The following is a 54,289-nucleotide window of genomic DNA, read 5'->3' as shown; positions in this document are numbered from 1 at the left end:
CCGCTGCTGGGCGAAGCTCAGCGGCCGGGGCCGCGCGCGGGCGGCGCGCGCCGCGCCCGGGCCGCCGCGGCCCCCCCGCCGCCCGCGAGACGACCACGGGCCGGGCGGGGATCAGGACACCAGCCGGTCGCGGTCGTGCGGGGCCAGCCAGTCCGTGTCCGGGCCGATGGGCACGATGCGGTGCGGGTTGATGGTCTCGTGGCTGTAGTGGTAGTGGCGGGTGATGTGATCGAAATTCACCGTCGCGGCCACGCCGGGCCACTGGTAGAGCTCGCGCGCATAGGCAAACAGCGCCGGGTATTCGGCGAGCTTGCGCCGGTTGCACTTGAAATGCCCGTGGTAGACCGCGTCGAAGCGCACCAGCGTGGTGAAGAGCCGCCAGTCCGCCTCCGTCACCTGCGCGCCGGCGAGGTAGCGGCGGGCGGAGAGCAGCTCCTCCAGCCAGTCGAGCGAGGCGAAGAGCGCCTGCACCGCCTCGTCATAGGCCTGCTGGGTGGTGGCGAAGCCGGCCTTGTAGACCCCGTTGTTCACAGTGTCGTAGACGCGGGCGTTGAGCATGCCGATCTCGTCGTGCAGGGCCTCGGGCCAGTAGTCGTCCCGGTTGCCGGTGATGCCGTCGAACGCGCTGTTGAACATGCGGATGATCTCGGCGGATTCGTTCGAGACGATGGTGCCGCGCTGCTTGTCCCACAGCACCGGAACGGTGACGCGGCCGGAGATCCCGGGGTCGGCCCGGGTATAGATATCCCGCAGGAAGGGCAGGCCGAACAGGCTGTCGCCCGTGGCGCCGGGGCGGTCTGTGGCGAAGGTCCAGCCCTCGCCCAGCATGTCCGGGTGCACCACGTCGACGCCGACATGCGCCTCCAGCCCCTTCAGGGCGCGGAAGATCAGCGTGCGGTGCGCCCAGGGGCAGGCGAGCGAGACGTAGAGGTGGTAGCGCCCGCTCTCGGCGGCAAAGCCGCCCTCGCCGGAGGGGCCGGGGCTGCCGTCGGCCGTCACCCAGTTGCGGAATGCGGTGGTGCTGCGCTCGAAGCGCCCGCCGCTCTTCTTCGTGTCATACCAGGTGTCGTGCCACTGGCCGTCGATAAGCTGTCCCATCGCGAGTCTCCCTTCGGCCCTCAACATAGGGGGTGGACCGGGCAGGGAAAGCGCGGCGCCGTGCGCAGACTGTTCGCGCAGCAGGGACAATGCGGCGGTGCCCGGCGCGGCGCCCGCCGGCCGGCGACAATACGCCGCCTGCGCGCTTCGCCGGCCATCCGCCGCCGTACAGCACCGTTTGCCCGCCGCCGTGCGGCGCCGCTTGCCCGCCGCCGTGCGGCACCGCTTGCCCGCCGCCGTGCGGCACCGTTTGCCCGCCGCCGTGCGGCGCTGGCCACCCGCCGCCCGGCGGTATTGATCGTTGAACCCGGGCGGGGCCCCGCCTATGCTGCGCGCCGCAACAGGACGGTGCCCCGGGAGGGGCCGGAACGGTGTCCTGCCGGCAGGCCGACCCATATCGGGGGCCGTGGCGGCGGAACTGTCCCCCGAGGGCGCGCAGCGGCATGGCCGGGCTGCGCCCGCCGTCCGTACCGGACAGGAAAGGGAGCCCGCATGCCGACCCCCGAACACACCCCGTCGCCCCGGCGGCGCCCCGCCCCGCAGCCCCTGTTGCGGAAGGCCTGAGCATGGCGAAGATCGGCGTGATGATCTGCGGCCACGGCTCGCGTTCGCAGGCGGCGGTGGACGAGTTCGCGGTGCTGGCGAAGGCGCTCCCCCCGCTGCTGCCGCCGGACTGGCCGGTGGAATACGGCTACCTCGAGTTCGCCAACCCGGTGATCCGCGACGGGCTCGACCGGCTGCGCGCGCAGGGCGTCGACCATGTGCTCGCCGTGCCCGGCATGCTCTTCGCCGCCATGCACGCGAAGAACGACATTCCCACCGTGCTCAATACCTATGCCCGCCAGCACGGCATCACCGTGCAGTATGGCCGCGAGCTGGGGGTGAACCCGCGCATGGTGGCCGCCGCCGGGGCGCGGGTGCGCGCCGCCGTGGACGCCGCCAATGCCGAGCGCGGCGAGGTGCCGCTGCACGAGACCGCGCTGGTGGTGATCGGCCGCGGCGCCTCCGACCCGGACGCGAATTCCAACGTCTCCAAGATCACCCGGCTGCTCTGGGAGGGTATGGGCTTCGGCTGGGCCGAGACCGGCTATTCCGGCGTCACCTTCCCGCTCGTCGAGCCCTGCCTCGACCATGTGGCGAAGCTGGGCTACCGGCGGGTGATCGTGTTCCCGTACTTCCTCTTCACCGGCATCCTGATCGACCGGATCTACGGTTTCACCGACCGGGCGGCGGCGAAGCACCCCGGCATCGACTTCGTGAAGGCGGGCTACCTCAACGACCACCCGGAGGTGATCGCCACCTTCGCCGAACGGGTGACCGAGATCCTCGACGGCGACACCGCGATGAACTGCGGCATGTGCAAGTACCGCACCCAGGTGCTGGGCTTCGAGGCCGAGGTGGGCCTGCCGCAGGAAAGCCACCACCACCACGTGGAAGGGCAGGGCGCCAGCGCCCCGGGCTCCAACGTCTCCGACTGCACCCTGTGCGACACGTTCTGCACCGGCGAGTGCCGGCTGGCCGATGCCGGGCATCACCACCACCACGGTGACGGCCACGGGCATTCCCATGGCCACGATCACGATCATGGGCACGGCCACGATCATGGGCACGACCACGGGCACGGGCACGGGCATCACCACCATCATGATCACGGCCATGCACACGGTCATGCACACGGGCACGACCATCACCACCACCCCTATCCGCATGCCGACCACCCGCTGGGGCCGGAGAGCGTGAGGCGGAAGTGACCGGCGCCCCGGCACTGTTCGACACCTGGATCGTCGTCGACTGGTCGGCCGCCTCGGCACGCTCGCCGAGGCGCGAGAGCGTGGACGCGATCTGGATCGGCATCGCGCGCGATGCCGCCTCCGCCCCGGAGACGGTCTACTGCCGCGACCGGGCAGCGGCGGAGGCGCGGCTGAGCACGCTCATCGCCGCGGAGCGCGCGGCGGGCCGGAGGGTGTTCTGCGGCGTCGATTTCCCGCTCGGCGCGCCGCGGGGCCTCGCGGAGGTGGTGACCGGCAGCGCCTCGGCGCTCGCCTGGTTCGCCTGGCTCGCCGGGCGCATCTCCGACGGGCCGGACAATGCGAACAACCGGTTCGCCGTGGCCGAGGCGGTGAACGCGCTGCTGCCGGGGGAGGGGCCGTTCTGGAGCCGGCCGGCGAACCTCGCCCATCCCGGCGTGCCGGTGCGCCGCCCCGATGCCAGCCACGGCCTGCCCGACCGCCGCATCGTCGAGGCCCGGGTGCCGCGCGCCCAGACGCTGTGGAAGCTCTACACCACCGGGGCGGCCGGCTCGCAGTCGCTCACGGGGCTGCCGGTGCTGCACCGGCTGCGCGCGGCCATCCCCGGCGCGGCGATCTGGCCCTTCGAGACCGGGCTCGAAGCCCCCGCGGCGCCTGTCGTCTTCGCCGAGATCTACCCCTCGCTGATCGCGGCGGAAACCGCGGTGCTCGAGGCGCGGGGCGAGACCATCCGCGATCGCGCGCAGGTGAGCCTGCTCTCCGCCGCCCTCGCGCGGCTCGACACCCGCGGCGCGCTGGCCCCGCTCTTCGCCCCCGAGGTACGCGGCGGCGAGCGCGAGGTGATCGAGCGCGAGGAGGGCTGGATCCTCGGCGCGGGCCACGAGACCGCCCTGCGCGCCGCCGCGCTCGGAGTGCTGGAAGCGGGCGCGCCCGCGCGCCGGCCGGACCCCGCACCCACCGGGGAAGCCGAGGGCGCGGAGCTGGCCGAGGGCACCGCACCCGCCGGGGGCACCGTGCTGCCCTTCCCGCTGCGCTACGAGCGCGACCCCGCCGCGATCTACGCCGCCTCCTTCGCCACCGTGCGGGCAGAGGCGCGGCTCGAGCGCTTCCCGCCGGGCATGGAGGCGCTGGCGATCCGGGTCATCCACGCCTGCGGCATGGTCGAGGTGGCGGACCGGCTGGCCTTCTCGCCAGGTGCCTTCGCGGCCGGGCAGGCCGCCCTCGCCGCCGGTGCCCCGGTGCTGTGCGACTGCCGGATGGTCGCCGCCGGCATCATCGCCAACCGCCTGCCGGCGGCAAACCCCGTGCTCACCACCATCGCCGAGCCGGATGTGCCCGGGCTCGCCGCCGAGATCGGCAACACCCGCTCGGCCGCCGCGGTCGAGCTCTGGGCCGAGCGGCTGGAGGGCGCGGTGGTGGCGATCGGCAACGCGCCCACGGCGCTCTTCCACCTGCTCGAGCTGCTCGATCGCGGCTGGCCGCGCCCGGCGCTGATCCTCGGCTTCCCGGTCGGCTTCGTCGGGGCGGCGGAAAGCAAGGCCGCGCTGGCGGCAAACCCGCGCGGCTGCGATTTCGTCGCGCTGCGCGGCCGGCGCGGCGGCTCGGCCATGGCCTCGGCGGCGGTGAACGCGCTTGCCGCCGGCCTGCCGGAGGAGCGCCGGTGAGCGGCGCCTGGCTGCAGGTGATCGGCATGGGCGAGGACGGGCCGGAGGGGCTCGGCGCCCGGGCCCGCGCGGCGCTGGAGGGGGCCGAGGTGCTCGTCGGCGGCGCGCGCCACCATGCGCTCACCGAGGGCCATCCGGCCGAGCGGCTGCGCTGGCCTTCGCCCTTCTCGGCGCTGACCGCCGAGATCGGCGCGCTGCGCGGCCGCCGGGTTGCGGTGCTCGCCACGGGCGACCCGATGTGGTTTTCCGTGGGCGAGAGCCTCGCCGCCACCTTCGGGGCGGAGGCGGAGCTGCACCCGCACCCCTCCGCCTTCCAGCTCGCCGCGGTGCGCATGGGCTGGCCGCTGGCCGGGGTCGAGACCCTCACCGTGCACGGCCGCCCGGTGGAGAGCCTGCTGCCCGCCGTGATGCCCGGCGCGCGGCTGCTGGTGCTCTCCGGCGGGGCCGGCACCCCCGGCGAGGTGGCTGCGCTGCTCAGCGCCCGCGGCTTCGGCGACAGCCGGCTCACCGTGCTCGCCGCCATGGGCGGCCCGCGCGAGAGCCGCCTCGCCGCCACCGCGCGGGACTGGCAGGGCGAGGCGCCCGCCTTCCACACCCTCGCGATCGACTGCGTCGCGGGCCCGGACGCCGTGCTGCTCTCGCGCCTGCCCGGACTGCCCGAGGCGGTCTATGCCCATGACGGCACCATCACCAAGGCCGAGGTGCGGGCCCTCACCCTCGCGCGGCTGATGCCGATGCCCGGGCAGCTGCTCTGGGACCTCGGCTGCGGCGCGGGCTCGGTGGCCATCGAGTGGATGCGCGCCGCCCGCGATGCCTGCGCCATCGGCGTGGAGCAGCGGGCCGACCGCCGCGCCTTCGCCGAAGCCAACGCCCGCAGCCTCGGCGTGCCCGGCCTGCGCCTCGTCTCCGGCAGCACGCCCGGCGCGCTCGCCGGCCTGCCGGCGCCCGACGCGGTGTTCATCGGCGGGGGCCTGAGCGCGGAGACGGTCGACGCCGCCCTGGCGGCGCTGCGCCCGCACGGCCGGCTGGTGGCCAATTGCGTGACGCTGGAGGCCGCGGCCCTCGCCGCCGCGCTGCAGGCCCGGCACGGCGGAACCCTCACCGAGATCGCCGTTTCCCGCGCGGGCCCCCTCGGCCCGCACCGTGGCTGGACGCCGCTGCGCCCGGTCACCCAGTGGAGCCTGCACGGATGACGCGTGTCGAACCCTGTCCCACCCGCATGCACCCGTGCCCCGCGCAGGCGCGGCGCGGCCCGTCACGCGGCGCGACGCGGCCGGGAGGCGAGTGCTCGGCCGTGCGCCGGCGCGGCAGTGCGCCAAGGAAGCCCGCTCCCTTCAGCGCGGCCCGGGGGCAAGGCGCCGGCGCGCCATGCCCCGCGCGCTCCGGCCGGTGTTCGGCCGCGCCCCGGGGGCCGTTCCGCCCCTCCGGCGCCGCGCCGATGCGGCGCCGCGATGCGGGCGTGCGGGGGGATGCCCCGCCCCGTGCCGCCTGCCGCGGGCGGCACGCGCGGGTTCGCGGGGGGCGGGCATGAGCGGCACGCTCTACGGCATCGGCCTCGGCCCGGGCGACCCGGAGCTGATGACCCTGCGCGCGCACCGGCTGATCGGCGCCTGCCCGGTGGTGGCCTATCCGGCGCGGCCGGGCGCGGCGAGCATGGCGCGCGAGATCGCCGCCGGCGCCATCCGCCCCGGGGCGGAGGAGCTGCGCATCGACGTGCCGATGACGCCCGAGCGCGGCCCCGCCCAGGCCGCCTACGACGCGGGCGCCGCCCGGCTGGCCGAGGTGCTCGGCGCGGGCCGCGACGTGGCGCTGCTCTGCGAGGGCGACCCGCTGCTCTACGGCTCGTTCATGTACCTGCACGCCCGGCTCGCGCCGCGCTTTGCCTGCGAGATCGTGCCGGGGGTGAGCTCGGTGACCGCCTGTGCGGCCCTCGCCGGCCGGCCGCTCGCGGCGCGCAACGAGGTGCTCACCGTGATGCCGGCGCCGCTCGCCGGCCCGGAGCTGCGCGCCGCCGTTCGAGCGGCCGACGCGCTGGCGATCCTGAAGATCGGCCGGCACCTGGCCCGCATCCGCGCCCTCCTCGCCGAGGAGGGTCTCGCGGAGCGCGCGGTCTACGTGGAGCGCGCCGGCCATCCGGAGGCGAAGGTGCTGCCGCTGGCAATGGCGCCGGACGCAGCCCCCTATTTCTCGATGATCCTGCTGCGCAAGGGAGGAGACCCATGGCTGGGATGACGGTAACCGCGGGACGCCCTGACGGCCCCCGCCCGGTGGTGCTCTGCCTCACCGCCTCGGGCCTCACCGTGGCGCGGCGGGTGGCGGAGGCGCTGGGAGCGGCCCTGCACGGCCGGGCGGAGCGCGTGCCGGCGGAGGCCGTGGACCTCGTGTTTCCCGACGCGCTTGCCCATGCCCGCGATCTCTTTGCCGCCGGACACCCGATGATCGGGGTCTGCGCGGCCGGTATCCTGATCCGCGCCGTCGCACCGCTGCTCTCGGACAAGCGCCACGAGCCACCGGTGCTCGCGGTGCCGGAGGACGGTTCCTGCGCCATCCCGCTCCTGGGCGGGCACCGCGGGGCGAACCGGCTGGCGCGCGCTATCGCCGAGGCCCTCGGCACCCGTGCAGCGGTGACAACGGCCGGTGATCTCGCGCTCGGCGTGGCGCTCGACGCGCCCCCGCCGGGCTGGCGGCTGGCGAACCCGGACGCGGCGAAATCGGCGATGGCGGCGCTGCTTGCCGGAGCGCCGGTGGAGGTCGAGGGCGAGGGGCCGTGGCGGGCGGCAGCCTTCGCGCATCCGGCGCCCGCGGCGCCGGATGCCCCCGGTGCGGGCACCGGGGCGGACCGGCCTGCCGGTCCGGCGAAGGCCTTGCGCATCGTCCAGGGCGAGGCGCCCGTGGCCGGCGGGGCAGGGGCGCTCGTCTACCACCCGCAGCGCCACGTGCTCGGCCTCGGCGCCGCGCGGGGCTGCAGCGAGGAGGAGCTCCATGCGCTCGCGATGGAGGTGCTGGCCGGGGCCGGCGTGGCCCCCGGTGCGCTCGCCTGTGTCTGCTCGCTCGACGTGAAGGCCGACGAGGCCGGCATACTTAGCGTGGCGCGCCGGCTGGGCGTGCCCTTCCGTGTCTTCCCCGCCGCCGCGCTGGAGGCGCTGACCCCGCGCCTCGCCACCCCCTCCGAGGTGGTCTTCGCCGAGGTGGGCTGCCACGGCGTGGCGGAAGCCGCGGCGCTGGCCGGGGCCGGGCCGGAGAGCCGCCTCGTGGTCGCGAAGCGCAAGACCGCCATGGCAACGGCGGCCCTCGCCCGCGCACCCGAGCCGCTCACCGCGCTGCCGGGCCGGGCCCGGGGCAGGGTGACGCTCGTGGGCATCGGCCCCGGCCAGGCCTCGTGGCGCACGCCCGAGGCCTCGCAGGCCATCGCCCGGGCCGACGAACTTGTGGGCTACGGGCTCTACATCGACCTGCTCGGGCCCATCGCCGCCGGCAAGCCGCGCTCCGACTTCCCCCTCGGCGGCGAGGAGGCCCGCTGCCGCCACGCGCTGGAGGAGGCGGGCCGCGGCCGCGACATCGCCCTCGTCTGCTCGGGCGACGCCGGCATCTACGCCATGGGCGCCCTCGTCTTCGAACTGCTCGACCGCGACGCCGGAAACGGCGGCGTCTCTGCCGCCGCGCGCCGCGTGGAGGTGGTGAGCTGCCCCGGCATCTCCGCCCTGCAGGCCGCCGCCGCCCGCGCCGGCGCGCCGCTGGGCCATGATTTCTGCGCCATCTCGCTCTCCGACCTTCTCACCCCGCGCGAGGCCATCGTGAAGCGCCTCCACGCCGCGGCACAGGGCGATTTCGTCATCGCCTTCTACAACCCGGTGAGCCGGCGCCGCCGCACCCTGCTGGCGCAGGCGCGCGACATCCTGCTGCGCCACCGCCCGGCCGACACGCCGGTGCTGCTGGCAAGCTCGCTCGGCCGGCCGGAGGAGAACCTGCGCTACCGCCGCCTCGACGCGCTGGAGGTCGACGAGGTCGACATGCTCACGGTGGTGATCGTCGGCTCCTCGCAGTCACGCCTCGCGGCCCTCGGCGAGGGCCCGCGCATGTACACCCCGCGCGGCTACGCAAAGCGCATCGACGCCCCCGAAACCCCGGACCTCGCGGAGCCCCGCCCATGACCGTCCATTTCATCGGCGCCGGGCCCGGCGACCCCGACCTGATCACCGTGAAGGCCCGCCGGCTGATCGAGACCTGCCCGGTCTGCCTCTACGCGGGCTCGCTGGTGCCCGAGGCGGTGGTGGCCTGCGCCCCCCCGGGTGCGCGCGTGCTCGACACCGCCCCCATGACCCTCGATGAAACCCATGCCGAGATCCGCGCCGCCCACGCACAGGGGCTCGACGTGGCGCGCGTGCACTCGGGCGACCCCTCGCTCTACGGCGCCATCGCCGAGCAGATCCGCCGCCTGAAGGCCGACGGCATCCCCTACGAGATCACCCCCGGCGTGCCCGCCTATGCCGCCGCCGCCGCGGCGCTGGGGCAGGAACTCACCATCCCCGAGATCGCCCAGTCGGTGGTGCTCACCCGGCTCGCGGTGAAATCCACCTCCATGCCCGAGGGCGAGACGCTGGAGGCCTTCGGGCGCACCGGCGCCACGCTCGCCATCCACCTCGGCATCCGGCACCTGCGCGAGATCGAGCGGCAGCTGAGCCCGCTCTACGGCCCCGACTGCCCGGTGGTGGTGGCCTACCGGATCGGCTGGCCGGACGAGCAGATCATCCGCGGCACCCTCTCCGATATCCGGCCGAAGGTGCGCGCGGCCAAGATCACCCGCACGGCGCTCGTCTTCGTCGGCCCCGCGATGGCCGAGGACCAGGCCTTCCGCGACAGCGCCCTCTACGACGGCGCGCGGCCGCACATCCTGCGGCCCGGAAAGCACAGCGCGAAAACCTCTGCCGCCGAGGGTTGATCGTTAACCCTGCTGTGTCATCTTCAACCTTCCTACCTCCAGGCCGGGATGCCTCCCGGCCGCAGGCTTCCTCGGAAGGAGAGATCGATGGAGACGTTCCTGTCGCGCGAGATCCTCGAAGGGCTCGGCTCGGCCCGGGCCGAGACGCCGCGCGCCCGCGCCCCGCGCCTCACCGTGCGGGACGGCAGCACCAGCCAGCCGGTGCTGCGTCTCTGGTCGAGCGGCTTCGCCGTGGCGGCCGGCGGCCACGCCCTGCGCGGCCGGGTCGACCTGTTCGAGGGCGGCACCCACGTGGCCTCCTGCCTGATCGTCTGCGCCGAGCAGGTGGGCGAGACGATGGAATACGAGTTCAAGCAGCGCACCCGCGTCACCGATGCCCCCGCCATCGACTACGAGCGCGACGACGACGCGCCTTCCGCGCTCATCGAGGGCTGAGAGCAGGGCTCCGGTCGGCCACGCGCCGGCCGGCCCGCTCGCGGGGCCACTGCCTGGCCTCGCGCAACGTAGCCCGGCGGGCTTCCCCGCGGATCGCGGCGGGGCCGCGACCTCTCCGCCCGGACGCCTCGTGACAGGCGGGCGGATGCCGTATGCGATACCCCGGAGAAGTCTGGTTTCCCCATGCCCCTTCGGCTCCTGCGTTGACGTCCCTTCGGGTTCTGCGCTGGCGTCGCTGCGGGTTCTATTCCGATGCCCCTTCGGGTTCTTTTCCGATGTCCCTTCGGTTCCTTTTTCTGATGCCCCTTCGGGGCAATGACGTCCCATAACAATGCGGTGAAATATCCGATGTGCGCTTGGCGGCGCGCCGGAGCCCGCGCATGCTTTTCGTGACGGCCGTTCCAGAACCACGGCCGACGGGAGGCACGCATGCACACGGATCTCAACGGAATAGCGACAGACCTGCCGGATGCCGCGGCCCTGGCGGCCTGGGACAGGGTGCAGCACGGCGCGCTGGCCCATGGCGCCTGGACCGGCACGGCGCTGGACGAGCTGCTGCGTGCAGCACCCGGGTTCGCAGCCGGTCATGCCGCGAAGGGGCTTTTCCTGGTCTCTCTCTGCCGGTCCGAGCTCACTCCCGCCGCCACCCGCGCGGCCATGGCGGCCCGGAACCTGCTCACCGGCGCGCCCGAACCCCGCGCCGCGGCCTATCTCGATGCGCTGGACTGCTGCCTCTCCGGCCACCACGCGGCCGGCGCGGTGGCGCTGGAGACCTGGCTCGCCGGGACCCCGCGCGACGCGCTGGCGATGAAGCTCGCCCAGAGCCTGCGCTTTCTCACCGGAAACCCCGCCGCCATGCGCGCCGGCGCCGTGCGCCTGCTGCCGCTCTGGGAGGATCACCCGGCCCGCGGCTACCTGCTGGGCTGCCACGCCTTCGCGCTGGAGGAGACCGGCGCCTACCGCGCCGCCGAGGCCGCCGGCCGTGCCGGGCTGGAACTCTCTCCCGACGACGCCTGGGGCCTGCACGCGGTCGCCCATGTGATGGACATGACCGGCCGCGCCGCCGACGGCGTGCGCTGGCTTGCCGGGCGCAGCGCGCACTGGGAGCATTGCAACAACTTCGGCTACCACGTCTGGTGGCACCTGGCGCTCTTCCACCTCGACCGCGGCGCCACCGGCCCGGCGCTGGAACTCTACGACCGCCGGGTGCGCCCGCAGGACACCGACGATTTCCGCGACATCGCCAACGCCGCCTCGCTGTTGCTGCGGCTGGAGTTCGAGGGCGCGGGCGTGGGGCCGCGCTGGGAAGCGCTGGCCGCCCTCGCCGCGGCGCGGGTGGACGACGGCGCCCTGGTCTTCGCCGACCTGCACTACCAGGTGGCCCTCGTGCGCGCCGGCCGTGTGGCCGAGGCGGAGGCGCTCGCCGCCCGCCTCGCGCGCGACGCCGCCCGCCCGGGGCACGACCAGCACGAGATCGCGGCGCTGAGCGGCGTGCCGCTGGCCCGCGGGCTGCTGCAGTTCCGCGAGGGCGCCTACGGGGCCGCCGCGCGCAGCCTGGTGCAGGGGCTCGCCCGGGCGCAGGGGCTGGGCGGCAGCCACGCGCAGCGCGACCTGTTCCAGCGCCTCGCCATCGAGGCCGCCCTGCGCGCCGGCGCCACCGACACCGCCCTCGCGCTGCTCGCGCATCGCAATGCCGGGCGTGGCGGGGCGGACGGCTACTCCGCCCGCGTCCGCGCCCGCGCCGAGGACCGCCACCGCACCCTCGCCAGCGGGGGGCTCGCCGCCGAATGACCCGTGCCGACACGCCGACCCCCGCCGCGCCGCCCCCGCGCGGGCGCGACCCGCGGCTGGATTTCTTCCGCGGCCTCGCGATGTTCATCATCCTCATGGCCCACACGCCGGGCAACGCCTGGGCGCTGTGGATCCCGGCGCGCTTCGGCTTCTCCGACGCGACCGAGATCTTCGTGTTCTGCTCGGGCTTCGCCTCGGCGCTCGCCTTCGGCACGGCCTACCGGCGCTCGGGCTGGTGGCTGGGCACGGCGCGCATCGCCCAGCGGGTGTGGCAGGTGTACTGGGCGCAGATCGGCATGGTGCTGGTCACCGTCGCCTTCCTCCATGCGGTCGACCGTTACGGGCTGGGCGCGGAGGGGGTGCGCTACGTCACGCTGCTGCCGGTCCTGCCGCTCTTCGAGGATACGGGCGCCGCGTTGCTGGGCCTGCTCACCCTCACCTGGGTGCCGAATTTCTTCGACATCCTGCCCATGTACATCGTCATCCTGATGATGGTGCCGGTGGTGATGGCACTGGCCGGGCGGCTGGGGCCGGGCGCCGTGGCGGTGTTCGTGATCGGGCTCTGGGCGCTGGCCCAGACCGGGGCGCTGGACCTGCCCTCGCGCCCCTGGGCGACGGAGATCCCGTGGTTTTTCAACCCCTTCGGCTGGCAGCTGGTGTTCTTCACCGGCTTCGCCTTCGGCATGGGCTGGCTGCCCGCGCCGCCGGTGAGCCGGCGGCTGGTGGCCCTCTGTGCCGCCTGGCTCCTGCTCGTCGTGCCCTTCGCCTGGCACCAGGTGCATGACGCGGGCTGGCTGCCGGCGGACTGGGCGCTGCGCGAGGGCGTGGCCGCGGTGCGCGCGGCCACCGAGCCGTTGTGGTGGAAGACCGAGCTCGGCGCTCTGCGCATGCTGCATTTCCTCGCCCTCGCCTATCTCGCCTGGGTGGCGGTGGGGCCGGGGGGCGTGCGGCTCTCCAGCGGCGTGGCCGCGCCGCGGGCGCCGGGGCGGGCGGTGCTGCTTGCGGCGGGCGCGCTCGCGCTGCTCACCGCGCCCTATGCCTGGATCGAGGAGATCGGCACCTTCTTCCCCCGGCTCGACGCGGCCATCCTTCACCTCTTCGCCCAAACCGCGCCGCGCGTGCTGGGGCTGAGCCTGGTCGCGCCGCCGATGCTGGTGGGGCCGCTGCAGGTGCTGCATCTCGTCTGCCTCGCGCTGCTGGGCTGGGCGGCGCTGGGGCCGGGGCGTCGGGCTTGGCTCTGCGGTGCGGGGCTGCGCGGGCTGGTGCCGGTGGTGCGCAAGGTGGGCACCCAGTCGCTCGCGGTGTTCATGGTCTCCATCCTGCTCGCGCAGGTGAACGGCTGGCTGCTCGACATCCTGGGGCGCGACATGCTCCGCTGGATGCTGGTAAACCTCTGGGGCTGCGCGGTGCTGGTGGCGACGGCCTATCTCGTGGCATGGTTCAAGGCCCAGCCCTGGCGGCAGAAGCCGGCGGGCGGGGGCCGGACGGAAGCGGAGCAGGGGGCAGGACGGGCCCCGGGCGCGACGCCGCCGGGCCGGGCGCCGCGGGTTCATCCGGCCGAATGATGCAACGGATGATCTGGTCGCGGCGTTCCCGCGTATGCCGTGAGGGAGGTCGACAGAATGAACTACACCGTCCTTGATACCGAGAGCCCGCTGCTGCCGGTGCCCGCCGCCGGGCGGCCGCTGGTGGTGGCCCAGACCGGGCAGACGCTCGACGGGCGCATCGCCACGGTCACCGGCGCGTCGAAATACATCAACGGCTCCGCGGCCCTCGACCACCTGCACCGGCTGCGCGCCTGCGTGGACGCGGTGATGGTGGGCGTGGGCACCGTGGCTGCGGACGACCCCTCGCTCACCGTGCGGCGCTGCGCGGGCGAGAACCCGGTGCGGGTGGTGATCGACCCGCGCGGCCGCATGCCGCGCGACGCGCAGCTGCTGCATGACGGGGCGGGGCAGGTGCTCGTGGTCACCGGCCCGGAGGCGCAGGTGCCGCCGGGCTGTGCCGTGCTGCGCCTGCCGGCACCGGAGGGGCGGATCGCGCCGCGCGACATCATCGCCGCGCTCGCCGCGCGGGGCCTCACCCGGGTGCTGCTGGAAGGCGGGGCCGAGACGCTGTCGCGCTTTCTCGACGCCGAGGCCATCGATCTCTTGCATATTCTCATGGCGCCGATGATCATCGGCTCCGGAAAGTCCGGCCTGCGGCGCTCCCCGGTCGCCGAGCTAGACCAGGCGCTCAGGCCGCACACGAAGGTGCATGTGTTCGAGGACGGCGACGTGCTCTTCACCTGCGACATGCGGCGGAGCTGGGAGCGCGGCGGCGATGGATGACGGGTTTCACTACCACTGGCTGCAGCGCCTGCTGCACTGGACCATCGCGCTCCTGGTCATCTTCATGGTGCCCGCGGGCCTCGTGATCGCGGATTTCTCCAACAAGGCGGCGGTGGAAGGGCTGCTCGGCCCGGCCGGGTTCGACACGCTCTACGCCCTGCACAAGTCCACCGGCTTCGCGGTGCTGGCGCTGATGATCCTGCGCATCGCGGCGCGGCTCGCCTTCGCGAAGCCGCCCTATTACCCGCCCCTCACCGATTTCGAGCGCATCGCCTCCTCCTCGGTGCACGGCATCCTCTACCTGCTGCTTCTGGTGGTGCCGGTGCTGGGCTGGCTGGGGGTGAGCGCCTATCCCGCGCCGCTGCCCTTCTACGGCCTGTTCGAGATGCCGGCGATCTCGGGCCCCGACCAGCCCTTCGCCGAGAGCGTTCTGGGCGTGCACGGGGTTCTGGGCATCGCCATCGGCGTGCTCGCCTGCATCCACATCCTCGCTGCCCTCTACCACGGCCTCCTCAAGCGCGACGGCGTGCTGGGCCGGATGATCGGCTGAACCGGGGCGCCCGCGGCGGAGGCCGGGGGCCGCGGCCGGGCTCAGGCCGGGGGCAGGGCCAGCATGTCCGTATGGCCGATGACCACGCGCTGCGCGGCGGCGCGGGCTGCCGCCCAGGCGGCCAGGGTCTCCGGGGCGAGGGCGCCGGTCTCGGCCACGGCGGCGGCGGAGCCCTGCGCCAGCGCACCGATGAGCCCGCGATGCTGCGCGCCCAGCCGCCAGGCGCTCGGCGCGCTGCGCACGGTCCAGCCGCGCGCGGCGAGGGCGCGGGAGAGATGGGCCTGTGCCTCCGCCCCCAGTGCCGGGCCGAAGCCCTTGTCGCGGCGGTGGTGCTCGTGGAAGGCGGCGAGGGCGCGGGGCTCGGCGGCATGCGCGGGCTCCCACTGCTCCTGCCCGTCGTAGTTCAGCGCCATGTAGACTGCGGCGCCCGCGGGCACCGCGCCGGCGAGCCGTGACAGCCAGTCCGCCGAGCACAGGTCGATCAGCGCCGAGGAGGTCACGAGGTCGGCCCCGCGCGCCAGCACGCCCTCCACCGAGGCGGCGAGGTCGGCCTCGAGCAGGGTGAGGCGGGCGCGGCCGCCGAACTCGGCCTCCGCCACGGCGAGCAGCGCGGGATCGTTGTCGACAAGGCACCATTCGGTATCGGGCGGCAGCAGGTCGACGAGGGCGCGGCAGGTGGCACCGGTGCCGCAGCCCAGGTCGATCACCCGCAGGGGCCCCGCCGGGCCCCGGGCGGCGAGATGGCCGAGCAGCCTGTCGCGCAGCCGCCGGCTGCGGGCGGCACGGTCGGCCGGGTCGCGCAGGGCGAGCCAGTCGGGCGCGAAGCCGCTCATGCCGCGGCCCGCATGCAGTCCATCACGCGGCGGGCGGTGTCGGGCCAGTCCGGCAGGGTGAGGGCGTGACTGCGCCCGAAGGCCCCCATGCGCGCCGCGAGGTCGGGCGCGCCGAGGATGCGCGCGAGATGGTCCGCCAGCGCCCCGTCGTCGCCCGGAGGGGCGAGCAGCCCGGCCTCCTCGGGCAGCACCTCGGGCACGGCGCCGGCACGTGCGGCCACCACCGGCAGGCCGCGCATCATCGCCTCCGCGAAGACCATGCCGTAACCCTCGTGGTGGGAGGGCAGGCAGAATATGTCGGCGCCGGCATAGAGCGTCTCCACCCCCCGGGCGTCCTGCGGCCCGAGAAAGCGCACCCGCGCGTCGAGCCCCAGCCGGGTCGAGAGCGCACCGACATGCCGGGCCCAGGCCGCGTCCGGCGCCGGGCCGGCGACGACCGCCTGCCACTCCAGCCCCTGCAGCCGGGCGAGGGCACGCAGCAGCACGTCATGCCCCTTGCGCGGGATCATCGCGCCGAGGCACAGGATCACCGGCGGCGCGCCGCGCCGCGGCGCGGGTTCGGCGCGCGGCAGGCCCGGCTCCGCCACGGTGATGCGCTCGCGCTCCACGCCGTAACCCTCCATCAGGTCGCGCGCGGTGGTGCGGGAGGTGGCGATCACGTGCGCCGCCTGGCTCAGCGCCCGGCGCTCGCTGTCGCGCAGGCGCCCGACCTCGGCCTCCGTCAGGCCGGTCTCCAGCGCCAGCGGGTGGTGGCAGAGCGAGATCGTCGGCCCGCGCCGGGCCTCGATCACCTCCGGCGGAAGCACGCCGTAGACCAGCCCGTCGACCAGCAGCGGCCCCTCGGCCGCCTGCAGGGCCCGGCGGGCGGCCGCCATCTCGGAGGGGCCGGGAAAGGGGAAGCCGCCGGGCAGCGGCAGCAGTTCCAGATCGGGCGCGCAGGCGAGGATCGCCCGGTCGTAGGCATAGCCGCCCGAGCGGGTCTCGATGTCCCCCGGGACCGCGAAACGCATCAGATCCCGGCCTCGTAGGAGGCGCGGGCCACGTGGCTCTCGTGCAGGGTCACGCGCAGGCGGGTGAGCCCCTCGGCGCCGGTGCCCAGGGCGCCGCGCCGTGCCGCGACCTCGCGGAAGATGTGCAGGCAGAGGAACTCGGTGGTGGTGATCTCGCCGGGGAAGATCTCGTCGAGGTTGCCGAAGTTGAGCGGCGCCAGCACGTCCTTGAGCACCTCGTGCGCGGCGCCGATGTCGACGACGAAATTGTGCTCGGTCAGCGTCTCGCGGAAGAAGGTGAGGTCGACGACGAAGGTCGCGCCGTGCATCTTCTGGGCCGGGCCGAAGACATCGCCCTTCAGGGAATGGGCGATCATGATGTGATCGCGAACCTCGACAGTGAACATGACGCGCTTCCTTCAGTAACGAATGACGGTGACAAGGCCCGGGGCGTCCGGTGCCAGAAGGGCGGGCAGGGCCTGCGGCAGCTCCTCGAAGCCGATCTCGCCGGTGATGAGACAGTCGTACACCGGGTCGCGCAGCAGGGCGAGGGCCATCGCCAGCCGTGCCGCGTGGTCGATGCCGCGCGCCCGCGCCCGGGGCGCGACCATGCCCACCTGGCTCGAGACGATGCGCAGCCGCTGCGAGTGGAAGGCCCCGCCCAGGGGCACTGCCACGGGCTCCGCCCCGTGCCAGCTCATCTCCACCAGCGTGCCCTCGGGGCGCAGCGCCTCCAGCCCGGCGGCGAGGCCGGCGGCACTCGCGGAACAATTGAACACGATATCCGAACGCCCGGGGGCGGTTTCGGTTGCGAATTTCACGCCGAGTTCATTGGCGACGGAGATCCGCTTGTCTATCCTGTCCGTAACAGTGACGGAACACCGTGCAACAGAAGAGGCCAGCGCTGCCGTGAGACAGCCGACCACCCCAGCTCCGATGACCGTCACGCTCAGACCCTCGTGCTCGCCGAAGCAGAGGCCCGCGTCCCACAGCGCGTTGAGCGCCGTCTCGGCGTTCGCGGCCAGCACGGCGCGGCGCGCCGGCAACCCCTCGGGCAGCGGGCTGAGTGCGGCCTCCGCGGCGCGGAAGCCGCGCTGATGGGGCGAGAGCGAGAACACCTCGCGGCCCGCCAGCGCGCCGTCGCGCACGCGGCCCACGTTGCAGTAGCCGTATTTCACCGGGAAGGGGAAGTCGCCCTCCTGCGCGGGGGCGCGCATGCGGCCGAATTCCTGCCGCGGCACCCGGCCCTCGAACACCAGCCGTTCCGTGCCGCGCGAGAGGGCCGACCACAGCGTGTCCACCACCACTCCGCCATCGCCGCCGCGGCCCGGCCGCAGCGTGGCCCGGCCGGGTGCCTCGTACCACAAGGCGCGGGTGTCGAGTTCCATTTCCAAGCCCGGATCTCCCTTCGCCCGACAGGTCCGGCGAACCTTAATGCCTCGGCGCCATGCGTCCAGTCCCCGGAGCGAATTTCATGAACGACGAAAGCCCCGGGCGCATCGCACCCGCAACCGCAGCGCCGGTTTCCACGCCGCCGGAGCCGCCGGCCGCAGGGCGGAGCGGCCCGGCCGGCACGCCCGCGGGCCTGCAGCCGCGCCGCCTGCTGGCGCGCAGGCGGGCACTGGTGCTGGTGCTCAACCTTGCCAGCCTCGCGGGCCTTGCCGCCGGGGTGGCGGCGGTGTTCGGCACCGGGGGATGGTCGGCCGCGGACGTGGTGATCTTCGCCACCTTCCTCGTCGGCGCACCCTGGACGGTGATGGGCTTCTGGAACGCGATGCTCGGCCTCTGGCTGCTGCACGGGCGCCGCGGCGGCCTGCTGCGCGCCGCACCGCATCTCGCCCCCGCGCCGCCCGCCCCGGGCGAGGGCGAGGGGCGCGTGGCCCTGCTGATGTTCCTGCGCAACGAGCCGCCGGAGCGCGCCTTCGCCCGGCTGCGCGCCCTGCACGCGAGCCTCGGCGCCACCGGCGAGGCGCACCGTTTCGACACCTTCCTGCTCTCCGACACGTCCGACCCCGGGATCGCCGCGCGCGAGGAGGCGCTGCACGCGCTCCACGCCGCCGAGCTGGGCGGCGCGCGCTATCGCCGCCGCGCGCTCAACACCGGCTACAAGGCCGGCAACATCCGCGATTTCCTCGAGGCGCAGGGCCAGGGCTACCGCTACTTCCTGCCGCTCGACAGCGACAGCCTGATGTCCGGCGCCGCGGTGCTGGGCCTGCTGCGGGTGATGGAGGCGCACCCGCGCCTCGGCATCCTGCAGAGCCTGGTGATCGGCACGCCGAGCGCCTCGGCCTTCGCGCGGATCTTCCAGTTCGGCATGCGCCACGGCATGCGCTCCTTCACCATGGGGGCTGCCTGGTGGCAGGGCGATTGCGGGCCCTACTGGGGGCATAACGCGCTGATCCGCACCGCACCCTTCCTCGCCCATTGCGCGCTGCCGGTGCTGCCGGGGCGGGGCCCGCTCGCGGGCCACGTGCTCTCGCATGACCAGGTGGAGGCGGTGCTGATGCGCCGCGCGGGCTTCGAGGTGCGGGTGCTGCCGGTGGAGGGCGAGAGCTGGGAGGACAACCCCGTCACCCTGCCGGATTTCACCCGCCGCGACCTGCGCTGGTGCCAGGGCAACATGCAGTACTGGCGGCTGCTCGGCCTGCCGGGGCTGGAGCGGGTGAGCCGCTTCCAGCTCTTCGCCGCGATGATGATGTATTTCGGCGCCCCGGCCTGGATGCTGATGACCCTCGCCGCCGCCTCCAAGATCGTCTGGCGCGACGCGGGCGGCATCGACTTCGCCCTCGGCCTGTCGATGTTCATGATCATGTTCGCGGTGAGCCTGTTTCCCAAGGTGGCCGGCTGGATCGACACCGCCCTCACCCCCGGCGGCGTGGCGCGCTACGGAGGCGGCCCGCGCTTTGCCGCCGGCGCGCTCACCGAGACGCTGTTCTCGATGATGCTCGCCCCGGTGGTGGCCTTCCGGGTGACGCTGTTCCTCATCGGGCTGCCGTTCGGCCGCGCCACGATCTGGGGCGGGCAGATGCGCGATCCGCGCCGGCTCGCCTGGGGCGAGGCGCTGGGGGGGCTCTGGCCGCAGACGCTCTTCGGCCTCGGCCTCGCCGGGCTGGTCTGGGCGATGGCCCCCTCCGCACTGCCCTGGACCCTGCCTGTGCTCGCGGGGCTGGTGCTCGCCATCCCCTTCGCCGTGCTCACCGCGGCGCCCGCGGCGGGGCGGCTCTGTGCCCGCGCGGGCCTGTGCGCCGTGCCCGAGGAAACCCGCGACGTGCCCCTGCTGGCGGCGCTGGACGGGCTGCCGGAGCGCCGGCGGAAGATTCCGCCGATTGCGGCCGAGTAAACAGCCACTTCTGCGGCTGGGCAACGGAATGTGCGAAGGATGTTGCGTGAAGTAGGCACTTCGCGCGGCATTCTTCCATTCATGCGCGCCGCTGCGGTGCATAATCGAAGCACATTTCGCGGGGTTCCGTGGCATCCTCGCGCGGACGCAAACCCTCTGACTTGATTCCGGAGAAGCATGATGATCGAGACCCCCTACCTCCTCTTCCTCGGCGATGCGGCCGACCCGCTCGCTGCCAAGGTGGCCCAGGGGATCAAGGACTGGCGGCCGGACGCCTCGCTCGGCCAGTTCCGCATGGCCGGCTGCAACGCCGACATGAAGCTGCCCGACATGACCATCGCCGAGGCCGCTGCCGCCGGCTGCAAGACCCTCGTGGTGGGCGTGGCCAACCGCGGCGGCGTGATCTCCCCGGCCTGGATCGCGGTGCTCAAGGAAGCCCTCGCCGCCGGCATGGACATCGCCTCCGGCCTGCACAACCTGCTGCGCGACGAGCCCGAGCTGGTGGCCGCCGCCGAGGCCGCCGGCCGCAAGCTGCATGACGTGCGCATTCCTTCGGTGAAATACCCGATCGCCAACGGCAAGAAGCGCACCGGCAAGCGCCTGCTCGCCGTGGGCACCGACTGCTCGGTGGGCAAGATGTACACCGCGCTGGCGATGGAAAAGGAAATGTCCGCCCGCGGCATGAAGGCCACCTTCCGCGCCACCGGCCAGACCGGCATCCTGATCACCGGCGGCGGCGTTCCGCTCGATGCCGTGATCGCCGATTTCATGGCGGGCTCGGTGGAATACCTCACGCCCGACAATGACCCCGACCACTGGGACCTCATCGAGGGCCAGGGCTCGCTGTTCCACGCCTCCTACTCGGGCGTGACGCTGGCGCTGGTGCACGGCGGCCAGCCGGATGCGCTGATCCTGTGCCACGAGCCGACCCGCCCGCACATGCGCGGCCTGCCGGACTACAAGCTGCCCACCCTCGAGGAGCTGCGCTCCGTCGCCGAGACGCTGGCCCGCGTGGTCAACCCCGAAGTCACCACCATCGGTGTCTCGGTCAACACCGCCGGCTTCGACGAGGCCCGCGCGCTGGAATACCTCGCCGACACCGAGAAGCGCCTCGGCCTGCCGGCGGTGGACCCGTTCCGCCAGGGCGCCGGCCGGCTGGTGGACGCGCTGGCATGAAGCTGACCGTCAGCCGCGATACTTTCCCGATCGACGGGGTGTTCACCATCTCGCGGGGCTCGCGCACCGAGCAGCAGGTGATCCGCGTCGCGCTGGAGCGCGGCGGTCTCACGGGGCAGGGGGAATGCACCCCCTACGCCCGCTACGGCGAGACCATGGACAGCGTGGAGGAGGAGATCCGGCGGATCTCCCCCCTTCTCGCCGAGGGGCTCGACCGGCACGCACTGCTCAACGTGCTGCCGGCGGGTGCCGCGCGCAACGCGGTGGACTGCGCCCTGTGGGACCTCGAGGCCAAGGAAGCCGGCAAGCCGGTGTGGGAGCTCGCAGGGCTCACCGCCCCGGAGCCGGTAGTGACCGCCTACACCCTGTCGCTCGCCGACCCCGCGACCATGCGCGCCAAGGCCGCTGAAAACGCCTGGCGGCCGCTCCTGAAGATCAAGCTCGGCGGCGAGGGCGACATGGCCCGGCTCGAGGCGGTCCGCGAGGGCGCGCCGAATGCCACCATCATCGTCGACGCCAACGAGGGCTGGACCGCCGAGGGCTATGCCGAGCTCGCGCCCGCGCTGCTGCGCCTCGGGGTGAGCATGGTCGAGCAGCCGCTGCCCGCCGGGGCCGACGCCGCCCTTGCCGGCATCGAGCGCCCGCTGCCCGTGTGCGCCGACGAGGCCTGCCATGACCGCGCGACCCTCGCCGGGCTCAAGGGCAAGTACGACATGATCAACATCAAGCTCGACAAGACCGGCGGCCTCACCGAGGCGCTCGCGCTGCGCGATGCCGCCCGGGAAGAGGGCTATCAGGTGATGGTGGGCTGCATGGTGGGCTCCTCGCTTGCCATGGCGCCGGCCATCCTGGTGGCGCAGGGCGCGGAGGTGGTCGACCTCGACGGCCCGCTCCTGCTCGCACGTGACCGCGATCATGCCCTCACCTATGACGCCGCCGGCGTGCACCCGGCCGAGCCGGCCCTCTGGGGCTGATCCAGCTTTTTCGAAGGAACTGACATGAGCCGTATCGTCTACGTGAACGGGGAGTACGTGCCCGAGGAGGAGGCGAAGATCTCCGTCTTCGACCGGGGCTTTCTCTTCGCCGATGCCGTCTACGAGGTGACCACCGTTCTCGACGGCAAGCTGTGCGAGTTCGAGGGCCATTGCGCGCGCCTGCAGCGCTCGACCGCCGAGCTGGAGATGCCGCTGCCCTGGTCGCGCGAGGACCTGCTGGAGATCCACCGCGAGCTCATCGCCCGCAACGAGCTCACCGAGGGCATGATCTACCTGCAGGTGTCGCGCGGCGCCCCGGCCGACCGTGACTTCCACTATCCCGAAGCCGGCACGCAGCCGAGCCTCGTGATGTTCACCCAGGCCAAGAACCTGGTGGACAACCCGAGTGCAAAGAAGGGCAACAAGGTGATCTCGGTGGAGGACATCCGCTGGGCCCGCCGCGACATCAAGACCGTGCAGCTGCTCGCCGCCTCCATGGCCAAGATGCAGGCCGAGGCCGCCGGCGCCGACGATGCCTGGTTCGTGCAGGACGGCCTGGTGAACGAGGGCTCGTCCAACAACGCCTGGATCGTGACCAGGCAGGGCACGCTGGTGACGCGCGACCTCTCCCGCCTGCTGCTGCCGGGCATCACCCGGGCCTCGGTGCTGAAATACGCCGAATCCGCCCAGCTGAAGTTCGAGGAGCGCCCCTTCACCATCGCCGAGGCGCAGGACGCGGCGGAAGCCTTCTCCACCTCCGCCTCCGCCTTCGTGATGCCGGTGGTCGAGGTCGATGGTGTCACGCTCGGCGACGGCACCCCCGGCCCGGTGACGAAGCGCCTGCGCGAGCTCTACATCGACGAGAGCCGCAAGGCCCTGCTCTGAGCCGCGCGCGCATGTGAGACACCGAGCCGCCGCCCCCCGCCGGGGCGGCGGCTCTTTCCTGTCCGGGGAGGCCCCATGACCCTGCTGCGCATCGCCACCGAGGCCGAGCTGCCGGCCATCGTCGCCCTGCTCGCCGATGACGATCTCGGCCGCGCCCGCGAGCACACGGCGACACCGCTCGCCCCCGCCTATCTGGCCGGCTTCCGCGCCATCGCGGCGGACCCGAACCAGGAGCTGCTGGTGACCGGCCCCGAGGGCGCGCCCACCGCTTGCCTGCAACTCTCCTACATCCCCGGCGTGAGCCGGCGCGGCGCCTGGCGCGGGCTGATCGAGGGGGTGCGCGTCTCCGCCGACGCGCGCGGCGCCGGTCTCGGCCGGGCGATCATCCTCGAGGCGGTGGAGCGCTGCCGGGCGCGCGGCTGCAGCCTCGTGCAGCTCACCTCCGACGCAAGCCGCACCCGCGCCCATGCCTTCTACGAGCGCCTCGGCTTCGAGGGCAGCCACCTCGGCTTCAAGCTGCAGCTCTGACGCTGGTGGCGCCCCGGCGCGCGGCCGACGGCGGGCATGCCGCTCGGGGGCCGCTTCACCGAAGCGCCGACCCGACGTACCGGCCCGCCCTCCGGCGCGCGCCAATCCCGGGCGCTGTCGCGCGGACGTGCCCATCCCCGTCGGACTTGGAGACCTGGCGGAAGCTGGCGCGCGGCCGCCGGGCCTGTCGGCCGGGGCAACGTGCTGTCGCAAGCAGACTTCCGGCCGCACAGTGACGCGCTCGAAGACACGCCGGCCGGTAGCCCGCGGCCGCCAGGGCACATTGGGGGGCCAGCCGGAAGGGAGGCTGGACCGTCGCGAGCTCGTGCCGCCCCGACGGGACAGCGCGGGGAAGAGGGACATTCGGTGACGCGTGAGGCAGCCGGTCACAGATCGGCGGCTGCCGGGAGGGATGGCAGGGCCGGTGCGCCCCGCGGCCCGGTGCGGCCATGCGCGGGGCCAGTCGTCGTGGGGTGCCTGTGAAGTGGGGCCACGCGCAGGCAGGCACCGGCGCGCTGCGCGGCTAGATCGCGGGTGAGGAGCCGTCCGCCGTGGCCTCCGAGAGCCAGCGCCGCGCGCGCTCGCGCACCGCTGGGTTCGGGTCTTCCGCCAGCACGCGGGCGGCGGCGGCGCGGTCTTCGCCGGGGTGCGCGGGCCCGGTCTCCAGGTGCCGGGCCGCCACCTTGCGCAGCATCAGGGCGCGGGCCCCGGCGGCCTCGGCCAGCAGCCCCTCGGGGGCGGGCACCGTGAGCGGCCGGCGGGCGATATCGGGCGCGCGGCGTGCGAGGTTGAACACCCGGTCGATCCATTCCCGCCGCCAGCCGGCGCGCCACCGCGCCTCGCCGCGCAGCAGCGCCTCGGTGGCGAGGGCGCGGATGTCGGGCCGGGCGGCGCCGCGGGCGAGGGCGGGCAGGTGGCGGTCGAGGACGGGGCTCCGCATCAGGTCGTGCAGCGCGGTGCCGAGCGGGCCGGAGCGATTCTGCATCAGCCGCGCGGCGATGTGGTCGGCCACAAGCGGCCGGGCAATGGCCCGCTCCAGCACCGCCCGCTCCACCGCGCCCCAGCGGCCCCACTCCCGCGTGTGGCGCAGCGCGCCGAGGGCGAAGCCCGCCACCGGTGCTGCCGGCTCCTCCGGCAGGGCGCGCAGGGCGAGGCCGCGGGCGGCGTCGCGCACCGGGGCGGCCCAGTCGTTCAGGCGCAGGGCGATGGCGGCGACCTCGAAGGGCGTCGCGGCACTGTCGGTGATCGCGCCGGCCGCGCGCTCGCGCAGATGTCCGTCTGGGTGGAAGAGCAGCAGCCAGCCCAGCTCCGGCACGCAGCCGAGCGCCCGGGCGAGGCCCTGGTCGGCATCGCGCGCCCACCAGCCGGCGGCGGCCCGCAGCTCGCGCTCCAGCACCGGCGCCCGGTCGGGCGGGATCAGGGAGAGGGCGGCGCGCAGGGCGGCCATGTCGGCCCGGGTCGCGGCCTCCGGCAGGTCACCACGGCCGAGCCGGGCGAGCAGGGGGATCAGGCCGGGAGGCAGGAGCGCCGCCATCCCGCCCTCAGGCCGCGCGCAGGCGCGTCCCGTCATGCCCCGCGATGCGGGTCTCGATCACCGTGCCCACCGGCTGCGGCGCGTCGAACAGCACCTCGGCAAAGCCCTCGGTGCGGCCCATCTGCGGCTTCTCGGTGAGCACGCGGTGGCTGCGGCCGATCTGCGCTTCGAGATGGGCAGCGACCTTCGCCTCGCCGAGGGCGCGCAGCCGGGCGGCGCGCTCCTTGCCCACGGCCTTCGGCACCTGCGGCATGCGGGCCGCGGGCGTGCCCTTGCGCGGCGAATAGGGGAACACGTGCAGCCAGGTGAGGCCGCACTCCTCCACCAGTTTCAGCGAGTTCTCGAACATCGCCTCGGTCTCGGTGGGGAAACCGGCGATGATGTCGGCGCCGTAGACGATGTCGGGCCGCGCGGCGCGCATGTCCTGGCAGAAGCGGATGGCGTCGTCGCGCAGGTGGCGGCGCTTCATGCGCTTCAGAACCATGTCGTCGCCCGCCTGCAGCGACAGGTGCAGGTGCGGCATCAGGCGCGGCTCCTGGGCGATGGCCTCGATCAGCGCGGGGTCCGCCTCGATGCTGTCGATCGAGGAGATGCGCAGGCGCGGCAGGTCGGGCACGAGGCGCAGCAGGCGCTGCACGAGGTCGCCGAGGCGCGGGCTGCCCGGCAGGTCGGCGCCCCAGCTGGTCATGTCGACGCCGGTGAGGACAACCTCGTGGTAACCGGCCGCCACCAGCCGCTTCACCTGCTCCACCACCACGCCGGCGGGCACCGAGCGCGAGTTGCCGCGGCCGTAGGGGATGATGCAGAAGGTGCAGCGGTGGTCGCAGCCGTTCTGCACCTGCACGTAGGCGCGGGCCTGGGCGCCGAACCCGTCGATCAGGTGGCCGGCGGTCTCGGTGGCGGACATGATGTCGTTGACCATCACGCCCTCGGTGGCGCCGATGAAATCGGCGGGGCCGGCGAGCTTCGCCCAGGTGTCGCCCTGCATCTTCTCGAGGTTGCCGAGCACGAGATCGACCTCGGGCATGGCGCGGAAGGTCTCCGGCTCGGTCTGCGCTGCGCAGCCGGTGACGATGACCCGTGCGCCGGGGTTCTCCCGGCTGAGCTTGCGGATCTGCTGGCGGGCCTGGCGCACGGCCTCGGCCGTCACCGCGCAGGTGTTCACCACCACGGCATCGCCGAGGCCGGCGGCGGCGGTGAGCTCCTTCATCGCCTCGGTCTCGTAGGCGTTGAGGCGGCAGCCGAAATTGGCGAAGACCGGCGGGCGGGCAGGGCTGTTCATTCGTCCTCCCCCAGGAATTCGGGCGTGAACACGCCGTCGAACACATGCGCCGTGGGGCCGGTCATCCACACGCCGTCCGCGCGCCAGTCGATCTCGAGCGGGCCGCCGTCGAGGATCACCCGCACATGCCGGCCGGTGAGCCCGGCGCGCGCCGTGGCCACGGCGGCGGCGCAGGCGCCCGAGCCGCAGGCCTGGGTGATCATGCCGCCGCGCTCCCACACCCGCATGCGGATGGTGCCGGGGTCGATCACGTGCACGAATTCCACGTTGGTGCGCTCCGGGAATAGCGGGTGATGCTCGAGGCCCGGGCCGAGGGCCGCGAGGTCGACCGCCTCGGCGTCCTCCACCACGAAGACGCAATGCGGGTTGCCCATGCCCACCGCGGCCGGGCTGCCCTCGATGGGCAGGGCGCGGGTGTCGACCGGGTAGGCGAGCGGCACGCGGTCCCACTCGAGGTCCGGCGGGCCCATGTTCACCCGCACCAGCGCGCCGGCGCGCTCGACGCGCAGCACGCCGTTGCGGGTGCGCACGGAGAGGGCCTGTGCCCCGGTCTCGTCGAGCAGCAGCCGACCGGCGCAGCGGGTGCCGTTGCCGCAGGCACCGGCTTCGGAGCCGTCGGAGTTCCAGAAGCCGATATCGGCCGCCACATCCGGCGAGGAGGGCGGCAGCAGCGCCACCAGCTGGTCGAAGCCCACGCCCCAGCGCCGGTCGCCCACGGCACGGGCGAGCGCAGCCGTCACCGGCTCGCCGCCCTTGCGCGCGTCGATCACGACGAAGTCGTTGCCCAGGCCATGCATCTTGCGAAATGCGAGCCCGGCATTCCGGGGTGTCTCGATGGTCATAGACGCGCTATATACGTGTCTGCGAAGCGATGATCCAGCGCCCGCGCGCATTCCTGCCATGCGGTGCGCGAAAAACCGCTTGACCCCGGGCGGCGCCCTGACTAGTTTCCGCACGCGCTCCGGGAGGCCGGGGCGGCAAGATGTTGACGCATCAGGGAATTCCGCCCCGTTGCGTCTGAGGTGAGAGCCGGTAGCTCAGCTGGTAGAGCAACTGACTTTTAATCAGTAGGTCCAGGGTTCGAACCCCTGCCGGCTCACCATTCCCGAAAAACAGCGTGGAAATTTCAGTGCTTATCGGGAATGTGCCCCACATGGGCAGGTTGGTGGGGCACTTCGGCTCACAAAATGTTCTGCCGGGCCATCTTTTCCATCGCTTTACGGGCCAGTTTCCAGCGGTTCGCGGACCGGGTGTAAATGGCGCTGGTCTTCGGGTTTGCGTGCCCCAGAACCACCATGATCTCGTGCTCAGTGCAGCCCGCCTCGGCCAGCAGTGCGCCTGCCGCTTTTCGTACTCCATGTGCTGATCGGCCGGAGAGGCCGGCGTCGGCGATCCATTCCTGCATCTTGTTTCCGAGGCCAGCGACCGAGAACGGCCGGCCGAAGCTCGTGACCAGAAACGGCACGCGAACCACCTTGTCGCGGCCGATGGCGGGGATCGTGTTTGCGGCGGGTCCGGCGATGGCCGCTGCAGTGGGGGCAGCATGGGCAGGGTGACCTCTCCGCCGGTCTTAGACTGGCGCCATCGCAGCGCCGGCAGTCCCTCGATGTTCCCTGCGGAGGACGGCGAGGTCGGAGCGCCGACATGTGTCTGCTCGCCCGATACGACTGCCCCGACACGCTGTTTCATCTCGATCCGCCATGTCTCGGCGGCGAGAATGACAGCGGCAAGGCGTGTTCACGCGGGGAGACTTCGTCGGGATGGCCGGGCTGAAAGGGCGGCTCATGATGTCGATCGGCGACACGTCCGAGACGCGAGACCGGTTCGGGCGGTTCCACCTCGACGGGGTGAGCCTGAGCGAGGCGGCGGAGCTCGTGGTGACGGATCGTGCGGTGGAGCGTGCCTTGTTCGGGTGAGGCGAGGAGGCTGTCGTTAAGGTGTGCCCCGCCGGCCGACGCTGTCGGGCCGCGTCTTGCTTGGGAGCTGAGTGGCCGGGAAATCGGGCCTTCGCCGCATGGTTCACGAACGGCGTGTGCAGAAAGCGGCCACACGGATCAGCCGGGCCTCGCCCTCACTTACCGCCTTGATCGTCCCAAACCTGCCATTCGCCAGGTTGGGCCTCTCGGCAATGCAGTTTTTCCAAACCGGACATCCGGGGCTGGTGCAGCACGGTCTCGCCAGTTGATGTCCGGAGTGCGGACGTTCCGGACCTTCGCCTTCGAGAACCGGACTGCCACATTTCGCTTCAAGGGTCTGGCCGAAATCTTGGATGCTCTTCCGACCAGACCTGGGCTAAATCACACCCCGAGGACGACGTGGCCCTCTTCATTGATCGGCCAGGCTGGATTCCACGCGATCTCCCAGATGTGACCGTCGGGGTCCGCCACGTAACCTCGGACGCCACCTTGGGGCGGAGCGTCGGCTTCGCGTAGAAGGGTCGCGCCGGCGGCCACGAGCGTCTCCATGACGGCCCGCACCTCTCCTTCCTCAGGCACGTTGTGGGCGAGGGACATCGCGCCCGCGGGAGGCAACTCCCGAGCTTTGGTGTCTTCTTCGAGCGCGCCCTTCAGCCATGTGCCGAAAACGAAGCCGTTCATCTGGTAGAAGGCAATCTCGTCGTTCTCGAACACCGGGGTCCAGCCGAAGCCGTCCTGGTAGAACTTCGTCGATCGCTCCAGATCGAATACACCGAGGGTCAACACTGCAATCTGTTGCTGCATGTCCATGTCCTTTCATTTCGCCTGCGCGAAATGCGCTGACGCTTGGACCATGGGACGCGACAATCGGAGCGCCGATGCGCGAAAGGACCCGTCTTGCGGGGGCCGGGCCAACCGCACCGACCTAACCTGTTTCTGGTGGGCACAAACTACACGCCGTCGTGCGCTGGATGCAACCAGTCAGGATAGCAAGGATGCTGCGTAGCATTGGGCAAGAAGGGCTCAAAGCAGTCATGCGGCGGCGCGGCAGGCTCCTCGCCGTGGTCAATCTGGTCCGCCGGGCGCTGCCGGTCCGTTGGCGAAATTCCGCAGATCGGATGTCTCTGCGGCGCAGCTTCCCCGCACATGCAGGTGCGCGCTCGGTCAGGCGAGACGACAACAGGAACGGCATGACGCCCTTCGGGCCGACAGCGCGTTCCTCGGCAAGGCCGCGACCCTGGTCCCCTCGGCCGCGGCCTGCCGCCCTGCAGGGTGACTTCGGTCAGTGCGACAAGCCCGTGGCGGACGGTCTCGACGGCACCGTCCTGTCCCCGGATGGCGCTGGTGACGTCGTCATGGTCAGGGCTGGTTTCATGGCCGGCCTTCAGGGGCATAGGTTGCCCAGTCGGTATATCCGCGGGCCTCTCCACCGTAGTATGTGAGCTGATCTGCCGGGGCGAGCGGCCAGCCGTGGCGCATGCGTTCGACCAGATCGGGGTTCGAGGTGAAGGGGGCTCCGAAAGCCGCAATGTCTATCAGGCCGTCCCCGATCATCGCGTTCGAGCGTTCCAGCGTCATGCCCCCGGCAAGCATCAGGACGCCCTGGTAGGCCGTTCGGAACTTCTGCAGGAAGCCTTCGGGCATGGCCGGCGCGCCACGGCTCGCCTGGTCCATGAGATGGACGAAGGCCAGACCGCGCCGGTCGAGTTCGGCCGCAAGCGCGAGGAAGGTTTCCTCCTCGCCGTCGAAATCACCCAGATCATGCAGGCGGCCGAAGGGGGAAAGACGGATGCCGACCCTGTCCGCACCGATCCGCGCCACGCAGGCATCGACCACCTCCAGCGCGAAGCGCATGCGGTTCCCGATCGTCTGGCCGCCATAGCGGTCGGTCCGGTCATTGACCGCGCCATTGAGGAACTGCTCGACCAGGTAGCCATTCGCGCCGTGGATCTCGACCCCGTCGAAGCCCGCCGCAATGGCATTCTCCACGGCCTTCGCAAAATCCTCGACCACGCGGGCAATCTCCTCCGTTGCCAGCGGACGGGGCTCGGAGGCGGTGACGAAGCCCGGCGTGCCATCCTCGGTGACGCCGAAGGCCGAGGAGTTTGCCGCCGGCCGGCCGGTCGCGCTGACCGGGGCCGCGCCACCGGGCTGCAGCGACACGTGGCTCATGCGGCCGACGTGCCAGATCTGGGCAAAGATCGCCGCGCCCTGGTCATGCACCGCGCGGGTCACCGGCTGCCAGGCGTCGACCTGTTCCTGCGACCACAGGCCGGGACAATCAACAAAACCGGACCCCTCGGGCGAGATGACGGTGCCCTCGGTCACGATCAGGCCGGCCCCGGCGCGCTGCGCGTAGTAGCGCGCGGTTTCGGCCGTCGGCAGGTTGCGGGGGCTGCGCGCGCGGGTCATCGGCGCCATCGCGACACGGTTCTTGAGGGTGAGCCCGCCAAGGCTCACCGGGGCAAAAAGGTCTGTCATGGGAAGCCTCAGTTGTAGGCGCCGGCCGAATAGGTCAGCTCGTAGCTGTGGGAATAGAGCTCGAAGACGATGCCGAAGGGATCTTCGACATAGACCATGCGGTAGGGCTTCTGGCCGGGGAAATACTCACGCACCGGCATCCGCTGCTTGCCGCCGGCCGCCAGGATTTTCGCCAGCAGCCCTTCAAGGTCGGGGTCCTGGATGGCGAAGTGGAACAGGCCCACCTGGCGGTAGGGCAGGTTGTTCTCGGGCGTGTGGTTCTTCGGGAATTCGAACAGTTCGAAGCCGATGCGGTCGGCCGTGGACAGGTGGGCAATGCGGAACCTGCCCCAGCCGGGACCGAAGACATCGTCGCACATCACGCCGATGTCGCTGTCGTCCTGGGCGATCTCCGTCGGCTCCATGATGACGTAAAAGCCCATCACGTCGCGATAGAAGGCCACGGCGGCGTCGAGGTCGGGCACCGACAGGCCGATGTGGGAAAAGGTGCGGGGCGTGGTCGAACTGGTCATGAAGGTCTCCTTCGTTTCAGACCGCATATGTGTTGCGCCGCTGAGTTCATCAAATTATCATTTCTTCTTGAAACGATAACGAAATGGAAAGTTCGCGATGCTGAACGCGACCTGGCTCGAGACCTTTGCCACGCTCTGTGATCTCGGGCACTTCACCCGCGCCGCGGCCGCCCTGAACATGACCCAACCCGGTGTCAGCCAGCATGTGAAGAAGCTGGAAGCCCGGGTCGGACAGCCCCTGCTGACCCGTGACGGCAAGAGCTTCACGCTCACTCCGGCGGGGGAGGCGGTGCTGGCGATCGCGCGGCGCCGGCGTGCCGAGGAAAACACGCTGAAGGCGGAGCTGCAGCATGACGACCCGGACCGCGGGCGGGTCTCGGTGGCCTGCTCCGGCTCGCTGGCCCTGCTGCTCTACCCGCGTTTCATGGAGCTGATGGCCGGTGCGCCGGAGCTCTCTCTCGTGCTGGAAGCAACACCCCAGTCCGGCGTTCTGGAAGGCGTGGTGTCGGGCCGTTTCGATCTCGGCATCGTCGATCACTCTCCGAACCACGCCCGGCTGGAGGGCGAAAGTGTCGGGCAGGACGAACTTTGCCTCCTCCTGCCTGCGGGTCCGACCGGTCCGGAAAGCCTCGCCGATCTGGATACCCTCGGCTTCATCGCGCATCCGGATGGTTTCTCCCATGCCGACGACTTGCTGGGGGCGAACTTCCCCGACGAGTATCCGGGCGCCGACCGTCTGCGGCAGCGCAGCTTCATCAACCAGATCGGCCAGATCCCCGACCCCGTCATGCGCGGCCTTGGCTACACGATCCTGCCGCGCAGCGGGCTTGATGCGCATCCCGGGCGGGCGCGACTGAAGGTCATGCCCCTGCGCGTGCCGGTCAGGCACGAGCTCTGGCTGGTCCGACGGCGCAACCGGGTCCTGCCGGCGCGGGCTGGCAGGATCCGGTCCGAGATCGCGGGGATCCTCGGCGCGCTGTGACAGCGCGGCCCCGATCAGGCCTTCGCGGCGCGCGCCGCGGCGACGAGACCGTTCAGCCAGTCCTGGTGACCATTGATCATCGGGTTCGGCACGGTCGCCGCCAGCTCCCGCGCCGGGGCGCCTTTCTGGCTCTCCTGGGTCAGGATGCGGACCCTGCCTTCGGACAGGTCCTCGATCAGCCAGGCATGGTGTACGTCAAGGCGGTCGTCCGCGCCGGGTTCACCCGCCCAGCCCTGCCAGGCGAGCCGCGCCGGCTGACCCTTCACGGGGGCCACGCATTCGACCACCCGCGCCGGGACCGGGAAGCCGAAGGTCCTGAAGAAGAAGCTGTCGCCAGCTGCCAGCTCCGGCCCCTTGCCGCCGTGGATCTCCACATCGGCGGCGTTCGCATAGTATTCCGGCCAGCGGGCGGGGACCGCGAGGAGCGGCCAGATGTCGGCGCTCGTCAAACCGGCGACGATCACCTCGTTGGAACAGAAGTTGTCGGTGAAGCCGGGAACGAAGCCCTCGGGCCATTGGATATCGTACATGAGTGTCTCCAGTCTTTCTGATGCTGGAGAAATGCCGATGCGCAGGATATAAGGCCAATCGCCATCCATTACATCCGGCATCACCATGGCTGATATCAGATCCTTCGACCTGAACCTGCTCCGCGCCCTGGCGGCCCTGCTGGAGACCCGATCGGTCAGCCGCGCCGCCGAAAGACTGGGCGTGACGCAGCCGGCCGTCAGCGGGATGCTGGCGCGATTGCGCGACGCGCTCGACGATCCGCTGTTCGTGCGCGCCCAGCACGGGATCCTGCCAACGCCACGCGCCGAGGCCATGGCGCCGCAGCTCGCCGCGGTTCTGGCAGATGTGGAGGCCCTGCTGCAGGCCGAGGTCTTCGACCCGGCACGCGCGGAGCTGACGCTGAGGGTGGCGGCGACGGACTACGCACAGCGGGCGGTGCTTCTGCCTTTCCTGAAGCGGCTGCGCGACGAGGCCCCCGGGGTTCGGCTGTCGGTCAGGCCCGTGGCGCCACATTTTGCCCGGCAGCTTGCGGACGGCGCGCTCGACATGGCGCTCGTCACGCCCGGGATGGCGCCGGACTCATTGAGAGCGCGCAAGCTCTTCGACGAGACCTACCTGACGCTCATCCGCACCGGTCACCTCCGGCGCGCCGATGTCGCCACGCTCGACGGGTTCTGCGCGTTCGACCACGCGATCATGTCCCATGACGGCACGGCCTTTTCAGGGTCCACGGATGCGGCGCTCGGGCAGCTGGGACGACACCGCAGGGTGGTCGCGAGCGTGCCGAACTTCACCATCCTGATCGACCTGGTCCGTCAGACGGACATGATCGCGCTGGTCCCGTCGCGGCTGGTCACGGCAGAGCCGGGCGTCGAGGCCATGCTCCCTCCGCTGAACGTCGAAGGCTTCACAAAGCTCCTGACCTGGCACGAACGCCTTCACCGGGATCCCGCGCAGCGATGGCTTCGGGACAATATCGCGACGGCGGCATCCTGTTGACCGGCTCACCTCCAACGCCTGGCGATATTCCGTCCGACCCCGGCCTGAGCTTCCGCCGGAAAGCGGCTCCACCCTCGCGCTACCGAGCTGCCCGCACGGCTGCAAACCGTGCGGCAACCCTTGCCACGCGAACACCGTAAAGGCGGGCGGTTTCCAGATCGCCCACGGACATCTCTTCCGGGGCGGCATCGGCGTCGCACTGGGCCATCGGGCCGACATATGATCCCATCCGGTTCACATCGTCGCGCCTGGCGGCCTTCGTATTGGCGGGCTTGATCGCAAGCGAGACCCAGTGCCCGCCATGCTGACCGGCAAGCAGCATGAAATATTGCAGTGTATTGAGCTTGTCGCCGTTGATGCTCGCCGAATTCGTGAAGCCGCCCATGACCTTGCCTTCCCATTCGCCAGTGAACCACGGCCTGGAGGAGGCATCGGCGAACCTTTTGAACTGCCAGCTCGGACCGCCCATATAGGTCGGCGCGCCGAAGATGATGGCATCTGCGGCAAGCAACGTATCCCAGGCCGCGTCGGGAATGTTGCCGTCCGCGTCGATGGGGATCAGCTTTCCGCTGGCACCCCGGGCAACCGCTTCGGCCACGCGCAAGGTGTGGCCATAGCCGGAATGGCAGACGACGGCGGTGCTGGTATCTCTGGTCATGAGGTTTTCCGTGAGTTCGAGGGATAGCGTGCGCCTCGGCCGAACCCTGTTGCGCGACGTTTGAGCTGACAGGTCACACGTTGCTGCGGATCGGTGGCGGCTCCCCTGTCTACCTCTCCGTATTGGACCTATAAATCATGACAAAAATAACGTATTGTTCCCCTCAATCGGAACAATGCCGACTCCCGGATGCACAGCCTCGAACACCTTAGAATCTTTCTGCGTGTCGCCGAAATGCGCAGCTTCAGCAGGGCGGCGGAAAGCCTCGGGACACAGAAGGGGCGGGCCTCGACCGTCGTGCGCCAATTGGAGGAAGAGCTCGGTGTCAGGCTGTTGCACCGCACCACGCGCAACGTGAAACTGACCGAGGACGGCCGCGCCTTCTACCAGCGCGCGCGGGACCTGCTGAGTGATTTTGACAGCATGAGCACGATGTTCGCAGGCGATGACGTGGCGCTGCGCGGGCGGCTGCGGGCGGATCTGCCGACCGAGCTGGCGCGCACGACACTCGTGCCGGCCTTGCCGGGGTTCATGGCGAGGTATCCGGAGCTTGAGTTGGAGCTGTCCGGCACGGACCGGCAGGTCGATCTGGTTGAAGAGGGGTTCGATTGCGTGCTGCGGATCGGACCCATCGGAGACGAGACCCTCATCGCCCGACCTGTAGGTCGGCTGCGCATGGTAAATGCTGCGAGCCCTGTCTATCTCGCACGGCACGGCACCCCGCTCACGTTGGAGGATCTCCGGCAGCAGGGCCACAGAACCATCGACTACAGCAGAACCCTTGGCGCGCGGCCCTGCGGATGGGAGTATCCCGACGGCGACGGCTACGCGACAGTGCCGCTGCCCGTCGCATTGCAAGTGAACAGCGTGCAAGCCTACGAGGCTGCGGGTCTGGCGGGTCTCGGGCTGATCCAGGCCGCCTATACGGGCATCCGCCGGCATCTGGAAAGCGGCGCCATGGTGGAGGTCCTGCCGGACCTCCGACCCGAGCCGCTGGAGGTCAGCCTCGTCGTCGCACATCGACGCAACCTGTCGCGCCGCGTCCGCGTATTCATGGCCTGGATCGAAGATGTGCTGGCGCCGTATCTCGATTGAAGGTCGGAAATATTGCCAGTCTCACTCCATGAAGCAGGCCAGAAGAGCCGGAAACTCCAATTCGCTCTGCTTTCGAGCCACCAGATTGCGAGAGTGGCAGGCCCTGTTGAAGCGGTCGTTCGACCGCCCGGCGGCATTTGGCATCTTGGGCCCGGAGCGGTCATGCGGCGGCGCGGCAGGCTCCTCGCCCGGGTCAATCTGATCCGCGGGGGTTCTCCCGGCCTGGAGCCGTCATTCGCCGCTTGCCCGGCGGATGACGGCTTTCACCGTTGGATCGTGAACCAACGGCGCAATTCGCGTCAACTTGCCTGCGCCAGGGCAACCGCGTCGGGGCCGGCCGGAAAGCGCAAGCGGTCCGTCTCGTCCTGAACCGCAAGCCAGACCGCTTCTGCCACATCGCTTTCCGAGGTGGTCAGGGCCGGTGACGCGAAGGCCGCGAAGATTGGCGCCGCGAAGTCGGCATAGGCTTCGGGTATCAGCTCTGCGACATCGATGTCGGTGTTCTCGGCGAAACGCGTGGTCGGGGCGTAGCCGGGCTCGACCAGCTTGGCGCGGAGGCCGAAAGCCGCAAGCTCGTGTGCGAGCGAGCCGGTAAAGCCCTCGATGGCCTGCTTGCTTGCCGTATAGGCCGCCGCCAAGGGCATCGGGGCCAATGTCACGCTGGAGGTGACGTTCACGATCACGCCCGATCCGCGTGCCCGCATCCCCGGAATCGCCGCCTGAACCATCGCCATGGTGCCGAAGGTATTCGTCTCGAACACCTTTCGGATATGCGCCATCGGCGTTGCCTCGAACGCCCCGACGACCCCGATGCCGGCGTTGTTGACCAGGGCATCAACGGGGCCCGCGGCTTCGATTGCCGCCCGGATGCTCCCGGGGTCGGTCACATCCAGCGACAGAAGCCGGAGCCGATCATCCGGCGTGAACAGTCCTTGGCGAGGCGAACGCATGGTGGCGATGACGGCCCAGCCCTTGGCATGGAAATGGCGCGCTGTCGCAAGCCCGTAACCAGAGGAGCAGCCGGTGATGAGGACAGTTTTCATGTCAGTCTCCCGTGTCTGATGTTGACGAGACTGAGATAGCGGTCAAGATCCGGACAATCTTCGATCTGTCGTCCGATTTTCGTTTGCCAGAGTCCAGAATGTCCGATCCTCTTGAGCAGATCATCCGACTTTTGCGGCCGAAGGCTGTCTTCTCGAAAGGGATTGCCGGCGCGGGGGAGTGGGCCGTTCGCTACCCGGCCACGCGTCATCCCGGCTTCTGTGCGGTGACGCTTGGACGTTGCCTGCTCGCGGTCGAGGGTGAAGCGCCGATCCTGCTGGAGGAAGGCGATTTCGTTCTTCTGCCCGCGACCCCGGCCTTCACCATGTCGTCACCCGGCGCGGCCGGACGTCGGGCCACCCCCGGGGCCCTGCATTCGCCCGGGCAAGAGGTGCGTCACGGCAGGAAGGACGTACCCGCCGACATGCGTCAGTTCGGCGGTTACTTCTCGTTCGGTTCCCCGGACGCTGACCTGCTCGTGAAGCTGCTGCCGCGGGTGATCCACATCCGCGGCACCGCGCGGTTGACCCGGCTTGTGCGCCTGGTCGGCGACGAGGCCGGCCGCGATGACGTTGGACGGGAACTGATCCTGGAGCGGCTGGTCGAGATCCTGCTGATCGAGGGGCTGCGATCGGTGCCCGGGACGACGTCCGGGCCCGGCCTGTTGCGCGGACTGTCGGATGACCGCGTTGTGACAGCGTTGCGCCTGATGCACGGAGATCTCGAGCGGAACTGGACCGCAAACGCCCTCGCGCGCGAGATTGGCATGTCGCGCTCCGCCTTTTTCGACAGGTTCCTGCGGACCGTGGGCATGACACCGATGGACTATCTGCTGGCCTGGCGCATGGCCGTCGCCAAGTCGCTGCTGCGGGCGGGAGGGGTGTCGATCGCCGAAATCGCGGATCGGGTCGGCTATGGATCGGCGAGCACGTTCAGTACGGCCTTCAGCCGCCACGTCGGTGAGCCTCCCGGGCGGTACATGCGGCGCCCGTCGGAAGCGGACACGATCGCGGAACTCGGCGCCTCCTGATCGGGGAGGGGGATATCCCGCCGGCCTCCGGGATGCGGGCTGCGGGCTGCGGGCCAGGCTGATGTCACGCTTGTCTCATCGCCGTCACGACACGCAAGGCGTTTGCTCCCGTTACCGCGGCTCGCACAGACCGCAGCGAATGGCCGCCTTCCGCCCCCGGCTCCTGCCCGTTCGCTGCGCAGCTTTAGGCCTGGCTTGGGCAAGAAGGGCGGGCTGCCGGCATTCGGTGCGCTGGTCACGAACGGCAGCTCAAGGCAGTCGGCGAACCTGGCTCGGCCGAGCCCGTTTCTCGAAGCTGCCGTTCAGCCGCTCGGTATAGCGAATGGACAGGTATTGCGACGCGCGGTCGGAATGACGGACGAGCCCTGCGCCCTTCAGCCAGGCCAGATCAGACCCCCTCATTGGCTTCAGGCAAGGCCGACAGCCGCTTTATCGGCCGTGTGTTGCTGTCTTCTTCGGCTGCCCAGGCGATACGTCCGTCGGGGTGCAACGCGGAAGCCTTGAGGTCATCGATCACCGGCAAGGTGGTGGAAGGGCCAGCGTGCATTCTCCGGCCTGGGCTGACGAAGCGCAAATCGGCGGGGCACTCGCCTCGCAAGCCATTGTTTTACGATCGACGGAGAATGGCCGCGTGAGGGGGCGGATCCGCTGGGCTCATTGGCGAGATCCCCGAGAGCGACACTCCCTGCCGGCTCCCCCCGGAACAAGCCCTGAATTTCAATCGGTTTCCCGCAAGCCGCGCTCGAAGTGCTGGGCCATCGGGGCGCGGAGGCAGCGACGGACCGGGGCCGGGAAGCGGTCGAGCACGGTGTTCCGACGCGCCGGCCGGGCGGTTGTGCCGGCGGCCGGGCAATTCCGGCTTGTGCCCCCGGGCCTGCTGTTCCATTCAGTCGGGTGAGCTGACAGGATGTAACCATCTGCCCCTCCACGGAATTGCAATGCCCTCTGATCTGACTGCATCACTCTGCGCCGGACTCCCCTCTCCCATCGGAGACGACGGCTTCGCCCTCCCGGAAACCGAGGGTCTCGTGTTCCACGAGCAGCCGGCGGAGGGCGCCGGCCCGGCAGTGCTGCGCCCGGGGCTTCGCGCCACGGTGGACCGTGGCCACGACAATCTGGTCTTCGCGCATCCCGGCACGCTGAAGCACAGCTGTTCCATCATGGTGCGCAACGGCAGCGAAAACCGGATCCTGCTCGGCAAGACGCGCGTGGTGAAGGGGCAGATCACCATCAACGGCTCGCGCAACCGCATCATCCTGTGCGGAGGCGGCCCGGAGGACAGGCCCGCCGGCGCCTTCACCCTCAATGCCACCATCGTTGCCGACGATGCCACGCTCTTCATCGGGCGCGACACGACGGTGGGCGGGGTCAACATCTGGGTTCAGGGCGACCGGTCGGCGATGGTCATCGGCGAGGACTGCATGATTTCCTGGGATGTGAAGCTCAGGACGGGCGACGCCCACAGCGTGATCGACATGGCAAGCGAGCGGGTGACCAACCTCGTTCGGGACGTGACGGTCGGTCCGCATGTCTGGCTGGGCTACGAGGTGCATGTCTTCAAGGGCGTGAACATCGGCGCGGGGTCGATCATCGGTTCGACCTCCACCGTGATCCGCGACGTGGCTCCCTGCAGTGCCGCCTCGGGCGTGCCGGCCAGGACCCTGCGCTCCGGGGTCACCTGGTCGCGGCAGATGCAGGCCGGGCCGGAGGAGATCCGGCGCATCCTCGGGCGGAGCTACCTTCGCGCCCATCGCCCGGAGGCGGTCAGCGCGGAGACGGACTGAGCCTGCCCGGCGAGGCTCGCGGGGCACGGTGCTCCGTGCCCGGGACGGCGCGCCGGAAGGGCGGACGGGCCCGGGCCGCGGCGGCAGCAGCCCGCGCCGGAGGGGGGTGGCTTTCCTGCCCGCTGCGCCGCTCTGCGGCTTGCTTCGCACGCCCCCGCGCGACACTCTTCCAGGCGGAGTTGCGCCGCGCTGCCTTCCGGGGCCGGTGGCCGCCATCGGGCGGGCGCGTCCGAGCGGTGCTCACGCAGGCAGGCGGGCCTCCACGCAGGGCCCTGTTGCAACGCCGGTCCGGCTGCGCCGACAGCGTCGCGCCGGCGGGCAGGGAAGGGGGAGGGCGGATGACGGAGCATCTCACGGGGGGCTGCCTGTGCGGCAGTGTGCGGGTGGAGGCGCGGGGGCGGCCGCTGCGGGTGGCGCTCTGCCATTGCCTCGACTGCCGCAAGCACCACGGCGCGCTGTTCTACGCCGCGGCGATCTACCCGCGCGAGGCGGTGACGGTTACGGGGGAGCTGCGCGCCTATCGGGGGCGTTGCTTCTGCCCGGAATGCGGCTCCTCGGTGATCGCGCTTTCCGGAGGCGAGGCGGAGCTGCACCTGGGCGCGCTCGACGCGCCGGACCAGCTCAGGCCCGACTACGAGGGCTGGATCGCGCGGCGCGAGGCGTGGCTGCCGGATTTCGGCCTGCCGCGCTACCTCCACGACCGGGAGGAGGGCGAGCCCGGCTAGGGGCCGGCCGCTCAGGACCAGATGAAATCGTCGAGCGACAGCGCGTCCGGTGTCACGCCGCCGAGGCGCAGGGTCATGCCCTCTCCCACGCGCAGCACGGTGGCGCCGTCGCGCTCCTCCGCCGTGTCCAGCAGGGCCAGCACCTCGGCCTCGGTGTCGATGGAGACGAATTCCATGCGGTCCTCGCCGGGGGTGAAATCGCGGATCACGTCGTGGCCGGGGCTCTCGACGAAGGCGAAGATGTCGGCGCCCGCGCCGCCCTTCGCCACGTCGCGGCCCGCGCCCAGGGTGAGGTGATCGTCGCCGCGGCCGCCGAACAGCCGGTCGTCGCCGTCTCCGCCGTCGAGGATGTCGGCGCCGTCGCCGCCGAAGACGCGGTCATCGTGCTTGCCGCCGTAGAGGAAATCGTCGCCCGAGAAGCCCTTGATGAGGTCGTCGTCCGCGTTGCCGTGGATCTCGTCGCGCCCGTCGCCGCCGGCGAGGATGTCGTCTCCGGCGCGGCCGGCCATGTAGTCGTTCTCGCCCTTGCCGTTCCAGACATCCGCCTCGGCGCCGCCGTAGAAGGTGTCGGCGTTCGGCGAGCCGTGGATCTCGGTGGTCGGGTCGTAGTCCGACCAGCCGCCGTAATGGGCGAAGATCTTCAGCGCCGGGCCGTCGAGAAAGATGTAGCCGGCATCGCCGAAGGAGACGACGGGGCGTGGGCTGAGGGGCATGGGTCTGTCCTCCCGGTTTCTTCTGTCATGCAACCGTGGCGAGCATAGCACGGCGCGGGCCGGGGGGGATTAACGGGCCCGGAAATTTCCCGGGCCCGCCATCGTGTCAGCGCAGCGTCTCCGCGGAACTGTGCGAGGGCACCAGCGCGCGCATCACCGCCGACATGTCGAGCGTGCCCACCGGCGCGCCGTCGCGCATCACCCGGAAGCGCCGGTCGAGCGCGCCGTCCGCGAGGTCGATCACCGTCTCGAGATTGGCCTCGTGGTCGACCTCGCCGGAGATCCCGCCTCCGCCCGCGCCGATGCCCGCCATCTCGTCCATCACCGAGCGCACGCGCAGCACCCGGGCGCGGTTGATGTCGGAGACGAAGTCCTCGATGTAGGGATCGGCCGGGTTCAGCAGGATGTGCTGCGGCTCGCCCTGCTGCACCACCATCCCGTCCTTCAGGATCACCAGGTGGTCGGCGAGCTTCAGCGCCTCGTCGAGATCATGGGTGATGAAGACCACGGTCTTCTTCAGCTCGGCCTGCAGCTCGACCAGCAGGTTCTGCATGTCGGTGCGGATGAGCGGGTCGAGCGCCGAGAAGGCCTCGTCCATCAGCATGATCTCGGAATTCGAGGTGAGGGCGCGGGCGATGCCCACGCGCTGCTGCATGCCGCCCGAGAGCTGGTGCGGGTACTGGCCGCCGTAGCCGCCGAGCCCCACGCGGTCGAGCCACCTGTTGGCCTCGTCCTCGTACTCCGCGCGGCTGCGGCCCCTCGTGGCCAGCGCCATGCCGGCATTGTCGAGCACCGTGCGGTGGGGCAGCAGCGCGAACTTCTGGAAGACCATCGACATGATCTCCCGCCGCAGGCCGCGCAGCCGGCGCTCGTTCCAGCCCAGGATGTTCTCGCCGTTCACCAGGATCTCGCCCGCCGTGGGCTCGATCAGCCGGTTGAGATGGCGGATGAGGGTGGACTTGCCGGAGCCCGAGAGCCCCATGATCACCGTCATCTCGCCTTCGCGCATGTCGACGTTGATGTCGTTCAGGCCCAGCACGTGGCCGCGTGTTTCCAGCAGCTCGGGCTTGCCCATGCCGGCCTTCACGTCTTGCAGCGCCGCTTGAGGATCTTCGCCGAAGATCTTGTAAAGCTTGCGAATCGAGACCTTGATATCCTTGCTCATGTCCCGGTCTCCTCAGCGATGCTTCTGGCTGGCGTCGATGCGCGACAGCGAGGCCTTGGTCACGCGGTCGAGCAGGATGGCGAGCAGCACGATGCCGAAGCCGGCGACGAGGCCCACGCCCAGCTCGAGGTTGCGGATGCCGCGCAGCACCAGCACGCCGAGGCCCGGGGCCGAGACCAGCGAGGCGATCACGACCATGGCGAGCGACATCATGATGGTCTGGTTCACGCCGGCCATGATGTTGGGCAGCGCGAGCGGGATCTGCACCCCGAAGAGCTTCTGGCGCGAGGTCATGCCGAAGGCGTCGGCCGCCTCGATCACGTCGCGGTCCACCAGCCGGATGCCGAGGTCGGTGAGGCGGATCACCGGCACGATGGCGTAGAGAATGATGGCGATGCCGTAGAGCTTCGGCTCGGTGACCGAGAACAGGAAGATCAGCGGGATGAGGTAGACGAAGGGCGGCAGGGTCTGGAGCATGTCGAGCACCGGGATGGTGCCGCGCTGCATCCGGTCGCTGCGCGACATGGCGATGCCTATGGGCACGCCGAACAGCACGCATATGAAGGCACAGACGAAGATGATCGCCAGGGTCTGCATCGCGTAGTCGTAATGGTCGATGAAGGCGAGGAAGCCGATCGAGACGGCGACGAAGCCCACCAGCCGGCCCGAGCGCGTGACCGCCCAGGTGACGAGCAGCAGCACGGGGATCACGATCCACCACGGCGTCTCGACCATGGTGGAGATGGCGTTGCGCAGCATCCAGCTCAGCGGCTGGGTGGCGGGGTCGAGCACCACGCGCAGGTAGTCGCGGATGGCGAGGAAGCCCTGTTCGAGCCCGAGGGTGAGATCGCGTGTCTGGGGAATGGCCGCGCAGGCCCCGTTCAGCGCGTCGAGCGACGGGAAAGGCAGGTCCCAGAGCGAGGTGTCCTGCGGGCCGCCGGCCTGGCTCAGCAGGTCGCTCATCGACATGGGCGCGCTGTCGGCGCCGCCGTCGCACCAGTCTCTCAGGCCGAGCGTGTCGAACACGCTGTCATATGTTGCCATGAATTCTCGGACCGGGAGGCGGTCCGCCCTTGTTGTGGAACGCAAAGGACGGAGCCGGTGGCCGGCCCCGTCCCAGGAACATCAGGCAGAGCCTGCGATCAGCTCTTGTCGAGCAGCTTGGACAGGCGCTCGCGGGCCCCGTCGGACAGCCAGCCGGACCATTCGTCCTGGTAGTTGGTGAGGTAGTGAACGGCCGTCTCCTCGGCGGAGGCGTTGTTCTCGTCCTGCCAGGCGAGCAGCTTGCTCATCGTGTCGGTGTCGAAGGTCATCTTCGACATCAGCTCGACCACTTCCGGCTCACGCTCCTCGAGATCGGTGGTCACGGCGGTGAGCACCGGGGCGGCGGGGAAGTCGGAGACCTTCGGGTCCGGCGTGTCGGGGTTCTGGTTCGCCTCGTGCGCGGCCTCGTCGTAGCCGCCGAGATCGACCTTGACCATGTCGAACTTGCCCAACGGGGTGGTGGGGCCCCAGTAGTAGCCGAACCAGGGCTCCTCGTCGCCGTAGGCGGCGGCCATGGAGGTGGCCATGGTCTCGCCGGAGCCGTGGTTGAACACCTCGATGCCCGAGTCCTCGAGCTTCAGCGCGCGGACGAGATTGTCATTCACCACCCGGCAGCCCCAGCCCTCGGGGCAGTTGTTGAAGCGGCCGCCCACCCACTCGGGGTGCGCCATCACGCCCTCGATGGTCTTGAGCTCGGGGTGCTCCTCGACGAGGTAGGCCGGCAGCCACCAGCCCTCGACACCGCCGGGCTTGAGCACCTCGGCGACGCGCTTGATCTTGCCCTCGTCCTCGAGGCGCTCGAACACCTCGCCGGTGGAGTTCAGCCACAGCTCGGTGACGATGTCGGGCTCGCCGTTCTCGGCCACCGAGGTGACGGCGGGCACGGTGTCGGAGGGCACCACGGAGACGTCGCAGCCATAGCCCTGCTCCATCAGGAACTCGGCGACGGTGGTGACCACGGCCGCCGAGGCCCAGTTCATCTGGGTGATGGAGACTTCGCCGCACTCGCTGCCCTGGTCCTGGGCCTGGGCGGCCAGCGGCGCGATGAGGGCGGCAGCCGCGGCAGCAGCGGTCATCGTGAACTTGCGCATGGGGGATCCTTCGATTTTCGGAATGGGTGTCCGCCGGGAAGGGGACGGGATCGCTTCGGCCGGGCCCGGAAGGGCCGGCGACGATCCGCCGGGCGAGGACCGCACAGCCCTGTCGCACCGCCCGCCAGGGGCAGCCGCAGCGCGTGAGAAGCGGGCAAGACTGTGTTGCGATCTCTCGGTCATTGGCCGCGCCCGTATAGGCGGAGGGGCCTCCGATTGCAAACCGCGGGCCCGGCCGCAGGCGCCGCGCCGGGTGGCCGAACCGCCCGGGATGCGGCCGCGGGGCGGGGCGCGGACGGCGGGCGCCGGGGCGCCAAACCCCGTGTGCGCGGGCCCGGAGCGCGGTCCGGCCCGGCCACGGGCGCCGCGCCGCGTGGCCTTCGCGACCAAACGAAGAAAATCTTTCGAAATTTTTCCCGTTCCCCCGGAGGCGTCCGCGAGGGGAGCCCGCGGCCATGGGGAATAGCCGATGAGACGAATCGCCCCCGCGGCCGGCGAATCGCGCGCCCGCCACTTTGCCGCTTCGCGGGCAGGTGCCGCGCGCGGCTCCGGCGGCGCATGAATTCTGCCGATCCGGCCCGCGTTACTTGCTCTGCTCCGCCGCATGTGCCGCGGCCGCGAAACTTCCTGCCGGGCAGGGTTGCGGGGGCTTCCGTCGCGCCCCTTGTCCCCGCGCGCGGGACGGCGCAGGCTGCAGTGCAGCATGGCCCCCGGCGCCGCGCCCCGGGCAGGGGCGCACGGGGGGCGGATACGGGTGGAGAGGAGAGGGGCGTGAGCGTACGCAGCCACAGGCATCTCAGGCGGCCGATGGCCTCGGCCAGGGCCATCGTCGGGCACCGGCGGTCGCACGGCTCGGACCTGCTGCTCGCGACCTTCCTGGCCGCGGTTGCGGGCTGCGCGAATGCCGGCGGCTTCTTCGTGCTGGGGGCCTATACCTCGCACATGACCGGATGGCTCTCGACCCTGGCGGACGAGGCGGCGCTTCTGAACGCGCGGCTGGTGGCGGCGGCGCTGCTCGCCATGGTCTCCTTCGTGGCCGGGGCGGCGCTGGGAACGATGCTGATCAACCTCGGGCGGCAGCGAGACCGGCGCCGGCAATACGCGCTGCCCATCGCCGCGGAAGGCCTGCTGCTGCTCGCCTTTGCCGGGCTCGCGGCGGCGGGGGCGCCCGGGGCGGCGGCGCTGGCGGTGCTCTGCCTCACCATGGGGCTGCAGAACGCCACCATCACCAAGATCTCCGGCGCGCGCATCCGCACCACCCATGCCACCGGAATGATCACGGACGTGGGGATCGAGCTCGGCCGCGCCGCGTTCCGCCTCATCGCGCCGCGCAGCGGGGTGCGCGCCAACCTGGGCAACCTGGGCATCCTGGGCCGGCTGCTGGGCGCCTTCCTCGCCGGCGGGCTGGTGGGGGCGCTCGGCTACCGGGCGGTGGGGGCCCTCTTCACCGTGCCGCTCGCCGTGCTGCTGCTGGGGCTGGCGCTGCCCCTCATCCTGGAGCGGCGCGGCGCCTGAACGCGCGCGGCCTCACGTGGCGGGCCTCAGGTGGCGAGGATCAGCGACACCCGGTTCCGCCCCGCGGCCTTCGCATCGTAGAGGGCCTTGTCGGCGCGGCGCAGCAGTTCCTCCACCGAGCGGTCGGCGGGGTCGGAGATGCTCACCCCCACGCTCACCGTGATCGCGGGCAGCGCCTCGTCCGGCTGCTCGGCGATCGCCTGGCGCAGCTTCTCGGCCACGGTGAGCGCGCCCGAGCGGTTCATCAGCGGCAGCATCAGCGCGAATTCCTCGCCCCCCGTGCGGCTGATCATGTCGCCGGCGCGCAGGACCCGGGTCGCCACCTCGGCGAAATGGCGCAGCACCGCGTCGCCCGTCGCATGGCCGTGGGTGTCGTTGATCTGCTTGAAATGGTCGAGGTCGAGCACGAGGGCCGCGAGCGGCTGGCCGGTGCGCCGCGCGATCTGGAACTGCCGGTCGGCGGTCTCCATGAAATGCCGGCGGTTGGGCAGGCCGGTGAGCCCGTCCTGCGTCGCCATCTCGTAGAGGTGGGCGGCATAGTTGCGCACCATGCGCACCAGCGGATGGAAGATGAACACCGCCTCCAGCGCGAGGGTGAGCAGCAGGGTGGCCAGCACCACCTTCTGGGCCGTGCGCATCCAGGCAACGTCGTCCTGGGCCTCGCGCTCGAAGAGTTTCACCGCCGCGTCGAGGTCGGGAAGCAGCTCGCTGCGCGCCATGCGGGTGATCTGGGTATAGGCGCCGGTGGCATCGTCGCCGCCCGCGGCATAGCGCGCCACGGCACCGAGATAGCTGCGCACCTTCGCGTCGAGCGGCGCGGGCCCGTCGAAGTAGAGCGCGCGCGCCGCCGGCGACAGCGCCCGCGCGATGCCGAGGTCGCCGCCGTTGATGAGCGCGTCCTGCGCGCGCTCCATCGCCTGCGCTGCCTCCAGCATCTGGTTGCGGGCGTCGGCCTTGCCGTCCTCCATGTCGGCGGCGAGCAGGGCGATGCGCTGGGAGAGCATGCGCTGCCGGCCCGCCACGTTGATCACGGTCGCCGAATCCTGCTGCTGGACGATCACGCCGTCGAGCAGGAAATGCACCGCGGAGGAGAGCACCGCCAGCAAGGTGAGCCCCACGAGGTAGGCGATGGTCATCCGGTGTGCGATGGAGCGTTCCGTGGTCAAGGGCAGTCTCCGGTCTGCGAGGCCGGGGGTACGGGCCCGGCAGCCGCGCCGGCCCGGCAGCGCGGAATGCTGCGGGCGCGAAGCGGCGGGTGAACTCGCGTCGAGGTTGCAATACCCGACCGGGAAATGCACGCGCCAAGGTGAGGCGCGCGCGCAATAATTCGGCCGGCGGCGGCGGGAGCCGCCGCAGGGCAGCGGGGCCGGCCGGGGGGTCAGCCGGGCATGGTCCACTCGCGGCCGCGGGGCGTGTCGACGTATTCCGGCCAGCGGTGGTTCACCGGCGCGCGGAAATCGGCCGGAAGCAGCGGCGCCACCCATTTCGTGCCGCCCACGCCGCCGCCGGTGCGCTCCTCGAACTCGGCGCGGATCGCCTCCAGCGCCTCCGGCCGCGTGAGCAGGTCGAGCAGCGTCACCGAGATCACCTGCGCCGCCTTCGACCACATCGGGTCGATGCAGGCCGGGGTGCCGCCCATCGCGTGGCGGGTCCACTCGGGGTAGCGGAAGCCCGCGGGGGGCTCCAGCGTCGGCCGGCCCACGTAGAGGCGCACCGTGGGCGCATGCCAGGTGTAGTCCACGTAATCATCGGCGGCGTAGTTGAGCTGCCAGGCGGGAAGCTGGGCGCGGAAGGCCTCTTCCGCCTCCCAGGGGGGCGTGAGGCGCATCAGCCCGTCGAGGAAGGGCTCCTCCATCCGCTCCAGCCCGAGATTGCCCTGGATCTCGCGGGCGAAGGCCTTGGCCTCGTCGCCCCATTCCGGCGCGCCGAGCCGCTCGAAATTGCGGAAGGTGAGCTCGGAGAATGCCTTGTTCGGCAGGCCGGCCCGGGTGCGGGTGATCCACTCGGCCGTGACCGTGCAATGGGTCATGCCGGCGATCTGCTCGGCATTGCGGTCGAGCACGGCGAAGGCGGCCTCGCACATCTCCAGCTTCGGGGCGCGCATCGAGTACTGGATCTGCCCCACGCCCGGCGCGATGTTGTCGGCCGTGGCCTGGCCGGCGACGGGGATGAACTCGTTGATCGTCCAGCTCCCCGAGTGGGGCAGCATGCTCTCCTTCATCATCTTCGAGTTCATGTACATCATGCACACGGCGTCGATGGCGCCGGGCGCGCGGGCCATGGCGTGGACATGGGTCACGTTGCCGCCCGTGGCATCGGCCTGCCAGGTCTCGGGGTCCTCGCACTCGAAGGTGTACATCCGGCTCCAGTAGGGGGCGGAGGTGGTCTCCCAGAAACAGCCGTTGGTGAGGGTGGGGAAGGAATGCGGGTGGAAGGAGAAGGCCGCGTCGAGCCCGTCGTAGAAGCCATGCGCGGCATGCACGGGCTTGGCGCCGCACATCTTCTCCGCCGGCTCGCCGAAGAACACCAGCGTGCCGCCGATCCCGTGTTCCTCCATCGCGCGCTTGGCGGCGAGGAAGCCGGCGAAGGCGCCGATGCCGAGGGCGGAATGCGGGTCGGTGTGGCCGGCGGCGTGCTTCGACTCGCCCTCGCGCGGCTGGCGGTATGGCACCGGCGCCTGGCTCTGGCCGGGCACCGCGTCATACTCGGCGTAGCCCGCGATGCGCGGGCCGGGGCCGTTTTCCCAGGTGGCGCGGAAGGCGGTGGGCATGCCGGCGGTGCCGCGCTCCACCGTGAAGCCCTCCGCCTCCAGCCGGTCCATGTACCAGGCCGAGGAACGGTACTCGCGCCAGCTCGGCTCCTGGAAGTTCCAGATGGTCATGTGGTCCTCGGAGAAGGCGGCGTGCCGCTCCTCGAGAAAGCGCAGGGCTTCGGCCTGCGCGGCGCTCCAGTCGGTCATGCTCACACCTCGTCGCGGATCAGGGGGGCGGTGGAGCAGTGCAGCCCGCCGCCACCGGAGTTCATCTTGTCATAGGGAAGGGTCAGAACCTCGACACCGCGGGCGTCCAGCCGGTCGCGCGTGCGCGGCGAGATGCCGTGCGGCATGACCATCCGGCGCGGCGCGATGGCGAGAGAATTGGTGATCCAGCTGTCATCCTCGGGGCAGAGCTCGATGAGCTCGATGGAGAGGGCGCGCAGCTTTTCGAGAAACCAGTGCGGCAGCAGCGCCGAATTGCCGATGGCAAGGTCGGGGGCGATCATCACGAACACCCCGTCGAGGTGCAGCCGGTAGCCGGTGAGCGGCACGCGGATGAGCTCCACGCCCTGGGCGCGCAGCACCTCCTCGATCTGCCGCGCGCCTTCCTCGTTGGTGCGCGAGGACATGCCGGTGGCCGCGAGCGTGGGCGTGAGCCAGCAGAAGCTGCCGCCCTCAGCCACCGCGGTGCCCGAGAGGGTGCGCAGGATAGGGCAGCCGAGATTGGCCAGCGTGCGGGTGGCCGGCAGTTCCTCGCCGCGGCGGATCCGCGGCCCGAGGCGCATCACCATCGCGCCGCCGCCGACGGCCACCACCGAGTCGCGCGTGTAGCAGGTCTTCATGCGGTCCTTCGCCGGGGCGTCGATCATCACCACCTCCACGCCCTCGGCGCGCAGCAGGTCGGCATAGGCGTCGTGCTGGGCCTGCATGGCCGGCAGGTCGGGGCCCTCGTTTCCGCGCCAGTACCAGCCGGCCTGCACGTCGCCGAAGGCGTTGTTGTCGAGCCGCTTCGAGGTGTCGACGATGTTCACCTCCGGCCCGGGGCGGTGCATGAGCACGGTGCGCAGCCGCCCGACGTCATTCGTGCAGCCCCACTTGCGGCCCCACCATTTGCGCTGCTGGTCCTCGTCCTCGAAGGCGGGCTCGGCCTCGGAGGGGAAGAGCTTGATGAGCTGGTTGTATCGCCATTCGGTCTCGCTGATCGCGCTCAAGGGGGCATGCTCCTGTCGGTTCGGGTGACGCGGCGCGACGCCCTGCGGCGGCGGCCGGGGCCGAGGGTAGGTGCGACCGCTCCGGCCTGCAATACGATTGTGTCATAAATCGTATATGCTCGCCGGGCGTGCATCGCGCTGCCGCGCTGCAACGGCGCGGCAGTTTTCTTTGCGCCGCAACTGCAGTAAGGATGGGCGCAGGGGGGGGTGGGCCTGCCGGCGGCGGGGCGCGCAGCGATGCGCCCGGCCGGGTGCGCGGGCGCCCAAGCATCGGAGCACTCTATGGCTATCGTCCGCGTCTACAACCAGGCGGCCCGCTACGGGACGTTCGAAAACCCGGCTGACTTCGGCGGCAACTTCCTTGTGCCGGCACTGGCCGGGGCCACCGTGACCGGCGCGACCAGCGCGCAGGTGACCCTGGAATCGACCTCGATCGGGCTGTTCACCACCCTGCTCGTGGGCGATTTCAACATCGTGGACGGCGAGGTGAGCGGCGGCACCGTCGAGGGGCTGCGCTTCATCTGGCGCGACGTGATGTTCCAGGCCTGGAACGGGCTGGGATGGAACTACAACACCCTCATCGCCGCAGCCGAGGCCTCGGCCTCCGGGGCCGACCCGGACGCGCTGATGAATTTCCTCTCGCGCGACAGCTACCGCTTCGAGGCGCTGTTCACCACCGCCTACGACGACCTGCAGGCCAGCCCCTGGGACGATCTGATCCTCGGCTCGGAGCAGTCGGACGACATCTGGGGCAGGGACGGCAACGACACCATCCGCAGCGGCAACGGCGGCGACCAGGTCTATGGCGGGCCGGGCAACGACATCGTCACCGGCGGCACCGGCAACGACTACCAGTTCGGCGGCACGGGCGATGACAACATGCGCGGCGAGGGCGGCGCGGACAACATGTACGGCGGCGCCGGCAGCGACAGGCTCTTCGGCGGCGCCGGCAACGACCTGCTCAACGGCGACGGCGGCGACGACTTCCTGTTCGGCGGCGACGGCTCGGACGAGATCCACGGCGGCGCGGGCAACGACGCCATCTACGGCGACGCGGACGGCGACGCGCTCTACGGCGGCGCCGGCATCGACCGGCTCTACGGCGGCGGCGGCGACGACCGGCTCGTGGGCGGCGACGGCAACGACATGCTCGCCGGCGGCGGCGGCGACGACGGGCTGTTCGGCGGCAACGACAACGACCGGCTGTTCGGCGGCGGCGGCGATGACGGGCTGCGCGGCGAGGCGGGCAACGACCTGCTGCGCGGCGGCGCGGGCAACGACGGGCTATTCGGCGGCGACGGAACCGACCGGCTCTACGGCGGCGACGGCGATGACGGGCTCTACGGCGGCGAGGACGGCAGCCCCGACGTGCTCTACGGCGATGCCGGGCACGACGGGCTCTACGGCGGGTCGGGCAACGACCGGCTCTACGGCGGTATCGGCAACGACGGGCTCTTCGCCAACGGCGGCAACGACCGTGTCTACGGCGGCGCCGGCTGGGACGGGCTCTACGGCGGCGCCGGCAACGACGCGCTCTACGGCGGGTCGGGCAACGACGCGCTCTTCGGTGGCGACGGCAACGACATCCTCGAGGGCGGAGCGGGCGACGATCAGCTCGTGGGCGGCGAGGGCATCGACCGGTTCGTGTTCACCGGCACGGATTTCGGCAACGACTGGGCGCTGACCGACCTCACCATGTTCTACGACAACGGCTGGCAGGGGGAGATGACCGACCGGCTGGTGCTCGACCCCGGCGCGACGCTGCAGGTGAAGCTGGTGGAGAACATCGAGCTCGAGCTGCTCGAGCTCGCCTTCGACGTGATCGAGAACGGCCAGGTGAGCGGCCAGGTGCGGCTCAACGTCTTCCCGCCCGCGGGCGGCAGCAGCGAGGCCGATTACACCGGCTGGCTCTCGGCCGCGCAATCGGCCCTGGACGACGCGATCCTCGCCTGAGGCCGCGGGCCGGCCGCGCGAAAGGGGCCGTCGCGGTTGCGGCGGCCCCTTCCCGTCGGTTCGTGCCGGGCTCAGACGAAGACGAAATCGTCCGTGTAGTCGAGCGAGGCCATGTTCACGCCCTCCAGCACCACGCTGTCGCCTCCCGCGACGTAGGAGATGAGCGTGCCCGTGCCGACCACCGCGGAGATGGTGAGGTCGGCCAGGGTGATGCCGAGGGCCGAGAAATCCAGCACGTCCTGGGTTCCCGCGCCGGCGGTGAAGTCGCCGTTGACGATCCAGTCGTCGCCGAAATTGCCGGCGAAGACGAAGGTGTCGTCGCCGCCGTTGCCCTCGAGCATGTCGTCGCCGGTGCCGCCATCGATGATGTCGTTGCCCCAACCGCCGCGGATGGTGTCGTTCCCGGCACCTCCGTAGAGGCTGTCATGCTGGCCGCCGCCGTCGATGGTGTCGTTGTTGCCCTGCCCGTAGATGCGGTCGTTGCCCGTGTCGCCCCACATCACGTCGTTGCCGTTGCTGCCGCGCAGGTTGTCGTTGTCGGCACCGCCGTAGACCGTGTCGTGTCCGCCGCCGGCGACCACGAAGTCGTTGCCGTCGCCGCCGTGGACGGTGTCGTTGCCGGCGGCGGTCCATACCCGGTCGTTGCCCGCACCGGCATCGACCTCGTTCACGTTGTAGGCACCGTTGTTGTTGATGCGGATGTCGTTGGCCGCGGCGCTGCCGATCACGTCGGCGCCACCGCCGGTGGTGAGGTCCTCGAAGCCCCCGAAGGTCTTGTAGACCGTGCCGGCGAAGGTCATCTGGCCGGCGCCGATGTCGAAGAGCACGGTGTCGACATAGGTGAGGTCGTTCACGTAGAGATCCTCGCCACTGCCACCGTAGACCGCGCCGCCCGTGCCCGAATCCCGGTCGATGACCGTGTCGCGCCCGGCGCCGCCATAGGCGTAGTCGGAGCCGGTCTCGAGGTCGATCAGGTCGTCGCCGGTGCCGCCGTAGACCGTCTCGTTGCCGGAGGTGCCGATGAAGCTCGAGCCGCCGTTGGCCAGGCCGTAGCGCTCGAAGCCGGAGATGTAGTCGTTGCCGCCCGCGCCGGTGACGGTGTTTGCCGAGACGTCGATGTTCACGCCGCCGGGCGCGCCGGTATAGCCGAGGTAGTCGTGATCCCCGGCGCCGCCGTAGAGCGTGTCGTCCCCGCTCGTCTCGTACACGTAGTCGTAATCGCCGTCGCCGAGGCTCACGTAGTCGTCGCCGATGCCGGAGTAGACCGAGTCGTTGCCGCCGTAGGTGAGGATGGTGTTGTCGGAGGCCGGGCCGGTGTCGTTGATGATCACCCGGTTGGCGTTCGCGTCGCCGTAGAAGTCCGCGCCGCCGCCGAGGGTGAAGTTCTCGATGCCGGTGAAGGTGTCGTAGGTGTTGCCGTTGAAGGTCATCGCACCCGCGGAGATGCTGAACAGCACGCTGTCGACCCAGGTCTCGTCGCTCACCAGCGTGTCGGTGCCGGAGCCGCCCACGTAGTGGTCGTAGACGCCGGTGGTGTGGGTGTCGATGAAGGTGTCGTTGCCGGCGCCGCCATAGGCGGTATCGGCCCCGGCGCCGGCCTCGATCGTGTCGTTGCCGCTCTGGCCGTAGATCAGGTTCGCCCCGGCGTCGCCGGTGAGGCTGTCGCTGTGGTTCGAGCCGGAGATGTTCTCGATGCCCGAGAGCACGTCGTTGCCGTCCGCGCCGCTGGCGGTGCCGGTGGCGAGGTTCACGGTCACGGCGCCGGTGGCGTAGGTGTAGTCGGCCTCGTCGGTGCCGTCGCCGCCGTAGAGGTAGTCGTCGCCGTCGTTGCCGCGCAGCTCGTCGTTGCCGGTGCCGCCGTACATGTAGTCGACCGTGTCGGCGCCCCGCATGTAGTCGTTGCCCGCGCCGCCGTAGAAGCGGTCGACATCGCCGGCCGTGGCCCCGGCGCCGGCCACGTCGTCGGCGCCGTACATGAAGTCGGCGCCCTGGTCGCCGTAGATGTAGTCGGAGCCGGAGCCGCCGTAGAGGTAGTCGTTGCCGTCGTCGCCATCGACCTGGTCGTTGCCGGCGCCGCCGTAGAGATAGTCGTTGCCGGTGCCGATGGTGGAGTTCTTCATGCCACCGTCGACACGGTCGTCGCCGTCGTTGCCGCGCAGGGTGTTGTTGGCGGCATTGCCGTACATGGTGTCGTCGCCCGAGCCGCCGTAGGCGTTCTCGATCAGCGAGCGGGTGTCGCCGTTGTATTGCAGGGCGTTGAAGATGGAGCCGCGGGCGTAGTTGCCGTTGCCCAGGTTGGCTTCCTGGGTGTGGCCATTGGTGTCGAGGTCGATCCAGTAGCCGGGGCGCAGGTCGACGTCGAGGTCGGTGCTGTAGTTCGACAGGTCGTAGGTATCGACGCCGTTGCCGTCCCAGATGGTGCGGAACACGATGTTGCCCAGCGGCGTGCCCTGACCGACGCCGTTCACGAACATCTCGCCGGTGGTGGTGGAGAAGCTGTAGGTGGTGCCGGTCGAATTGGTGGAGAAATTCGCGCCGTACATGAACTGGATGGCGGCGATGTCGTACATCATCAGCGACTGGGCGTAGCTGGTGCCGGCATTGGTGTAGCCGCCCGAGCCGGGATGCCCGACATAGGAGCGGTAGGTCATGATGGAGAATTCCATCGAGTCGCGGTTCGCGTTCATTGCACCGGCGATGCCGCCGGTCTCCTGGCCGTGCTTGAGGCCGAGCGCGTGGCCCAGCTCGTGGCCGATGGTGTGCCAGTCGTAGTCGCCCATGTCGGGGTCGTCGCCCGAGCCGTTGAACCACATATCGCCGTGGTATTCCTGCGAGCCCGGGTAATAGGCGTAGGCGGTGCCGGGGTCGTCGGAATTGGCGAAGCGCAGGGTGGCTTCCTGGTCCTCGTCGAGGGCGCCGGGGGCGCCGTCGAGCTCGGTGAAGCTCAGCCCGGACACCGCGGCATACATCGCGAGCCAGGACACGGCCGCGCCCTCCTGCTTCGCGCTGAAGC

Annotated in this window: 48 protein-coding genes and 1 tRNA gene (1 of these 49 running past the window's edge); 26 read left to right on the top strand and 23 right to left on the bottom strand. The window is 71.0% G+C overall.

Features of this window, described 5'->3' with window-relative positions; translation table 11 throughout:
* Positions 1 to 111 precede the first annotated feature (111 nt).
* Positions 112 to 1,098, bottom strand: a complete 987-nt coding sequence (locus D3P35_RS02010) for a glutathione S-transferase family protein (RefSeq protein ID WP_118132766.1) — start codon at positions 1,096 to 1,098, stop codon at positions 112 to 114.
* 566 nt (positions 1,099 to 1,664) lie between these two features.
* Here D3P35_RS02010 and D3P35_RS02005 point away from each other — a divergent pair.
* The 11 genes from D3P35_RS02005 (at position 1,665) to D3P35_RS01955 (ending at position 14,555) form a co-directional block, all read left to right on the top strand.
* Positions 1,665 to 2,849 carry a sirohydrochlorin chelatase gene (locus tag D3P35_RS02005; protein WP_118132765.1) on the top strand — a complete coding sequence of 395 codons (1,185 nt, stop codon included), beginning with the start codon at positions 1,665 to 1,667 and terminating at the stop codon, positions 2,847 to 2,849.
* Positions 2,850 to 3,874: 1,025 nt separating this feature from the next.
* The gene (locus D3P35_RS02000) at positions 3,875 to 4,510 is read left to right on the top strand and encodes a precorrin-8X methylmutase (protein ID WP_118132802.1); all 636 of its coding nucleotides are present in this window, start codon (positions 3,875 to 3,877) and stop codon (positions 4,508 to 4,510) included.
* Positions 4,507 to 5,703 carry a precorrin-6y C5,15-methyltransferase (decarboxylating) subunit CbiE gene (gene cbiE / locus D3P35_RS01995; RefSeq protein ID WP_118132764.1) on the top strand — a complete coding sequence of 399 codons (1,197 nt, stop codon included), beginning with the start codon at positions 4,507 to 4,509 and terminating at the stop codon, positions 5,701 to 5,703. Before D3P35_RS02000 ends, cbiE begins: the two co-directional genes overlap by 4 nt.
* Before the next feature lie 334 nt (positions 5,704 to 6,037).
* Entirely contained in the window at positions 6,038 to 6,742 is a 705-nt protein-coding gene (gene cobI, locus D3P35_RS01990) for a precorrin-2 C(20)-methyltransferase (RefSeq protein ID WP_118132763.1), read from the top strand.
* Positions 6,730 to 8,661 (top strand): precorrin-3B C(17)-methyltransferase, encoded by a 1,932-nt coding sequence (gene cobJ / locus D3P35_RS01985; RefSeq protein ID WP_232830330.1) that lies wholly within the window; start codon positions 6,730 to 6,732, stop codon positions 8,659 to 8,661. Before cobI ends, cobJ begins: the two co-directional genes overlap by 13 nt.
* A complete protein-coding gene (gene cobM, locus D3P35_RS01980) occupies positions 8,658 to 9,449 on the top strand; it encodes a precorrin-4 C(11)-methyltransferase (RefSeq protein ID WP_118132761.1) in 792 nt (263 codons plus the stop codon). The genes cobJ and cobM overlap by 4 nt, the downstream gene beginning before the upstream one ends.
* Positions 9,450 to 9,536: 87 nt before the next feature.
* Positions 9,537 to 9,884, top strand: coding sequence for a hypothetical protein (locus tag D3P35_RS01975; RefSeq protein WP_118132760.1), 348 nt, complete (start codon positions 9,537 to 9,539; stop codon positions 9,882 to 9,884).
* Positions 9,885 to 10,313: 429 nt separating this feature from the next.
* Positions 10,314 to 11,675, top strand: coding sequence for a tetratricopeptide repeat protein (locus D3P35_RS01970; RefSeq protein ID WP_118132759.1), 1,362 nt, complete (start codon positions 10,314 to 10,316; stop codon positions 11,673 to 11,675).
* Positions 11,672 to 13,240, top strand: coding sequence for an OpgC family protein (locus tag D3P35_RS01965; protein ID WP_118132758.1), 1,569 nt, complete (start codon positions 11,672 to 11,674; stop codon positions 13,238 to 13,240). Before D3P35_RS01970 ends, D3P35_RS01965 begins: the two co-directional genes overlap by 4 nt.
* A 57-nt stretch (positions 13,241 to 13,297) precedes the next feature.
* On the top strand, positions 13,298 to 14,005 hold the full coding sequence (locus tag D3P35_RS01960) for a RibD family protein (RefSeq protein WP_118132757.1): 708 nt from the start codon (positions 13,298 to 13,300) through the stop codon (positions 14,003 to 14,005).
* Positions 13,998 to 14,555 (top strand): cytochrome b, encoded by a 558-nt coding sequence (locus D3P35_RS01955; protein ID WP_118132756.1) that lies wholly within the window; start codon positions 13,998 to 14,000, stop codon positions 14,553 to 14,555. Before D3P35_RS01960 ends, D3P35_RS01955 begins: the two co-directional genes overlap by 8 nt.
* A gap of 41 nt (positions 14,556 to 14,596) precedes the next feature.
* Here D3P35_RS01955 and D3P35_RS01950 read toward each other — a convergent pair whose 3' ends face one another.
* Genes D3P35_RS01950 through D3P35_RS01935 form a run of 4 tightly spaced genes read right to left on the bottom strand, consistent with a single transcriptional unit; the run spans position 14,597 to position 17,765 of the window.
* On the bottom strand, positions 14,597 to 15,388 hold the full coding sequence (locus D3P35_RS01950; protein WP_118132755.1) for a trans-aconitate 2-methyltransferase: 792 nt from the start codon (positions 15,386 to 15,388) through the stop codon (positions 14,597 to 14,599).
* Positions 15,385 to 16,398 carry a glycosyltransferase family 4 protein gene (locus D3P35_RS01945; protein ID WP_118132754.1) on the bottom strand — a complete coding sequence of 338 codons (1,014 nt, stop codon included), beginning with the start codon at positions 16,396 to 16,398 and terminating at the stop codon, positions 15,385 to 15,387. The genes D3P35_RS01950 and D3P35_RS01945 overlap by 4 nt, the downstream gene beginning before the upstream one ends.
* Positions 16,398 to 16,784 carry a 6-carboxytetrahydropterin synthase gene (locus tag D3P35_RS01940; RefSeq protein WP_118132753.1) on the bottom strand — a complete coding sequence of 129 codons (387 nt, stop codon included), beginning with the start codon at positions 16,782 to 16,784 and terminating at the stop codon, positions 16,398 to 16,400. The genes D3P35_RS01945 and D3P35_RS01940 overlap by 1 nt, the downstream gene beginning before the upstream one ends.
* 12 nt (positions 16,785 to 16,796) lie before the next feature.
* On the bottom strand, positions 16,797 to 17,765 hold the full coding sequence (locus D3P35_RS01935; protein WP_198670426.1) for a zinc-binding alcohol dehydrogenase: 969 nt from the start codon (positions 17,763 to 17,765) through the stop codon (positions 16,797 to 16,799).
* Between the two features lie 86 nt (positions 17,766 to 17,851).
* Between D3P35_RS01935 and mdoH the strand changes: the two genes are divergently transcribed.
* From mdoH to D3P35_RS01910, 5 genes are all read left to right on the top strand, one after another.
* Positions 17,852 to 19,717 carry a glucans biosynthesis glucosyltransferase MdoH gene (gene mdoH, locus D3P35_RS01930; protein WP_118132752.1) on the top strand — a complete coding sequence of 622 codons (1,866 nt, stop codon included), beginning with the start codon at positions 17,852 to 17,854 and terminating at the stop codon, positions 19,715 to 19,717.
* Positions 19,718 to 19,897: 180 nt separating this feature from the next.
* Positions 19,898 to 20,893, top strand: coding sequence for an N-acetyltransferase DgcN (gene dgcN / locus D3P35_RS01925; RefSeq protein WP_118132751.1), 996 nt, complete (start codon positions 19,898 to 19,900; stop codon positions 20,891 to 20,893).
* Entirely contained in the window at positions 20,890 to 21,867 is a 978-nt protein-coding gene (dgcA, locus tag D3P35_RS01920) for an N-acetyl-D-Glu racemase DgcA (RefSeq protein ID WP_118132750.1), read from the top strand. The genes dgcN and dgcA overlap by 4 nt, the downstream gene beginning before the upstream one ends.
* Positions 21,868 to 21,891: 24 nt before the next feature.
* Positions 21,892 to 22,752, top strand: a complete 861-nt coding sequence (locus D3P35_RS01915) for a D-amino-acid transaminase (protein WP_118132749.1) — start codon at positions 21,892 to 21,894, stop codon at positions 22,750 to 22,752.
* Between the two features lie 75 nt (positions 22,753 to 22,827).
* Positions 22,828 to 23,280, top strand: a complete 453-nt coding sequence (locus D3P35_RS01910; protein WP_118132748.1) for a GNAT family N-acetyltransferase — start codon at positions 22,828 to 22,830, stop codon at positions 23,278 to 23,280.
* Between the two features lie 523 nt (positions 23,281 to 23,803).
* Here D3P35_RS01910 and D3P35_RS26030 read toward each other — a convergent pair.
* From D3P35_RS26030 to dapF, 3 genes are read right to left on the bottom strand one after another with little or no spacing between them, the layout of a single operon-like run.
* On the bottom strand, positions 23,804 to 24,814 hold the full coding sequence (locus D3P35_RS26030) for a hypothetical protein (RefSeq protein ID WP_157982005.1): 1,011 nt from the start codon (positions 24,812 to 24,814) through the stop codon (positions 23,804 to 23,806).
* Positions 24,815 to 24,821: 7 nt separating this feature from the next.
* Positions 24,822 to 26,096: a tRNA (N(6)-L-threonylcarbamoyladenosine(37)-C(2))-methylthiotransferase MtaB gene (gene mtaB / locus D3P35_RS01900; protein WP_118132747.1), complete on the bottom strand. Its 1,275-nt coding sequence runs from the start codon at positions 26,094 to 26,096 to the stop codon at positions 24,822 to 24,824.
* Positions 26,093 to 26,938 (bottom strand): diaminopimelate epimerase, encoded by an 846-nt coding sequence (gene dapF / locus D3P35_RS01895; protein WP_118132746.1) that lies wholly within the window; start codon positions 26,936 to 26,938, stop codon positions 26,093 to 26,095. The genes mtaB and dapF overlap by 4 nt, the downstream gene beginning before the upstream one ends.
* Before the next feature lie 184 nt (positions 26,939 to 27,122).
* Between dapF and D3P35_RS01890 the strand changes: the two genes are divergently transcribed.
* Positions 27,123 to 27,198, top strand: a tRNA-Lys gene (locus tag D3P35_RS01890).
* 78 nt (positions 27,199 to 27,276) lie between these two features.
* Here the strand turns inward: D3P35_RS01890 and D3P35_RS01885 are convergent.
* A complete protein-coding gene (locus D3P35_RS01885; protein WP_157982004.1) occupies positions 27,277 to 27,561 on the bottom strand; it encodes a tyrosine-type recombinase/integrase in 285 nt (94 codons plus the stop codon).
* Between the two features lie 295 nt (positions 27,562 to 27,856).
* Here D3P35_RS01885 and D3P35_RS26025 point away from each other — a divergent pair, with 295 nt between their 5' ends.
* The gene (locus D3P35_RS26025; protein WP_157982003.1) at positions 27,857 to 28,012 is read left to right on the top strand and encodes a hypothetical protein; all 156 of its coding nucleotides are present in this window, start codon (positions 27,857 to 27,859) and stop codon (positions 28,010 to 28,012) included.
* 381 nt (positions 28,013 to 28,393) lie between these two features.
* On the opposite strand, the gene D3P35_RS01880 is transcribed toward D3P35_RS26025, so the two are convergent.
* From D3P35_RS01880 to D3P35_RS01870, 3 genes are all read right to left on the bottom strand, one after another.
* The gene (locus tag D3P35_RS01880; protein ID WP_232830329.1) at positions 28,394 to 28,822 is read right to left on the bottom strand and encodes a VOC family protein; all 429 of its coding nucleotides are present in this window, start codon (positions 28,820 to 28,822) and stop codon (positions 28,394 to 28,396) included.
* 561 nt (positions 28,823 to 29,383) lie between these two features.
* Positions 29,384 to 30,493 (bottom strand): alkene reductase, encoded by a 1,110-nt coding sequence (locus D3P35_RS01875; RefSeq protein ID WP_118132744.1) that lies wholly within the window; start codon positions 30,491 to 30,493, stop codon positions 29,384 to 29,386.
* A gap of 8 nt (positions 30,494 to 30,501) precedes the next feature.
* Positions 30,502 to 31,005 (bottom strand): lactoylglutathione lyase family protein, encoded by a 504-nt coding sequence (locus D3P35_RS01870; RefSeq protein ID WP_118132743.1) that lies wholly within the window; start codon positions 31,003 to 31,005, stop codon positions 30,502 to 30,504.
* A 97-nt stretch (positions 31,006 to 31,102) separates the two neighbouring features.
* Here D3P35_RS01870 and D3P35_RS01865 point away from each other — a divergent pair, with 97 nt between their 5' ends.
* Positions 31,103 to 31,987 (top strand): LysR family transcriptional regulator, encoded by an 885-nt coding sequence (locus D3P35_RS01865; RefSeq protein WP_118132742.1) that lies wholly within the window; start codon positions 31,103 to 31,105, stop codon positions 31,985 to 31,987.
* A 14-nt stretch (positions 31,988 to 32,001) separates the two neighbouring features.
* Here the strand turns inward: D3P35_RS01865 and D3P35_RS01860 are convergent, their stop codons facing one another.
* Positions 32,002 to 32,517, bottom strand: a complete 516-nt coding sequence (locus tag D3P35_RS01860; RefSeq protein ID WP_118132741.1) for an SRPBCC domain-containing protein — start codon at positions 32,515 to 32,517, stop codon at positions 32,002 to 32,004.
* 85 nt (positions 32,518 to 32,602) lie between these two features.
* Here D3P35_RS01860 and D3P35_RS01855 point away from each other — a divergent pair, with 85 nt between their 5' ends.
* On the top strand, positions 32,603 to 33,496 hold the full coding sequence (locus tag D3P35_RS01855) for a LysR family transcriptional regulator (RefSeq protein WP_118132740.1): 894 nt from the start codon (positions 32,603 to 32,605) through the stop codon (positions 33,494 to 33,496).
* Positions 33,497 to 33,575: 79 nt separating this feature from the next.
* Here the strand turns inward: D3P35_RS01855 and D3P35_RS01850 are convergent, their stop codons facing one another.
* The gene (locus tag D3P35_RS01850) at positions 33,576 to 34,154 is read right to left on the bottom strand and encodes a flavodoxin family protein (RefSeq protein WP_118132739.1); all 579 of its coding nucleotides are present in this window, start codon (positions 34,152 to 34,154) and stop codon (positions 33,576 to 33,578) included.
* Positions 34,155 to 34,343: 189 nt separating this feature from the next.
* On the opposite strand from D3P35_RS01850, the gene D3P35_RS01845 reads away from it, so the two are divergent.
* Positions 34,344 to 35,249: a LysR family transcriptional regulator gene (locus D3P35_RS01845; RefSeq protein WP_118132738.1), complete on the top strand. Its 906-nt coding sequence runs from the start codon at positions 34,344 to 34,346 to the stop codon at positions 35,247 to 35,249.
* A gap of 299 nt (positions 35,250 to 35,548) precedes the next feature.
* Here D3P35_RS01845 and D3P35_RS01840 read toward each other — a convergent pair whose 3' ends face one another.
* Positions 35,549 to 36,292, bottom strand: coding sequence for an SDR family oxidoreductase (locus D3P35_RS01840; protein ID WP_118132798.1), 744 nt, complete (start codon positions 36,290 to 36,292; stop codon positions 35,549 to 35,551).
* Between the two features lie 98 nt (positions 36,293 to 36,390).
* Here D3P35_RS01840 and D3P35_RS01835 point away from each other — a divergent pair, with 98 nt between their 5' ends.
* The 3 genes from D3P35_RS01835 (at position 36,391) to D3P35_RS01825 (ending at position 39,829) form a co-directional block, all read left to right on the top strand.
* Complete coding sequence (locus tag D3P35_RS01835; RefSeq protein WP_118132799.1) at positions 36,391 to 37,320, top strand: AraC family transcriptional regulator; 930 nt, start codon at positions 36,391 to 36,393, stop codon at positions 37,318 to 37,320.
* A 938-nt stretch (positions 37,321 to 38,258) separates the two neighbouring features.
* Complete coding sequence (locus D3P35_RS01830; protein ID WP_157982001.1) at positions 38,259 to 39,104, top strand: hypothetical protein; 846 nt, start codon at positions 38,259 to 38,261, stop codon at positions 39,102 to 39,104.
* Positions 39,105 to 39,442: 338 nt separating this feature from the next.
* A complete protein-coding gene (locus tag D3P35_RS01825) occupies positions 39,443 to 39,829 on the top strand; it encodes a GFA family protein (RefSeq protein WP_118132736.1) in 387 nt (128 codons plus the stop codon).
* Between the two features lie 11 nt (positions 39,830 to 39,840).
* On the opposite strand, the gene D3P35_RS01820 is transcribed toward D3P35_RS01825, so the two are convergent.
* From D3P35_RS01820 to D3P35_RS01805, 4 genes are all read right to left on the bottom strand, one after another.
* A complete protein-coding gene (locus D3P35_RS01820; protein WP_118132735.1) occupies positions 39,841 to 40,542 on the bottom strand; it encodes a calcium-binding protein in 702 nt (233 codons plus the stop codon).
* Positions 40,543 to 40,648: 106 nt separating this feature from the next.
* Positions 40,649 to 41,707, bottom strand: coding sequence for an ATP-binding cassette domain-containing protein (locus tag D3P35_RS01815; protein WP_118132734.1), 1,059 nt, complete (start codon positions 41,705 to 41,707; stop codon positions 40,649 to 40,651).
* A 12-nt stretch (positions 41,708 to 41,719) separates the two neighbouring features.
* Complete coding sequence (locus tag D3P35_RS01810) at positions 41,720 to 42,751, bottom strand: proline/glycine betaine ABC transporter permease (protein WP_118132733.1); 1,032 nt, start codon at positions 42,749 to 42,751, stop codon at positions 41,720 to 41,722.
* Between the two features lie 98 nt (positions 42,752 to 42,849).
* Positions 42,850 to 43,842, bottom strand: coding sequence for an ABC transporter substrate-binding protein (locus D3P35_RS01805; protein ID WP_118132732.1), 993 nt, complete (start codon positions 43,840 to 43,842; stop codon positions 42,850 to 42,852).
* Between the two features lie 771 nt (positions 43,843 to 44,613).
* Between D3P35_RS01805 and D3P35_RS01800 the strand changes: the two genes are divergently transcribed.
* Complete coding sequence (locus D3P35_RS01800) at positions 44,614 to 45,357, top strand: YoaK family protein (protein ID WP_198670425.1); 744 nt, start codon at positions 44,614 to 44,616, stop codon at positions 45,355 to 45,357.
* Between the two features lie 26 nt (positions 45,358 to 45,383).
* Here the strand turns inward: D3P35_RS01800 and D3P35_RS01795 are convergent, their stop codons facing one another.
* From D3P35_RS01795 to D3P35_RS01785, 3 genes are all read right to left on the bottom strand, one after another.
* Positions 45,384 to 46,523 (bottom strand): diguanylate cyclase, encoded by a 1,140-nt coding sequence (locus tag D3P35_RS01795; RefSeq protein WP_198670424.1) that lies wholly within the window; start codon positions 46,521 to 46,523, stop codon positions 45,384 to 45,386.
* A gap of 212 nt (positions 46,524 to 46,735) precedes the next feature.
* The gene (locus tag D3P35_RS01790; RefSeq protein ID WP_198670423.1) at positions 46,736 to 48,316 is read right to left on the bottom strand and encodes an amidohydrolase; all 1,581 of its coding nucleotides are present in this window, start codon (positions 48,314 to 48,316) and stop codon (positions 46,736 to 46,738) included.
* A gap of 2 nt (positions 48,317 to 48,318) precedes the next feature.
* Complete coding sequence (locus D3P35_RS01785; RefSeq protein WP_118132728.1) at positions 48,319 to 49,323, bottom strand: dimethylarginine dimethylaminohydrolase family protein; 1,005 nt, start codon at positions 49,321 to 49,323, stop codon at positions 48,319 to 48,321.
* Positions 49,324 to 49,605: 282 nt separating this feature from the next.
* Between D3P35_RS01785 and D3P35_RS26920 the strand changes: the two genes are divergently transcribed.
* Positions 49,606 to 51,276: a calcium-binding protein gene (locus D3P35_RS26920; RefSeq protein WP_198670422.1), complete on the top strand. Its 1,671-nt coding sequence runs from the start codon at positions 49,606 to 49,608 to the stop codon at positions 51,274 to 51,276.
* A gap of 71 nt (positions 51,277 to 51,347) precedes the next feature.
* Here the strand turns inward: D3P35_RS26920 and D3P35_RS01775 are convergent, their stop codons facing one another.
* Positions 51,348 to 54,289, bottom strand: partial view of a M10 family metallopeptidase gene (locus D3P35_RS01775; RefSeq protein ID WP_118132726.1) — the 3' portion only. The gene runs 208 nt beyond the window's last position; 2,942 of the gene's 3,150 nt are visible here — the last part of the coding sequence; its start codon lies off the right edge, out of view — the gene reads right to left on this strand; the stop codon is at positions 51,348 to 51,350.

The sequence above is a fragment of the Oceanicella sp. SM1341 genome (genome assembly GCF_003448965.1).
GTDB lineage: Bacteria > Pseudomonadota > Alphaproteobacteria > Rhodobacterales > Rhodobacteraceae > Paroceanicella.
Note: the sequence above shows the minus strand (reverse complement) of the source record. Positions and strands in the feature narration are given on the sequence as shown.

Excerpts from the sequence above, each read along its gene's own strand:
- D3P35_RS02010 (WP_118132766.1), bottom strand. The coding sequence starts at position 1,098 with ATGGGACAGCTTATCGACGGCCAGTGGCACGACACCTGGTATGACACG.
- D3P35_RS02005 (WP_118132765.1), top strand. The coding sequence starts at position 1,665 with ATGGCGAAGATCGGCGTGATGATCTGCGGCCACGGCTCGCGTTCGCAG.
- cobI (WP_118132763.1), top strand. The coding sequence starts at position 6,038 with ATGAGCGGCACGCTCTACGGCATCGGCCTCGGCCCGGGCGACCCGGAG.
- cobJ (WP_232830330.1), top strand. The coding sequence starts at position 6,730 with ATGGCTGGGATGACGGTAACCGCGGGACGCCCTGACGGCCCCCGCCCG.
- cobM (WP_118132761.1), top strand. The coding sequence starts at position 8,658 with ATGACCGTCCATTTCATCGGCGCCGGGCCCGGCGACCCCGACCTGATC.
- D3P35_RS01975 (WP_118132760.1), top strand. The coding sequence starts at position 9,537 with ATGGAGACGTTCCTGTCGCGCGAGATCCTCGAAGGGCTCGGCTCGGCC.
- D3P35_RS01970 (WP_118132759.1), top strand. The coding sequence starts at position 10,314 with ATGCACACGGATCTCAACGGAATAGCGACAGACCTGCCGGATGCCGCG.
- D3P35_RS01965 (WP_118132758.1), top strand. The coding sequence starts at position 11,672 with ATGACCCGTGCCGACACGCCGACCCCCGCCGCGCCGCCCCCGCGCGGG.
- D3P35_RS01960 (WP_118132757.1), top strand. The coding sequence starts at position 13,298 with ATGAACTACACCGTCCTTGATACCGAGAGCCCGCTGCTGCCGGTGCCC.
- D3P35_RS01955 (WP_118132756.1), top strand. The coding sequence starts at position 13,998 with ATGGATGACGGGTTTCACTACCACTGGCTGCAGCGCCTGCTGCACTGG.
- D3P35_RS01950 (WP_118132755.1), bottom strand. The coding sequence starts at position 15,388 with ATGAGCGGCTTCGCGCCCGACTGGCTCGCCCTGCGCGACCCGGCCGAC.
- D3P35_RS01945 (WP_118132754.1), bottom strand. The coding sequence starts at position 16,398 with ATGCGTTTCGCGGTCCCGGGGGACATCGAGACCCGCTCGGGCGGCTAT.
- D3P35_RS01940 (WP_118132753.1), bottom strand. The coding sequence starts at position 16,784 with ATGTTCACTGTCGAGGTTCGCGATCACATCATGATCGCCCATTCCCTG.
- D3P35_RS01935 (WP_198670426.1), bottom strand. The coding sequence starts at position 17,765 with ATGGAACTCGACACCCGCGCCTTGTGGTACGAGGCACCCGGCCGGGCC.
- mdoH (WP_118132752.1), top strand. The coding sequence starts at position 17,852 with ATGAACGACGAAAGCCCCGGGCGCATCGCACCCGCAACCGCAGCGCCG.
- dgcN (WP_118132751.1), top strand. The coding sequence starts at position 19,898 with ATGATCGAGACCCCCTACCTCCTCTTCCTCGGCGATGCGGCCGACCCG.
- dgcA (WP_118132750.1), top strand. The coding sequence starts at position 20,890 with ATGAAGCTGACCGTCAGCCGCGATACTTTCCCGATCGACGGGGTGTTC.
- D3P35_RS01915 (WP_118132749.1), top strand. The coding sequence starts at position 21,892 with ATGAGCCGTATCGTCTACGTGAACGGGGAGTACGTGCCCGAGGAGGAG.
- D3P35_RS01910 (WP_118132748.1), top strand. The coding sequence starts at position 22,828 with ATGACCCTGCTGCGCATCGCCACCGAGGCCGAGCTGCCGGCCATCGTC.
- D3P35_RS26030 (WP_157982005.1), bottom strand. The coding sequence starts at position 24,814 with ATGGCGGCGCTCCTGCCTCCCGGCCTGATCCCCCTGCTCGCCCGGCTC.
- mtaB (WP_118132747.1), bottom strand. The coding sequence starts at position 26,096 with ATGAACAGCCCTGCCCGCCCGCCGGTCTTCGCCAATTTCGGCTGCCGC.
- dapF (WP_118132746.1), bottom strand. The coding sequence starts at position 26,938 with ATGACCATCGAGACACCCCGGAATGCCGGGCTCGCATTTCGCAAGATG.
- D3P35_RS26025 (WP_157982003.1), top strand. The coding sequence starts at position 27,857 with ATGGCCGGGCTGAAAGGGCGGCTCATGATGTCGATCGGCGACACGTCC.
- D3P35_RS01880 (WP_232830329.1), bottom strand. The coding sequence starts at position 28,822 with ATGGACATGCAGCAACAGATTGCAGTGTTGACCCTCGGTGTATTCGAT.
- D3P35_RS01875 (WP_118132744.1), bottom strand. The coding sequence starts at position 30,493 with ATGACAGACCTTTTTGCCCCGGTGAGCCTTGGCGGGCTCACCCTCAAG.
- D3P35_RS01870 (WP_118132743.1), bottom strand. The coding sequence starts at position 31,005 with ATGACCAGTTCGACCACGCCCCGCACCTTTTCCCACATCGGCCTGTCG.
- D3P35_RS01865 (WP_118132742.1), top strand. The coding sequence starts at position 31,103 with ATGCTGAACGCGACCTGGCTCGAGACCTTTGCCACGCTCTGTGATCTC.
- D3P35_RS01860 (WP_118132741.1), bottom strand. The coding sequence starts at position 32,517 with ATGTACGATATCCAATGGCCCGAGGGCTTCGTTCCCGGCTTCACCGAC.
- D3P35_RS01855 (WP_118132740.1), top strand. The coding sequence starts at position 32,603 with ATGGCTGATATCAGATCCTTCGACCTGAACCTGCTCCGCGCCCTGGCG.
- D3P35_RS01850 (WP_118132739.1), bottom strand. The coding sequence starts at position 34,154 with ATGACCAGAGATACCAGCACCGCCGTCGTCTGCCATTCCGGCTATGGC.
- D3P35_RS01845 (WP_118132738.1), top strand. The coding sequence starts at position 34,344 with ATGCACAGCCTCGAACACCTTAGAATCTTTCTGCGTGTCGCCGAAATG.
- D3P35_RS01840 (WP_118132798.1), bottom strand. The coding sequence starts at position 36,292 with ATGAAAACTGTCCTCATCACCGGCTGCTCCTCTGGTTACGGGCTTGCG.
- D3P35_RS01835 (WP_118132799.1), top strand. The coding sequence starts at position 36,391 with ATGTCCGATCCTCTTGAGCAGATCATCCGACTTTTGCGGCCGAAGGCT.
- D3P35_RS01830 (WP_157982001.1), top strand. The coding sequence starts at position 38,259 with ATGCCCTCTGATCTGACTGCATCACTCTGCGCCGGACTCCCCTCTCCC.
- D3P35_RS01825 (WP_118132736.1), top strand. The coding sequence starts at position 39,443 with ATGACGGAGCATCTCACGGGGGGCTGCCTGTGCGGCAGTGTGCGGGTG.
- D3P35_RS01820 (WP_118132735.1), bottom strand. The coding sequence starts at position 40,542 with ATGCCCCTCAGCCCACGCCCCGTCGTCTCCTTCGGCGATGCCGGCTAC.
- D3P35_RS01815 (WP_118132734.1), bottom strand. The coding sequence starts at position 41,707 with ATGAGCAAGGATATCAAGGTCTCGATTCGCAAGCTTTACAAGATCTTC.
- D3P35_RS01810 (WP_118132733.1), bottom strand. The coding sequence starts at position 42,751 with ATGGCAACATATGACAGCGTGTTCGACACGCTCGGCCTGAGAGACTGG.
- D3P35_RS01805 (WP_118132732.1), bottom strand. The coding sequence starts at position 43,842 with ATGCGCAAGTTCACGATGACCGCTGCTGCCGCGGCTGCCGCCCTCATC.
- D3P35_RS01790 (WP_198670423.1), bottom strand. The coding sequence starts at position 48,316 with ATGACCGACTGGAGCGCCGCGCAGGCCGAAGCCCTGCGCTTTCTCGAG.
- D3P35_RS26920 (WP_198670422.1), top strand. The coding sequence starts at position 49,606 with ATGGCTATCGTCCGCGTCTACAACCAGGCGGCCCGCTACGGGACGTTC.